Here is a 54,732-nt window from a genome sequence, read left to right as displayed (position 1 = left end):
ACCGACCAGCAGACCGGTGACGGTGATGCCCAGTTGAGCTCCGGAGAGCATGAACGAGGTGCGGCGGGTCACCGCAAGGGCCCGCTTTGCACCAGAATCGCCCGTCTGGGCGAGAGAATTGAGCCGGGATCGGTCCACGGCCATGTAGGCGAACTCTTGGGCAACGAAGTAGCCGGTCACTGCGGTGATCAGCAGAACGACCAGGACGCCCAGCAGTAGTGTCAGGGCGATCATCATGAGCCGGACACCTCGCCATCACACGCGGTGACGTAGTGGGGTGTGTCCGGCCTGGGTCTGTGACTGTCCATGGGTCTCTCTGTCGATGCGGAAGAAGCCTTGTTCTTTAATCTACGTTTACCTTGCCGGGAAAGTTCCCACCGCCATGCGGTTTCCCCGAAAAAGTCGCGGTGAACGAATGACGTACCTGACCCAGGCAGGCCGATAGCCGATCGATCATGCGTTCACAGCATGGTCGTCTCCCCGGGGATCGCGCCCCGGTTGGTGTGGGCGTCGGTCGAGTCCGAAGCGCCGCTGATCGGCGGGTATCCAGGACTCCGGTGGTTCGTACGGCGGAGATGCAGGCTCACTGATGTCAGGCGGGCGGGCTGCGTGTCGGGATTCGGTGTTGTTCACCCAATGTTCTGCGGGCGCTTGGTTCGCCGAGGTTTTCGATCCACTGCGACAGCCGAGGCTTTCTTTCATGGCTACCACGAGATCGGTTGTCGACGCACTGATCGCCCGACACCCCGTGCTGACGGTGCAGCAGGCTGCAGCGATGGTCATGGAGGATTCCGTGTCGATCAATGGGCGCCCGGTTCGTCACCCCGGACAGCTCGTTTCCGAAACCGATCGAGTTGAAATCGTGCGTTTTGGGGGCCGCACCGCGTAGCTGGACCTTCACATGGTCCAGGGTAGTCAGGAAGTGGGTGGGCAGTGGGTCGTCTGCGAACGAGGCTGTCACTCCTGATCAGCAGTACGTCGGGAGTATCGATGAGGGCAAACCCGAGCAGTGTCCCGATCGTCGGGACTAACGCGCACAAGAGTTTTCACTACACAAGCACGTTCCGTCCGCGACACTGTTTCCATCGCTTGCTGTGTACGTCGTCGTCACAGGAGTGCCGTGACGCCGTATAGGGCGACGGCTGAAATCGTTGCTGCTGCAGGAAAAGTGGTAACCCAGGCGATGAGCATGTTTCCCGCTACGCCCCACCGGACGGCGCTGAGACGTTTGGTCGAGCCGACACCCATGATCGCCGACGAAATCACATGTGTTGTCGATACCGGCGCCCCATGCCGGCAGAAGCGACGTAGAGCACCGAGGATGCGGTCAGTTCCGCTGCAAAACCCTGGGGAGGATCCAATTCGATGATCTTGCGCCCAAGAGTCCGCATAATACGCATCCCACCTGTTGCGGTACCGAGGGCAAGAACAACTGCCGTCAGCAAGAAACACCACCACGGAATCGAGTAGTCGTCTTGTCTACCCGAGACGACAAGAGCCAGGACCACGATGCCCATGGTTTTGGCTGCGTCTTGCATCCCGTGGCCGAAGGCCATGGCCGCCGCAGAACATGTCTGGGCCTTTCGAAACCCTCGACTGGTCGATGCCGGAGATGCGTGTCGAAACAGCCACATGATGCCTGACATGGCCATATATCCCAGGATGAAGCCGGCGATCGGCGAGACAACCATCGGGATCAGCACCTTTTCGATCACACCACCCCACAGCACAGTCATCCCGCCGGCCAGTGCGGCCCCGACCATCCCGCCGACAAGAGCGTGCGAGGACGATGACGGTAATCCGTACCACCACGTGATGAGATTCCAGCCGATTGCACCTACCAAGGCGCACCCGAGTATCAGTAAGGCGTGAGTGCTGACGTCGAGCTCGATTATTCCCTCTCCCACTGTGGCAGCGACTTTGGCGCCGAAGAAGGATCCGAGAAGGTTGCCGATTGCGGCCATCAGTAATGCTGAACGCAATGTCAGCGCACGCGTGGACACTGATGTCGCAATAGCATTGGCCGAGTCGTGAAAACCGTTGGTGAAGGTAAATGCCATAGCGAGTGCTATGACCAGGAGCAGCATCAGCACAGCTGGTCACGATTCCTTGAGGACGATGGTTTCGATCACATGCGAGACCTTTTCGAAAGCATCGGCTGCGTCTTCGAGCTCGTCGGCGATGTCTTTGAGTTTCATGACGGTCAGGGCATCGAGATGGCCGTCGAAGAGGTTGGCGAGACATGTTCGATAGAGGTGATCGGCCGTATTCTCGAGTTCATTGATTTTGATCCAGTAGCTTTCGAGTCCCTGCATCGATGCCAGTTTGGGCATCGCTTCCGCCGTTATCTTTGCGCACGCGTCGAGGGTGTCGATCACGTCGCAGAGATGGTGCGGTAGTTCGCGCACTCCGTACAAAGACACGAGATGCGACGCCGCTTCCATGTGGTCCATCACGTCGTCGAGAGTTGATCCCAGCATGTAGATATCACAGCGGTCGAACGGAGTGACGAAAGTTGAATTCACGGTTCGGAACAGCTCGCGCTTTATGCGGTCGCATTCGTGCTCGAACCCGACCATGCGTTCGGCAATGCTGGCGGTATCGGCTTGTGGGCTGGCCAATTCGGCAAGAGTTTTGGCCCCGAATTCCAGATATTGTGCCGTGGAGGTGAACAGTGCGTAGAACAGTTCGGACTTGGGTTTGAAACCGGAGAACATGAATGTGTCTTTCGCGTCGCTGCAGGGAAGACCAGGGCAGTGGCAGCGTGGATGAGGGACACGGTGCCACTGCCCTGGTCAGTTCAGGGGGTGTGCAGTTCGTTCAGCGCTGATGTGCGCTGGACGATCCACGTACGCATCTGATCGATGCTCGACTGCAGCGTCTCTGCGGTCAGTTCGTCACTGGTCGGGATGGACGTCGCGAGTGAGTCGAGAATTTCGGTCGCGCGGCCGCTCTGGTACATCTGCTCGAACAGGTCCCAATACGTCTTCTCGTACAGCTCGGCGAATGCAGGCGATTCGAGGAAACGCTTCTTCAGAGAGTTCGTGGTACCGAGTGGACCACCGGGAAATCCCTGTTGACCAGGTGCTGTCGCGTCCACGCCTTGTCGAGGGGCGCCGCCTTCCGGCATGCCTTCTGGGGCTTCGCCAGCCGGTATGCCCCCCGGCCCCGCGCCGCCCCCAGGCCCTCCGCCAGCCGGTATGCCCCCCGGCCCCGCGCCGCCCCCGGGTCCTCCGCCGCCGGCTGGGCCCATAGCGATCGAAACACTGTCATGAGGGCCGGTGGCGGCATCACCTTGCATGGCGAGGTTGAGATCCCAGGACACCACGGAGATCCTCTTGGTGTCCAGGTCGTACCAGAGGTAATAGTTCTGACCGGGGCCGCTCATGTCATCGCCGTTGACGATGAGGTTTTGCGTGGCAACGTATCGAGCGAAGGATTCGACGTCGATCCAATCGGAGAGGTGCGCGTCGAACTCTTCCGAGTTGGCTGCATCCATCCACTTCAGAAAGCTGATGACCGGTTGTAGGTTTCCGTTGTCGACGGCATTGATTTGTTTGAACTGGCCCGCATAGGCGGTCTGGTCATCGCCCACGTACGCAAATCGTGAGCTCGCATCCGCCTTGTAAAGGTACCCGTCCGACTCGAAGAGTGAGTTCGCATAAGTGTCGTCCGGATGTTCGAGTACCAGACGAGTCGACGTCGCACTGTCATTGATCGAATACACCGTGTACGCGTAACGCTGCGTCGGTTGATCACTATCGGCAGTCAACGACAACGCCATCGCTTCGTTGACCACCGGCGATCCAGGCCGGACCGACAACTCGGTCATCCCCTGATACGCGCGGCCCTCGGAGTTCTCATCGAAACTGATGAGCAAGGGAAGTGACGTCGGGTCATCGGCCGAGGCCGTCGACCCCATTCCCGCCATCATGTCCTGTGGGTCGAAATCTGTTGGTAGTTCCAGTCCCTCAGGAATCTCGAATCCGTCAGGCGGCGTGAACCCTTCCCCTCCTGGCATCACCCCATCTCCTCGAACACCCATGAGAGTGGAGTTACCCTTCAGCCGCACCGAGGCATCGTTGACGAAAGTTCCGTCGATGGTGATGTCCGCGGTGATCCATTTCTTGTCGCCACTCTTCCGGAACGAGGAGATCATGTCGTTGTACTCGGAATCGGTTATCTCCAGTGACAATTGATGCGAGACCGAGGGGTCGAACAATTCCACGGTGCCACTGATGTTGTCGGTGATCTCGGAGGCGATGACAGATGTGTCACCAGTGATGTAGGGACGAATTCGTGTCTCACCGAACACGAAGGCCAGGACGGAGACGAATGCGACGAACACCACCAACAGCTTCCAATGCTGACGCAGCGTCTTCGGTATCCGATGTTTGAACTTGCTCCGCGGCGGCGGAGACCCGGTGCCCGTCACAGTCATCAGATGTCCGTCTGGTCGTATCCGGTCAGAACGGTCACGCGCTGACCTGCATTGACGGCGCTCAGTGCAGATATCAACTCTGCAGATTTATTGCCCTTCTTCATTTGCGCGGTGTAATACAGCTCATTGAGCGCACCCGATCGCGCCGAATCAGTAGAGACCAACTCGAACTCCGAGCAGTGTTTGATGAGTACGTCCTCGACGTATGCGACGTATTCCTGTCCAGGCGGAACCTGAACCTTGACAACCTGACGCTGGACATCGAGCTTGAACCAGTTGAACTTGTACATGATCAACATGACAAGACACACCGCTACAGTCGCAGCGATCGCCAGAACATAGAAACGGGTGCCCGTCGTCATACCGATCGCCATCGCCAGGAAAATGAACCCGACGTCCCGGGTTTCCTTGATCGCGTTGCGGAATCGGATCACCGACAACGCGCCGACCAAAGCGAATGCGCGAGCGACGTTGGACCCGACGACAAGCATGATCAGCGAAACGATCATGCCCACCATGACCAGTGTCTGCACATACGATTGGCTGTACGAGACGTTCTTGTGTGTGTATCGATAGACCCAGCCGATGATGGCGGAGAGAACGAACGCCAACGACAACGACACGATGATGTCGAAAGTGGAGAATGTTCCACTCAGGTCCTGTATCTCGAAGTTCATGGTTTCCTGTTTCGGTGTTGGGAGTGGATGCTCAATAGTGCTGTCGGATCACGCGATACGTGTGCGGTGCCGAAGTAGATCTTCCGGTGCGCGACTGTCGAAACCTGCGGGCATCGCCAATTCCGGTGCACCGCTACGTGATCGAGGGGCCATGCCGAAGGCCTCGATCGATTGACAATATTTCGATACCCGAATGATGGACATATTCATTCGCGCCGTCATATCCGTAGCCCAATAAGGCACTCGTTCATTGGCTTTGAGTTCCACGATCGCGAGCTTCGGAGGGATGATGAACCTGTTCTCCGCTCCCGAAGCGAAGTGGAAGTCTCGGTCCCGCCCGTGCACCTTGTGATCGATGGTCACACGCAGCCCGAGATCGGCTTCCGTACCGACGTACGCCTCCCGCAGATACCCAGTGGTCACTATCGGACGAAGATCAAGATTTCCCATCAGCGTTGTCACTTCGTTGACGAATGGACGTTGCGAAATATCGACATCGATTTCTTCTCGACCGTCGAGCCACCGCTGCGCGGTCCCGTACGGCAGCGCGATCCGTCGCTTCTGCGTGACTCGATTGACCCGCTGCTTGATCTCGATCTGGACCGGTGTGTCATCGACACAGTCCGACGGCTCTCCGTAGAGACGAAGTCGCACTTTGCGTCGAAACTTCAGCCCCTCGATCTTTTCCCAGTAGAACAACAGATCAGGTGTGTCGTAATACAGCGATGTCACCGGATACCCGCCCTTCGGCGAGTAAGGGTCGGTCTCCATTCGTGCCACTAGCTCTCGGCGCAACTCCGGCACCTTCAACTCGTCGACGAAGTATTTGATCTCGTAGCGGTTGAACGAGTGCAGCTTGCTGGCGGTCTGCTGAAAACCATTGGAGGGGAGAGCAGTCGGAATGTTCACCTCTTGCTGCCTCGAGGGAGGATCTCGGAACCGGTCGAAAATGCTCATGCCTCAGGTTCTCCTGGATTGGAAGTCGGATATCTACGTGGTGGAGTGCTCGAAAATGTGGTGCCGTCGGATCCGTAGGCCTTGTGCAGATCCCGTACGGAAATCAAGGGCGTCGCCGTCTGGTTGTCTTTCATGGAGGTCGGTTCGGCGTCGAATAGACCATCCTCGGATTCGCGAGTGGAAGAATCCCCCACGCGTGGACACCGTCGTACCGCAGGCGCGGTACACGGATTGATCTCCTCGTGGGACGTGGACACCTCGATCCTCTGAAATGATGAGGTGGCCGCCATGCGGGTGGGATATTCGGCGACCGATAGGAGACGGACATGGTCGCGCGCAGCGCCTCGGCCGGGCATCGCGGTGCGAGGGGGTGGATCGTTTCGGCCGCCACGGTGGTCCTCGTGATTATCCCTGGCGTGGTCCCGCCCCACCCGGGTGCGGGTTTCGTGTGGTCACCTGACGTCCTGGCCCTCAATGCGGTGGCCGCGGCGATCCTGATGGGCCGACACCAGCGGCCGCTCGCGGTCCTGGCCGCGGTCATCGGCGTCGTCGCAGTGAGTGTGCCACTCGCACTGTTCAATCCGGGCCTCGTCTTGGCGGCGGGAGTCGCCGTCTACACGACCATGCTGTACGCGACCCGGCGACGTGGTTTCGTACTCACCGCTCTCGTTGCCCTCGCCATGCTCGCTTTCGTCTTCGTCGACGGATACAGCGGCCTCCAGAACGTCCTGACCGTGCTGCTCGGTGGTGCGATCGGCGATGCGGTTCGCACGCAACGCGACTACGTCGCGTCCGTCACCGAACGTGCCGAGCGTGCCGAACGAACTCGCGACGCGGTGGCCGGGCAGCGGGTCGCCGAGACCAGGCTGGCGATTGCTCGCGACCTGCACGACGTCGTCGCGCACCAGATCTCGGTGATCAACCTCCATGCCGGCGTCGCTGCGTCCTCGCTACGTAACCGACCGGCCGACGCCGAGAAATCGCTGGCTATCATTCGCAGCGCGTCGCGCACCGCGCTCACCGAGATCGGCGACCTCATGGCCACCCTACGAGACCCCACCACCGCGATCGGCCCGTTCGGCCTGTCCCAACTCGACGATGTAGTGCGTGAATTCGCCAGTCATGGAATGGAAGTCGCTGTCCACATCGATGGCGATCCGTACGAACTGCCGGCGTCGATCGATGTGACTGCACTGCGCGTAGTCCAGGAAGCGCTCACCAACGCCCACAAGCACGGCACCGGACACCGCGCTCACGTGCTGATCGGTTACCTGCCTCGTGCGCTCCGCATTACCGTCAGCAACCCGACCGCTTCAGACGGAGCAGGGGCCCGACACCTCGGGATGAACCAGGGGCTGATCGGTATGAGGGAACGGGTCGACTCGGTTCGCGGCGCCCTCCGTTACGGGGCCGACGGAACAGGTAGGTGGCTGCTTGTTGCCGATCTACCCACAGAACCCGCCCATGACGACCTGGACACACCGGACGACCTGGACGCACCGGACGACGTGGCCGCACAGGGGGACACACAATGATCACCATTCTTGTCGTCGACGACCAAACTCTTATCCGGTCTGCGATCACCACCCTTGCCACCCACAGCGTCGGCCTCACCGTCGTCGGCGAAGCCGGCGACGGTGAGCGCGCGATCGAACTCGCTCGCCGTCTGCGACCGGATGTGGTGCTCATGGATATCCGGATGCCAGGTGTCGACGGGATTGCCGCCACACGGACCATCTGCTCCGACCCGAACCTCGAGTCGGTGCGGGTACTGATACTCACCACTTTCGAGGAGGATCAGTACATCGTCGGAGCGCTGCGCGCCGGCGCGAGCGGGTTCATCGGCAAAGGGGCCGATCACGACCAGATCATCGCCGCGATCCGCGCTATCCACCGCGGTGATGCTCTGCTCTCACCGGTCGCGACGCGTAGCCTGATCAACCGGTACGTTCACCCCGCCGCCGACAGCGAACGGGTGCCGCCAGCGCTCGCGCACCTTACAGAGCGGGAGATGGAGGTCCTTACTCTCGTAGGCGCCGGCCGGTCCAACGACGAAATCGCCACTGACCTGGTGATCTCACCGCACACCGCCAAGACCCACGTCAACCGCATCATGACCAAGCTGCAGGCCCACGACCGGGCACAACTCGTCATCGCCGCCTACGAGAACGGTCTGATCCGACCGCACCTCAACTGACGCTACCCGCAGCGGCGGGACAACATGCGCCCCGAACGGGGACGCCGGATGTATGCCGAACAACCTTATCAGCGAACGCATCACCGGCAGCAGCCCGTCGGAGCAACGCCGAGGGAGCCCGCACAAGGGAAGTGCACCCGATCTCCAGCTCGCAGAGTGATGGCCACCCGCCCTGATCCACGCCGTCCGCCCCCGTCCCAACCCTTGTGCGGTTCGGCGAACTTCCCGAAGTACTGACAGTTATGAGCTGCGGCGAGCGGATTGTTGTCTGAGTGTCAGTTATTGAGTAGTGATGCGCGAAACGGTGCAGAGGAGGTCGGATCAGTGGCCACCCGCAGGACGGATTCGCCTGCACCGGAAAACTATTAGGATTCTGACCCATGACTTTCCACTTTTCTGGCCAGCGGCAAGAAACAGATACCCACACGCGAGGAATGCCCGACTCTGTTGTACGCCCGCAGGTCTCGACCCAGCCCAGTATCCTAGAGCGACACACAGAACGGAAGTGAGTGCGATGCCACACAACCCATCCTCCCCGATCGGAATCGTCACCGGCGCGGGCTCAGGGATAGGACGGGCATCCGTCGCCCTGCTCCGCCAACTCGGCGCAACCGTCGAAGCCTGGGACAAGGATCAGAGCACTCTCGACGCTCTTCCCTCCGACGAGCACCTTCTCACCTGCCTCGTTGACGTCACCGACGAGACAGGCGTGACCACAGCAGCTGCCGAAGCAATCGCACGTCACCGGCGCATCGATTACATTGTCAACTGCGCTGGAGCCTATCTCTACGCCTCACTCGAAGACACAACCACGCAGCAAATTCGAAAACTCCACGACCTCAACGTCATCGGACCCACGCTCGTCACGCAAGCATTCTTGCCTGCTCTACGCGCATCGCACGGGTCCATCGTCAACGTTGCCAGCACGGTGGCACTCAAGCCCACAGCCAGCAACTCGCACTACGCAGCCTCGAAAGCAGCACTTGCCCAGCTCACCCGATGCTGGGCCCTGGAACTAGGCCCAGACGGAGTACGTGTTAACGCCATCGCACCAGGCCCCATGCCCACTTCACTCTTTCGTAGTGCCGGCATGACCGAAGCACAAGAAACAGAACTTCTCAGCACCCGAACAGCCACACTCCCCCTCAGACGCGCCGGCACCCCGGAAGAAGCCGCGATCTGGATCGCCCGCCTCGCTCTCGAAGACAACTGGACCACCGGCGCCGTCATTCCCGTTGACGGAGGCATGTCCTTGTGACCCACGGAACCCGCTATTGGGCCTCGACCTGGGTGCGGTTTGCGCGCTAGGACTCGGTTTCGGGGTACTGCCCGAATTACCGGAAGTCCCATTCCCGGAGCAGCGGGCCTCGAAGTTGGGTGCGATGTCGGGAGCGACCTCGGCCCCGGCGGCCGGGAGAGTGGCGCCCCCCGGCGATGACCGCGGCGCCGGCCGCGTTGAGAGCCAACCCGGTCGGTAGTGCGATACCGGTGTTTCTCACACTGCCCGACGTTGTCGACACCAACGCTGGAAGAGGATCTGCACGGCGGTGCGGGTGGGTGGGCCGAATCGCAGTCCGCGGAGCAGTCGGCGGTAGGAGAAGCGGTCGTCCCAAACACGCAGCCGGCCGTTTGCGAATGTGTAGTGGCCGTCTACGTCGAGGTGCATGGCAAACCATCCGATGCGGATGATCTCTCTTCGCCGGGAGGACACCGTGTCGTGGTCGGTGCTCATCGTGAGCACTTCCACGACTTCGTACCTGGTGATCAGGCGAGAGACGATCGTGAGAGCCCGCTCGATGCTTTTGCTTCCCCGCACGCTGGGCAGGCCGGTGTTGCGCCATTCGATGTCGGGATCTACGAGTGCTCGCACGGCATCGGCGTTCATTTCCTCCAGTGCGATCAGGAGATCCACCACCCGCGATGTCAGTTGATCGTCGTTCAACAGGTACTCCGGTCGTCGGGAAATGTGTTTTCTCATCGGTGGATTCATGTGGTGACCGTCAGGCAGGGACTGTTGCTCCGCGAAACGCACAGCAGCATCTTGCCGGCGGCGCGCTCGGCTGGGCTCAACGAATTGTCACGATGATCGACGTCGCCGTCGCTGACGTGGACCATGCAGGTGCCGCAGAAGCCCTGGCGACACGAATAGGGGGCTTTCGGGTTCACACGCAGCACCGCGTCCAGTGCGGTCTGATCAGCGGCGACATCGATGACCTGACCGGTGCGAGCCAGTTGGATGCGGAAGGGACGTCCATCGACGACCGGTGCGGCGGAGAAGCGTTCGGCGTGCACTTCCACACCGGGCTCGTTGCGCACACCTGCTGTGATCAGGTCCATCATCGGGACCGGACCGCAACAGTAGATCGCATCACCGCTGCGAACATTCGGCGGGAGAAGATCGTTCGCAGCGGGTAGGCCGTATTCGTCGTCGGTGCGGATGGTGACCCGATCACCAAACGGCGACAATTCGTCGAGGAACGGTAGCGTCCGACGCTCGCGACCGACGTACACCAGTGACCAATCCAGGCCCATACGCTCCGCCTCGCAGACCATCGGGAGTACCGGTGTGATGCCGATGCCACCCGCCACGAAGTGAACGCGCTTCGCGCGCTCGATTCGCCCGGGTTCGACGAACCCGAACGCGTTGCGTGGACCGCGAACGCCGACGACGGTACCGACTGGCAACTCGTCGTGCACCTCGTTCGATCCGCCGCCACCATCAGGAATCCGGCGTACCGCGATCCGGTAGCAGCGTCGATCGGCGGGATCGCCGCACAGCGAGTACTGACGTATCCGTCCCGAGGGCAGGTACAGGTCGAGGTGTGCCCCGGGATACCACCGTTCGAGGTCGCTGCCGTCAGGTGCTCGCAGTTCGAGGCTGACCACGTCGTTGTCGGTGGACACCGTCGTGCGCTCCGACACCGTGAGCGTTGTCTTGTACTCGTCGATCCGGTTTTCCGGTGGCTCGTCGCGATGAATCAAGACCGCCCACTTGACCTGCGTGGAGACCAGGCCATCCAGAATGCGCAGAATCGAGTCGCGGCGCTTGCCGCGGCGTAGGTCGACCGGGATCTCGCGTGGGGCCGGCCACCGCTGTGTGAGTTCGGGCGCGTTGGGTGTCATGTGTTGACCCGCTTGGCCGCTGGCGATTGCGCGACGTAGGCGAGGGCCTGGGCGGTGGACCCCACACTGTCGGGGTGAAATCCCGGCACGAACGTCGACACACCGCTCCAGAACCATTTCGATACACCAGGCACCAGTCCGCGGCGTCCGGCGCGGACGAATTCCAGTAGCAATCGCGGATAACCGATGTTCGGCGTGTTGGGGTCGTTGCGGCTCAGATACATCGCAGCACGGAGCAACCACCCCAAAAAGATTGGCCACGTGATGATCATGGAGATACAGCGGCGAAAGTAGCCGACTCCGAAGTACGTGGCGACCTCGTGTGCCACGGCACGATGCTCGACCTCTTCGGCCCCATGCCACCGATAGAGGTCAAGCATCTGCGGATCCGCGCCGAATTTCTCCAAGTCCGCGTTCAACGCCCAGTCGCCCACGAACGCGAACATATGCTCCGAAGACGCGCAAATCCCGAGACGCTCGATCAGACGCTGCCGGATGGCCTGCGGATCGGAGTCGTCACCGACGCCCAAAGTTCTACGGAAGAAGTACTGCATCTGGCGGTTGAACGGGGCCGGGTCGATCCCGTGCCGTGTGAACACCTGATTCATGACCTCGTCATGCGCCTCTGCGTGCAGCAATTCTTGGCCCATGAAACCGAGCATGTCCTCGCGAAGCTTCTCGTCGTGCACGTCCGGGAGGGCCTGTTCGAAGGCCTGGATCATCATCCGTTCGCCCTCCGGGATGACGAGGTTCATCGAGCCGAGGAGGTATGAGGCGATCGGCTCGTTCGGCAACCACACCAAAGGCGCTTTCTCCCAGTCGAAATCGACTCGCCGCGGACGGATCGCTACCCGGCCGGGCGGTGCGATCGGACGCTGTGTCAGTCCACTCGTAATTCGCATGACCACTCCTCATTCATAAGTACGCAGCAGTACTTATGAATGAGCATGGCGATCTACCCGTGGCTTGTCAACACCGGACTACGAAGGGTCGGACGAGAGATCCAGTACCCGTTCGAGGAAGGACATGATCGGCGCATGAAGATTCATGTACGAATTCGACCCGTCAACCACCTGGCGGTAGAACAACTCGTTGCAACCGCCGATCGCCGCGAGAAACACTTCACGCCCCGGGGCTTCTGAAGACTTGGACGAGTAGCCGACGAGCAATGCATCGGCGAGCAGTTCCACGTACTCGTTGCGCTTCGCCACCCCCGCCGGGCCGGCCACAGGTAGGTCCACCACCCAAGCTCGCACGAACTCCGGTTCGGACGAACACGTCTCGAGATACTTCTCGATGACAGCCGAAAGCTGTTCGTGTAGAGATAAATTGGCGGTCAAGCTTTGTGTCGAGGTGATGTTGGAGACGATCACCTCGATGCCGGCGTCGATCGCCGCGATCAAGCACGCTTCTTTGCTCTCGAACTGCTTGTAGAAAGCTTGGCGAGACACCCTGGCACGCCCGACGACATCGGCGATCGTGGTCGAGGCGATCCCCTTCTCCGCCGTCGATGAGATCACTGCACGCAGAATGCGATCGCGTTGCGCGTCTTGGACCTCGTCCACAGCCAGTCGGCCGCGGCCACGCGGCAACCCGGGGAGGTCACGATCGAACGATCCAGCCAGCCTGCGCATACCGAAATCGTAACCCGCCTGGCGCCATCGGTTCTCTCGCTCACCACATCCGTGGACCAACCGCCATGCGAGTGGACCGATGTCGAGTGGAATTGCCCCCGTGGTGCTCTGAGGCAATCTCCCATCGCGACACGGTTGCGCCCAGTTCGTCGTTTTTCCGTGGTGGGGCTGCTCCCTGTGACGAGTCCAGCCGTGGTGCGGCGGAGGGCATCGAAAAGCCTCCTGCATCGACGAAGGCCGTCCGTTGTATTGCATGGTCGTGGAGTGTTGCCTCGTGGAGTGTGAGCACGGGTGTGACACAAGCGTTCAGGCCGTCGAAGACCTCGACCCAGGCGTCGCGATCCTGTGCGGCGAAGGTTCTGCCGAAGCGTTCGGACAAGTCGTCCCAGTTCGATTGGTCCCAGCGATTCGGCAACGAGGCGGGATCCAATCCGAGTCCGAACACGAACCGGTCGTAGTACACGTCTTCGAGGGCCCCTACCGCCATGTACCTGTGGTCTGCGCACTCGTACGCGCGGTAGAACGGGGCAGATCCGTCGAGGAGGTTGGTTCCACGACGGGCTGACCAGCGGCCGGCATGCTGCCACGATCGGACGAGCGCAGTCAACGAACTGGCGCCGTCGACCATCGCTGTATCCACCACCTGGCCTCGGCCAGTGCGTTCTCTTTCGTGCAGCGCGGCAAGTACCCCTACGAGCAGGAACATTGATCCACCGCCGAAGTTCCCGACGTAGTTAAGTGGCGGTGACGGCGGCCCGGAAGCCGGTCCGAGCTGTTCGAGCGCGCCTGAAAGCGCAAGGTAGTTCAGATCGTGCCCGGCCTCTCGGGCCATCGGTCCTTTCTGGCCCCAGCCACTCATTCGGCCGTAGATCAGCCCCGGATTGTCCTGCAGGCAGACCTCGGAGCCCAGGCCGAGCTTCTCCATCGTGCCGGGCCGAGAGCCCTCCATCAGGACGTCCGCTCGGCTGATCAGCCTGCGCACCTTGGCGAGATCCTCGGTCTTGGTCAGATCTGCAGTGATTTCGGTCCGCCCTCGGAGCATCCCCGCATTCGCATCGTCGATTCCGTCATCTGCTCCCATCGAGATGGGGCGCACTATGCGCACGACATCGGCGCCAAGATCTGCCAACATGAGACCGGCGTGCAGTAGCGGCCCTATGGCCTCCATTTCAATGACCCGGATACCCGACAGCGGCCCGCCGTGCACTCCGCCGGTGGCTTCGTCCTGCATGATCACCCTTGCGCGGTCGGGGTCGGGACCGACCCGGAGCGGGCCGGCTCAGTTCGAAAATCTGCCGGGTCGACTCGGTAGGTCATGGCCCAGTAGTCGTTGATCCGCCAGGGAAGGACCGACACGACACGACCGTCCGGGTTTCGGTACCAGTTCTCCATTGCCGGATGGGTCCAGACCATCTGTGCGTGCTGTCGGTCGACGGCCTCGTTGTATCGATCGTTGACCTCGGCCCGGCACTCTATCGCGCCGAGGTTTTCCGATTGCATCAACTTCAAGGCATCCATGATGTAGCGGACCTGACATTCCAGGATCGTGATGAAGCTCCCCCCATGTCCCAGGCCGGTGTTCGGTCCGGTCATGACGAAGAAATTGGGGAAGTCAGGAACTGTGATCCCCAGGTAGGCGCGCGCGTCGTGCTCGCCCCAGATTTCTCCGGTGGACCGGCCGGATCGACCGACGATGTCCATCGGGTAAAGAACGCGCACACTGTGGAAACCCGTCGCCATGACAATGATGTCCAGCTGGTGCTCGACGCCGTTCGTGTCGACGAGTCCAGAAGGTGTCAGGGCGTCGACTCCGTGGGGCACCAGTGTGACGTCGGGCTTACGAAGCATCGTGAACCAGCCGTTGTCCAGCAGCATCCGCTTACCGAAGGGCGGATAGTCAGGAAGAGATGCCTCGATCAGATCTGTTCGATCACCCAGCTGATCGCGGAGATACCGTTCGTAGAACTTGCGATGACCATGGTTGGTCGCATTGATCGAGGCGCTCGGCTCGGGCCAGGTGGGGTCGACCTGGAGGGACGGGTACACCTTGTCGTTGAAGATCCACGACAGACGCGCCCGGTACCACTCGCGATACCCGGGGATGTTGTCCATCAGCCAATGGACGCCGTCGTCGATGGTCGTGAAGTAGTCGTCGTTCGGTGCGATCCACTGTGGTGAGCGCTGGAAGATCGTCAGCGATCCGACACGATCCGCGATGGCCGGGCCGATCTGCATAGCACTGGCTCCGGTACCGACGATGCCCACTCGCTTACCACGGAGCGACTCGGGATCGTCGAGCTCGCTCGGCCACTCGGCGGAGTGGAAGAGGCGACCACGGAAGGTCTCGATTCCCGGAAGGCGCGGGATCTTCGGACGATTGAGCAGACCGACCGCGCTGATCAGGATGGGAGCCTCGAGGGTCTCCGGCGCCTCGCCTGGTCGCCGGACGGTCACACGCCAACTCTGTCTCGACTCCTCGAACTCGGCGCGCGTCACCTCATGACGGAAGCGGACATTGCGCCGGATGTCGTTGGCCTCAGCAAAGTCTTCGAGATATCCCTGAACCTCGTCGCGCTTGCCGAAGTGGGTCGACCAGTTACGAGGGAACGACGAGATCGAGTAAAGGTGGCTCGGTGTATCGACTCCGGCGCCCGGATAGCGGTTCTCCCACCATGATCCGCCGACGTCCTCGTTCTTCTCCAGGATCACGTGAGGGATCCCAGCGCGGGTGAGCTCGACAGAGGCCAGCATCCCCGCGATGCCGGCTCCGATCACGATGGCGTGGAGTCGCTCGTCGCACTTGGCGGTGGCAGGCTTGATCTGCGGGCCATTGACTATCTCCGCCATCATCGGCGCGAAGTCCGGCGGTACGGTCTCGCTGCAGGTGAAGTTGAGGATTCGCTCGACTTCCGAGCTGTCCAGCGTCCGCCGGGACGGCTCGTCCAGCGTCCACCAGCGTTCCACTGCGTCGATCAACGCGCTCCGGATTTCGGACTGAACCTCCTCCGAAAGCCCTCCCGTGGAATTGTCATCCATTCCCCGACTGCGAGTGGGTTGATAGCGAGGTGCCATCCACCGCTCATCGGCGGTCAACTCCAGCAACACGGCGAGCATGGTCGGAACATTGCCCCGTAACACCGCCGAACGCAGGTGGTCACGGTCCAGGTCAGTGACGATAGTCATGCCATGCAGGCTAACAGTCGTTAGCGGTACAACCAAGTGTGATTTCAATATTCCGGTTCTTGCTCGAAAACTTTGCTTGACCCGGGGTGATGCCGATGACAGTATGAGACACATCATACTAACGGCCGTAAGTATTCAGGAAGTTGAGGAACCATGGATCTGTCGATAAGTGTCGAATCGGATGCCACCGATATGCGACGGAGTTCAGGTCCGCTTGTCCGATCCCTCACAACGATCCAGTCGTCACCGCTAGGACGAGCGACGTTGGGCGACCAGCTACGTCGCCACTCGCAGAGTCGATACTCGAAGCCGGCGATCGTGTCGTACGCCCCAGGTGGTCGACGCACCGTGACCACCTACGGCGCGCTCAATCAGGATGCCAACCGGGCATCCCACATGTTCTTCGGACTCGGGGTCTCCCGCGGTGACCGGGTCGCCGTGATGGCCCGCAACCGCGTGGAATCGATAGTCGCTTACTACGGTGCTCTCAAAATCGGGGCGGTGTACTCCGGGATCAATGTTCTCTTCGGACCGAACGAAGTGGCCCAACAGATCGGGCACCTCGAGCCCGCGGTTGTAGTCGTGGCCGCGGAATTCCTGCCGGTTCTGGAAGAAGCACTGGCGGAGCTCGGAACCCGCCCTGAAATCGTTGTTCTCGACAGCGCGGACGAGTTCGGCGGCCACTGCTTCGATCGACTCCTCGAGTCCTCGTCGCCGACAGAGCCGGATTGCGACGTCGACGAGCACGATCTCGCAATGATCGTGTACACCAGTGGAACCGAGGCGGCTCCGAAGGGCGTCATGCTGCCGCATCGCAACTACCTGGTCTCCACCGCACCGGCGTACACATGGGGACTGCGATGCCTGGACGATGACGTCTGGCTCTACGTCATGCCATTCCACACTATTGCCGGAATCGGCTCCCTGACCTCGCTCCTGCTACTGGGAGCGACGCTCGTGCTCCCGGCCAGCCTCGCGCCTGCCGACGCTTTGCAGATGATCAAAACGGAGCAGATCACCGTCCTGGCTCAAACCCCGACATTCTTCATCTCGCTCGCAGATCATCCTGACTTCGGTCCTGAGACTGTCGGGACCATCCAGCGCTGCCTGACCTACGGAGGTCAGGTCTCGCCGCGAACGGTGGACGCATGGCACCACGCGGCGCCCGCATCGGTGTGGGGCACCTACTGGGGGCAGTCCGAGTTGACGCAGTTGGGCTCCGTCGGCTGGTTCAAGCGACTCGAGGACATCCCCGATCAGGATCCGACCTGGATCGGCAAGCCTGTAGGCCATCTCGAGGTCAAGGTGGTCGACGCCGACGGAAATGAAGCAGAGAGAGGTGAACTCCTCTGTCGCACGCCGTCGGTGATGCTGGGTTACTACAAGGATCCCGAGAAGACCGCCGCTGTCCTCGACGGTGGTTGGGTCCACACCGGCGACATCGTCCGTCGCGACTCCGAGGGCAACATGTTCTTCCTCGATCGCAGCAAGGACATGATCAAGACGGGCGGCTACAACGTGTCCTCGCAGGAGGTCGAGCGCGTACTACAAGCCCACCCCGGGGTGTCGCGCGCCGCCGTCGTGGGACTTCCGGACGCCTACTGGTCCGAGGCGGTCACCGGCTTCGTCATCGTCGTAGACGGCAGCGACCTCACCGGCCAGGAGTTGCGAGACCACTGCAAGACCGTGCTCGCAGGCTATAAGGTTCCAAAGGCGATCACGATTGTGGATGAGCTGCCCACGGACCCTCAGGGGAAGCTGCTCAAGAGAGAACTACGCCGCCTGTATGCAAAGGACTGAAACGCTGAACATCGATCCTGCCAGCAGCGCGAGACCCGGATCCGGTCGACCACGGCTTGAAGGTCTTCCAAGCAGACGTGACGACATACTGGCCGCGGCGGCCGAATACTTCGCTGATCAGGGCTACCACTCGGCAGGCATGCGTGGCATCGCAGATTCGGTGGGAATCAAGGGCGCGAGCCTCTACAACCACTTCAGCTCGAAAGAGGAGATCCTCTACGCGATCGCGCTCAAGATGACCCGGGACCCGGTCGAGGAGCATTTACTTGTCCTCGACGAGACTGGAACACCGGCCGAGCGACTCACCTCGCTGATCGATGTTCATCTACGGTATTTAGCGATGAACAGGGTCGAGCATCTGGTCAGCCTTCGAGAGATCTCGGCGCTTACCGACGAACACCGTCTGAGGGTGCTCGAGTACCGCAAGTACTACCAGAGGCGTGTGCGCGATGTGATTGCTGCCGGGGTCCGCGCCGGAGAGTTCGAGATCGCCGACCCACAACGTGCGGCTGTTGCCGTGCTCGACCTCATGAATGGTGTGAGCTGGTGGCTCCGGGACGACCACGATATCGAGGCGCTGGTGGCAACCTACGTGGACTACATCGTCGTCGGAATTCTCCGTCACCGTCCCGGAACGCAGAGTGGTACCGGCGGTACGTCCAGCCGACGGTGACGCCTGTTCAGCCCGAAAACAGGTGATCCCCCTCCACCCGACGTGGAGGGGGATCACCTGTTTTCGGGCTCGATCAGAGTGCCCGCCGCAACAAAGGAACCAAAGCGTCCGGATTCGCGATGGGGTTCGGGTTGGTCCCGCACCAGATGTCCTTGAACGTGTACGTAGCCAGGCTGGGGAGGTCGTTGTCGGTCAGCCCGACCTCTCCCAGCGATCTCGGCATGCCGAGTCGCCGGATCAGCGAGTCCGCCAACTCGTGTGCCGGCGTTTGCGGCGCACCCAAGGACGCACTGATCAGCGCCTGGCGATGCTCGTTGACCTCGCGGTTGTACTCGAGCGCGAAAGGCGCCATGACGCAGGAGGTGTACCCGTGTGGGACGTTGAACGAACCGCCGAGTGCATGCCCGACGGCATGGCTGACGCCCATGTCGAGGCCTGCGACGATCGCGACCATTGACGACCACGCACCGACCTGGCACATCAGACGGGCATCCACGTCTTCGGTGTCTTCCTTCACTCGGACGAGTCCCTCGGAGAGCAGTCGTATGGCATTCATCGCCATCCCGTCGTAGTACCCGTTCGATTCGAGCGAGCCCAAGGTCTCGAAGGCGTGGTCCAGTGCGCGAACCCCGGTCGACAGCCACAGCCACTCCGGCGTGTGCAGAGTGAGTGCAGGATCGAGGATGACGGCCTTCGGGGTCATCGCCGGATGCAAGTAACCCTCCTTGACGTTGCTCTTCTCATCCGTCGACCCGGCCAACGCGTTGAACTCACCGCCCGCCAGGGTCGTGGGCGCCACCACTACCGGGATCTTCGGGGCGGAGAAGGTGGGGGCGGTCACCGATGTGTCGGGATTGACCTGCAGGTGATAGGCGTCCATTTGCGATGCCTCGCGAACTCCGTGCTCCAGAGTGATCGCGAGGATCTTCGCCAGGTCTGTCGCCGATCCACCGCCCACGCACAACAGCATGTCCGGATTGGCGTCGGCAGCAACTCGGGTAGCGGCAATGACGTCTTCGCGCGGTACATGAGGTCGAACCGCATCGAACAGTCCCACGAATCGATCACCCAGGGCCTCGATCACCCGAGCGATCTCGTCGGTCTGCGAGTTGAGCGTCCCGCTGCATACGACGAAGACTCGGTTCGCCCCGAGCAACTCTGCTTCCTGGGCTGCGGCCTCCGCGACCGGAGCGCCAATGCGGACTCTCTCCATGGACGGCAGAGAGACAAGTGATGACTGCACGGCAATACCATCTTTCTTTCTTGATCCTCAATCCACCACGACGTCGTCAGGAGCGCTCAGCTCTCGCTTGGTCTGTTCAGGAGTGGGATAGAGCGTGGATCCGGCGCTGGGCAATGTCTCGCACCCCGTCGCAGGCTAACAGCCGTTATCCTATAGGAGATTTGTGGCGCACGCCACAATCTATTGTGTGCTTGGCTGGCGAAACCATGGGGCGAGGTGAGTTCATGGGCGATATTGCAGGCTTGATCTGCAATTATTTACCAATGCTCACGGCTTAGATGAAGCGTGCCGTTGCATCTCCAGTTCCGGACGAGAATCGGCTTTGGTGGATTCGATCCTCGAAATACCGAATTACCTAACCACTGATTGTCTGTTCCTGGGAACAGCTGCGTGATGACGTGTGGTTTGAGCATTGGGGCTGTAGCCATCTCTGGCACTCTGGTGACGGCCGTCGAATCCAGTGCGGCAGCGCCTCGAACTCTTCACTCCGCCGAAGCTGACCATTGCAGTCGGTCCGGCAAAGTCAGTCGAGATCCTCGGCTTCTGCTAGGACTCCGCGATTGGGCATACCCACGGGTAAATCCGCTGCTGTCGTACGACGCGAACTGTTTCTTCGATTGGATGGACCGTGAGCTCGAGGACGCGCCACCACGGAAGATCGCAGCCGTGGCAACGGGCGGCCAGAACCCTTAGATCGTCGAATATTTCCTATGGCTGTGTGCTCCGCGCCAACGTCGTAGGCGGAGGCGATCTCTCCCTGGGGCTCTGGGTAATCGCGGCGGCCGGTCATCCGCCGAGAACGATGATTTTGTGCACAGGCACAACACTTCTGGGATAGTCCGTTTCCGCGAACAAAGCCGACGGGTCACCGTGCCGTAAATATGTAATACGCGTCACTCCGGATCAACTTCGAAAGGTTGGCCTTCATGCGAAAATCGCTGAAGTATTTCGCGAATGCTGCAGCGACGGTTGCGTTGTGCGCGACACTCGGACTCGCTGGTTCGGCCGGACCGGCCGCCGCCGATACGCTCGGCATCCCGAGCGTCGGGCATGACTGGGCGAGTGCGGGGCCGTACACGCCGAATGTCTCGATCGGGCTGGTGCACACTCTGTACTACCCGCGCCAGCTCGGCGCACGCGGCGAGAAGCACCCTGTTGTGATCTGGGGGAACGGGACCGGTGTGCTCCCCGGTGCGTACACCTCCTTGTTGCGCCACTACGCCAGCCACGGATTCATCGTGGTCGCCGCCAATACCCCGGCAAGCAACTTCGCCATCACTATGCGGTCGGGAATCGACCTCATCGCGGACAAGGCGGCCAGCCCGTCGAGCGTCTTCTTCGGCAAAGTCGACCTGGAACACATTGGTGCGGTAGGGCACTCGCAGGGCGGGTCTGCGGCAATCAATGCTGCGATCGACGACCGCGTCGACACCGCCGTCGCGATCCAGCCAGGCCCGCTCAATGATGTCGACCTCATCGACGAGCCAGTTCTCTATCTGGCCGGCCAGGCCGACGCAATCGTTTGGCCGGCGATCGTGCGGGCGATGTACGAGGACGCCGACCACGTGCCTGCCGAGTATTTGGAACTGCGCGGCGCCACGCACTTCGGTACTGCGATCAACGGCGGCGATATGCGCGGGCCGAGCACGGCGTGGCTGCGGTACTGGCTACTCGACGATCCGAATGCCCGCACCGAGTTCTTCGGGCCGGGCTGCGGATACTGCACTGACACCCAGCAGTTCTCCGACTTCGACCGCAACGATCTGGCCCTGCAGATCCCGGGCTGACGGTAAGTCGGGAGTTGTCGAAGACGAACGGCCTGTCCGATCAGATCGGTGGAGTCGCGAAGCTCAAATGACGACGTAGCCGTACATTCGTTCGCCCTGAGCCACAGCTCTGGTCGCTAGTTCGGCAAAGGCGGTCAGGAACGGCACTGAGTCCTCCGACGGTTCACTCGTCTCGTCGATCGCCCAGGCGGCCGCGGCGGCCGCGACGCCTTCAGCGTTCAATTCCGCTAGTGCATCACGTAATTCGTCGGTAACCGTGAGCACAAGGGTGTCGCCGTCGTCGCTCATTGCGACGAGTTTCCCGCAGCGTGGACCTTTTGCGACGTCGTCGTAGGAGCGAGCGGTGAGGGCTGCTTCCAGTCGGCCCAGCGCGACAACTGGATCGATGCCTTTCGCCTGCAGAACTGGAGTCCCACCCGCAGTCAACTGAATCCGCGGGCGAGAGGCATCGTTCGCCGCTGGTTCCAAGTCGACGAGTCCCTCGAGGGCGGAGGTGGCATGCTCATCCGTGCGCGCGGTGAAGTAGTCGGTGATCGCAGACATGGCGCGATCATCCCACAGACGATGCGCACCAATGTCCCGGAGTCCTTCCGTGACTTGACTGATCGCCGTCAGACAAGGCTTTTGTGTGCTTCCTCGATGGCCTTCGCGAAATGGCGATGGTGGGGGCACTCGAGATCGGTACGCCACACGAGACCCAAAGCGGATTCGGGTAAACCATTGATCGGTACGAATCTGATGTCCGAGCGTTGATTGTAGGCGGCGGTCGTGGCGCAAAGGATGAGGCCGACCTGACTGAATGCGACCTGCGACAGGCCTTCTTGAACGGTGCTCGCCCCACCCTGCGTGGGAACCTTGGCTCCGCTCGGCGTCGTGCTCGGGGAATTCGCGCGATGCCAATAGTCAGGGGCGGGTCCGGTGATGGGTACCAGGCATATCTGCGCTAACTGCTCGGCGTCGATCACGTCCAGTTCACTGAACGGGTGATGGACTGAGACGGCCAGCGTCTGGGGCTGTCGAGAAAAGACGAGCCCGGTTGTCAGCTCGGGTTCTTCGACAGGGAGAAGGGCTACCGCCGCATCGATTCGCCCGGCGAGTACATCACTGAACGGATCACCCAGGGGTAATTCCTTGATGGTCACGCATATTTGCGGATGTTGCATCTCGAAGCGAGAGACGGCCGTCGCGACCGAATCGTAAATTGCTCCTTGGAAACCCACCCGAAGCGGTGTCGGTATGTTGCGCGCCTTCGTTCGAGCGTCGTCGATCACTGCTGAGAGTGCTCTGTGGGCGGGAGCCAGCGACGCAAGAAATTCGGCGCCGAATTCAGTGAGATGCACACGGCGACTGGTCCGCGCTACGAGGCTTGTGCCGATACGACGCTCCAACGCGCTGATCAGCTGACTGACCCGGCTCTGGGAGATGAACAACCTTTCTCCGGTGCGACCGAAGTGCAGTTCTTCAGCGAGTACGAGGAAGCACTCAATCTCACGCATCGGAAGTTCCGACATATTTCACTCCGATCCTCGCCTCGTCCGCGCACCCCATCCTTGCCCATCGATGAATTGGGCTAATGGTTGGATGAGCGATTCGCCGTTGATCCGGTGGCCTGCGAGAGCTTCCCTGGTTACATGCCACATTCCGCGCCCGGGCAGCACAGCCCTGCGCCCACGTCCTCAACCCACGCACACACCACCGAGAACCACTGGGCTGCTGTCGCCCTGATCGCATCGTCCACCTTCATTGTTGTCGCAGCGGAGATGATGCCGGTCGGACTACTCACCCCGATCGGTGCTGCTCTGATGGAAAGCGAAGGGACCATCGGGCTCTCACTGGCCATTACCGGGTTGGTGGCAGCGGCCACTGCGCCGTTCGTGCCCATTGTGACCCGGCGCTTCGATCGTCGGTCGACGCTCATTGTTCTGATGCTTGTCGTCGCCGCGGCGAACGCCGTCACTGCCCTTGCGCCGAGCTTCGCTGTCCTCGCTGTGGCTCGCGTCCTTCTAGGGGTGAGCATGGGCGGAGTCTGGGCACTCGCCGCGAGCCTGGCTCCCAGGTTGGTGGAGACCAGATCCGTCGGGTTGGCGACCACGATCATCTTCAGCGGAATCGCTGTTGCCTCAGTTCTCGGTGTTCCTGCCGGGACGTACATCGGGGCAGCGGCCGGGTGGAGCGTTGCATTCTGGGCTCTCAGCTGCGCAGCGACGCTGATCGCGCTCGCTATGATCGCTGTCCTACCAACGATGCCGGCTGATCAAGCCCTGTCGCTCGGCAGTCTCGTGGAGGCCTTTCGGAACCCGGGAGTCCGGGTCGGAATCGCGATTACGGCTCTCCTCATCACCGCTCATTTCGCGGCCTACACCTATGTGCGACCGGGACTGGAGTTCTTCGCAGGGTTGAACCCCTCGCAGGTCGGCACGATGCTGCTGATCTACGGTGCCCTCGGTGTCGTCGGAAACTTCATCGCCGGGCCGTCCGCCGCCAAGTCCCCGAAAACGGTGGTCGTCATCCTCAGCGTGGGAATAGCGTTGACACTCGCCCTGTTTCCGATCTGGGCCGCCACCTTGATCGCCGGCGCTCTGCTCATGGCAGTATGGGGTTTCTTCTACGGCGGTGTATCCGTGAGTACGCAAACATGGATCGCACACGCAGCCCCCGCACACCGAGAGGCTGCATCCGCCCTCTGGGTCGCAGTCTTCAATGCAAGCATCGCCCTCGGCGCGTTCGCCGGCGGACGCATTCACGACCACGCCGGTTCCCAGTCGGTCTTCTGGATCGCGGCTGGAATCGCTGCTCTCGCAATCCTTCTCGCGACAATCCGCAAACCCGTCGCAGCGGACATGAACTGACAACCTAGTCGCCCACGCAAAACTTTCGTACAGGCAGGACAACAAATATGCGCGAGACACTCGATTCAACCTTCATGGACGTGGCCGAGATGCTCAGTCGCTACCGAGACAAATCGCTGTCTCCGGTGGAAGTGCTCGAATCTGCAATCGAACGTATCGAGACACTCAACCCAACCTTGAATGCAGTGGGACATACTTTCTTCGATGCTGCACGGGCACAAGCGAAATCAGCCGAACGCCACTACGCCCGCGGCTGGGATGCGGGGCTTCCGCTCGCCGGTGTTCCCGTTGTCGTGAAAGAGGACGAACCGATCCAAGGGCAACCGTGGACCCAAGGTTCCAAGGTTTACGAAGATGTGATTGCCACCCACACTTCGACTTTCGTGCAGCGGATCATCGACGCCGGTGCGATCGTTCACGCTAGATCGACGGCGCCCGAATTCTCCTCGGCCGCGTTCACACAGTCCGAACTGTGGGGAGTGACTCGCAATCCGTGGAACACGAAATACTCCTCCGGCGGTTCGTCCGGCGGGTCAGCGGTCGCGCTTGCCGCCGGCATGACGGCCTTGGCTACCGGCTCCGACGTCGCGGGATCGATTCGAACTCCGTCGTCGTTCAACGGCGTTGTGGGGTTCAAGCCACCGCACGGCCGTGTCCCCGTCGATCCGCCCTTTAATCTCGATCGCTACTGCCACAGCGGTCCGATGGCTCGCACCGTAAGTGATTGCCTCACAATGCAGTCGGTCATCGCGGGACCGACCTCCACTGACATTGCCTCGCATGTGCCGGCATCACCGCTGCCCGGCCTCGCAACGCATTCGTGCGCAGGAATGCGTATCGCCGTGATCCCCGCGTTGGGTGACTGGCCGGTTGATCCGGACGTTGTCGCGAACACCGCCAAGTTGGTGGACACCCTCACTGCACTGGGCGCACGCGCGGAGATCATCGAAGTCGACCTGTCACGCGCTGCAATCATGCGCGCTGCTGCCATTCACTACGACCACGTGTTCGGTGCTTCGATTTCTGCCGAAGCATCCGCGCACCCCGACAAGGTCACGGAGTACGCGAAGGAATTCGCCCGCTGGGCACGCCGCACCCGTGGTGACGCGACTTTCCTCGACGGACTCGCGATCGAAGCCGAACTGTATTCGTCGATCGGGTCTCTGTTCGACACCTATGACGCATTGATCACACCGGCAGTGGCGACGGACGGGCTTCTTGCCGGTGACGACTACGTCGGGCACGAAATCAATGTGGCTGGAACAGAATTGGAGTTCTATCTCGAGGCTGTACCGGCAATCACCTTCAATATCCTGAGTAGTTGCCCGGTGCTGACAATCCCCACCGGATTCGCTCGGAACGGAATCCCCACGGGCACACAGATCGTCACGCGGCCGTACGACGACCACACGGCCTTTTCGATTGGTCTCGCCCTCGAGAAGGTTTTGCCATATCCGAATGAGCATCCAGACTGCTACGCGACCCGCAGGGATTGCTCGGGGTTTGAAACAAGCTCAGATGCCGGGTTGACCAGAATGTAGTTAGGTGCCATATTAGTTGCATGGCAGTGGACGGAACCGATCACGACTCACCCACGTTGGATCAGGCGCGGCGGCAGTTGGAGCATTACGGCCTCGGGTCCGATCCGCAGGCGGTGCTGGTTGCGGTGCGGCTGATCTCGGCGGGCGCGCGGCTCGGTCGAGCAACCGAGGTTCACTTCGCGAGGTATGGACTGTCGACCGGCCGTTACCGACTGCTTGCGGATCTGGAAGACCACGACGGGGAGAAATCTCCCTCGCGACTGGCTGCTGATCTCGGCGTCTCGCGAGCCACGGTCACCGGGCTGGTCGACGGGCTCGAGCAGGAGGGTTTGGTCGCTCGGCGTCCGTCCGCGGAGGACGGGCGTGGTGCGGTGGTCGTCCTGACTGCTCGCGGCGCTCAGCGTTTACGTGACATGGCGCCCGAACACTTTGCTCGCCTCGAGGAAATGGTCGACGAGCTCACCGTCGACGAGCGTGCGGTCTTTCTGGATCTGCTCTCGCGGGTCGTTCGCGGTATCGGTGCGCTGACTGCGGAGTAGTCGGCTGGGATTCCAGGCATTCGCGTAGCGATTCGAATCGTCGTCAATTCTCGACGGAGGCTTCTCCTTCCATGCCCACATAGTTAGCCGCCTAATTATAATCGGAAAGTTGGTCTCTTTCATGTCCGGACTCACCCCACCGATCCGTCGCGAAAACAAAAGGGAAATAACCGATTCCAATCGACGCGTCCCGGTCGCCGATCGTCGCGGCGCACGACCTTTCACCCTGTGGAGAGAGGTGCTGGTCGCCTATCTGGCCCCGGCGTTGATGGCGGGTGCGGGCGGAGTCGTATCCGGCCAATCGGGCCTCACGATGGCGGCATTTACGTCCATCGCGGGCACGTCGGCAGTGGTGGCGTTGCTGATCGGCTCCTGGCTGCAGCGTCGCGGGAGGTCACGACCGTGGACGACGGCCCTGCCTCGCATCATGGTGGCGGCAATTCTTGCCGTCGGAGCCGCTGTAATTGCAGGTCTCGTCGGGTGGTTCGCCTTTCGTTGGCTACCAGCCCACACGAGCATGGTCGATACCGCTTGGCTCGCTCGGCTGCAGTTCGATCTGCCTATCTCCGCCGCTGTCGCTGCCGTCATCGTGAGCTGGCGATGGCGACGTCAGAATCCCTGACAGACAACACATGTCAAAGATCCCTTGGCTTCCCGGGGAACAACCGAAAGGAACACGATGATCGTCATCATGGGAGCGTCCGGAACCACAGGCGGCGCGTTGCTACGCAGTCTCGCATCCTCGGGTGTGCCGAGCCGAGCGCTGTCCCGCGACCCGGACAGGCTGCGCGCCCACCTCGGCGATTTGGCCGACGGTGTGGTCGAAGTAGTGCCGGCCGATGCCGCAGACCCCACCTCGCTACGGACGGCTTTCAAAGGGGCCGAACAGCTTTTCCTCGCCATGGCCAACGGCCTTGAACAGGTCGAGCTCGAAACGCGTGTGATCGACATAGCCGCCGAGAGCGGCGTCGAACACATCGTCAAGATCTCCGATCCCGCCGCCGCCGCCGACTCCCCCATCGCGCTCTCCCGCGGTCACCATGCCGTCGGAGAACACCTGCGCGCATCCGGGATCCGCCACACCCTGCTCCGCCCTTACGCGTTCATGCAGAATTTGTTGCTCCTGGCTCCGGCGGTGGCTGCGCAAGGGGTGATTCTGGGCGCGATGCGGGACGCGCCGTGCAACTGGATCGACTGCCGAGATATCGGTGATGTTGCCGCCGCCGTACTCACGCGCGCCGATCTCGCCGGCGGCACCTACGTCCTGACGGGCAGCGAGGCAGTCGGCTACGACGGAATCGCCGATTCTCTGACCCGCATGCTCGGTCGCCCCGTCCGCTATATCGACCTGCCACCGCACGAACTGCGGCAAAACCTCGTCGATCATGCCCACATGCCTCCGTGGCTGGCCGAGCACATTCTGGAGATCCAGCACCTTGCCATCTCGCGCCCGGAGTCACCCACCGACACGGTGGTCCGTGTCCTGGGGCGTGAGCCCCGCAGCCTCGATGCGTTCCTGCGTGAGCATCTGGACCGTTTCCGCTGATTTCACGCTGCGAGAGCAGTACCCGGCAGAAGTCACTCGATTGGTCAACGAGCCCAGCGAATCCTTATCGGACCTCGTGCGGATTCCGGATCGACGATTTCGCCGCTCTGGGTGATCTGGACTTCGCCGTCGGCGACCATTCGGCGGGCAGCCTCTCGGACGGGTTCCATCAGCGGACGCCAATTGTCGGGTGCCGTCGCGCGGGCCACGTCTGAAGGGCAGATGCTTGACTCGGCTGATCGCGTGCTGAGTAGTTCGCGGATCTTCGCCGATAGATCCTTTTCTTCCTCCATATGAAACACCTTCCGGTCGTGATCGCTCGCAGTCAACAGCGTATGAACCTTCGGTTCGGCGAGTTGTAGTGAAGGAAAGGTGCACATCGACGATCATTGACGGCGTGGAGAATTCGAGTGCAACGCGCCGTGACGTAGTCCGAGACTCGTATTCGGCCCGATCCCGGGAGTACACGGATCTCTTCGGCTCCATGGATTCGACGCACCCGTCTGATCGAGCCCTGGTGACCAGCTGGGCCGCCACTTTGACCGGCCCCGTGCTCGACGCCGGGTGCGGGCCGGGGCAGTGGACGGGCTTCTTGGCCCAGAGCGGGCTGGCTGTGAGCGGGATCGATCTGGTTCCCGAGTTCGTCGAACGAGCCCGCAACCAATACCCAGATCTTTCCTTCGAGGTCGGGGGCTTCGAGGCATTGGACGCGAGAACGAATTCACTGGGCGGCGTGCTGTCCTGGTACTCGCTCATTCATCACCACCCGCAAGACATCGAGGCACCGCTCGCTGAATTCGCGCGAGTGATCCGCCCAGGTGGTGGTTTGCTGGTCGGCTTCTTCGAGGGCTCAAGCGTGGAGCCTTTTGACCACGCCGCGACGACTGGTTATCGATGGCCGGTGGCTGAACTTGCCCAGGTTCTGGTCGCAGCGGGTTTCGACGTGATCGAGACCCATACCCGGACGGGGAGCGGCTACCGGCCGCACGGCGCGATCACTGCCAGGCGGCGCAGCGGCGAATAGCGGATCGAGGCAGAGCGAACTGTCCTCTTTCATTCATTTCGTCTGAGTGGTGTGCTGGATGGGTCACTCCTCCGTATTTCAGCACCGGATCATCCACAGTTGAAGGAAGGCGCCATGACCACGATCCATCTTCACCAGACGACCACCGCGACGCCCGAACAGGTCCTCGCCGGCCTGACCGACTTCGGGCCGGGCCGCGAGGAGATCTTCGGCCGCAGCGCGGACACCTACCTGAAAGTGCACCAACAAGGGCCCCACGACGCGGATGTCACGGAGGGCTCCAGCGGTATTTGGGAACGCCTGCACTACGACTGGACCGACCCGCATCGCGTCGTGATGACAACTACTGACTCCAACTTGTGGGGCGGGGCGTCGAGCCACACCTACACACTCACGCAGCAACCGACGGGGCTGACCGATGTCGACGCCGTCGTGGTCCGCGATGGCAAGAATCTCAAGGGAAAGCTCCTGGCGTCAGTACTCGGGCTCTTCGGAACTCAGGTGTTGGGAAAGCCGTTCACGAAGTCCATCGAGGCCATCGAAGCTCGCAACGGCGGCGCGAAGAGGCAGCCGGGAGAGGGCTGAAATTTTACCGATTCGCGATCATCGTCGATAGCAAGGTTTCAGAAGACTGCCCGATCCAATGGACGGGGCAGCGGTTCCAGCGTCCCGGAGTCACGGAGGCGTTCGTATGCCCGAAGGACTGTATCGACGGATCCGATCTGAAGCAGTACGCCCCGGCCCGGCACTTCGGAGGTTGTGACTCCCAACTCGGCAGGGAGCGCATCTGCCCTGGCTGCCGAGAGAAAACCGACTCGGCCTACTACGGGATCACCGACGCGATAGTCGGACTCGTCTTCGAGAGCGTCGAGGATGTTGTCGTCGGTGACGTCTCCGAAGTCCGGTTCCCACACAACGGCGAGCATTCGAAGTAGTTCTGTCTCACGAACTTCGGCGGTAGCTGGCGCGCTGACAGTGAGAACCATCGACTGAAGGACGATTTCCGGTTCGCCGCCCGCCAGCCCGGAGAGTTCGAGTTCCCATTCGGGGCCACCGCCGGATGTGAGTCTCAATCCGATTCCCAGACGATCCGACCAATTCTCGGCAGTCCGTGCATTATCGAGCACCCGGGTCAGTTGTTCGACGGTCAGGGTGGTGGCAGGTCCGGATGAGTGGACCTGTTGCCACGACCCACCGACTGCCTCCGGCAACAGGAACTCGACTTGTTCCAAGGTCCGGCGCCACCGGATCGACACGGCCTGAACCGATTCGGGCCGCCGCCCCCAGAACACACGAATTGCACGTCGTGCCATCAATTCCTCCGGTAGGGATCGTCCTTGGGTAGCCATATTCCGTCTTCTTGGATTCCGAGATCGGTGACGTCTCGAGTGAGAGCGTCGACAGCGGCGAGAACAGCAGAGCGTGTTTCGTTCTCGCGGTACAGGAGCGACCACGTCCAGATTGCTGCCGGATCGACCATTGAGCGTGCGTTGAGATCAGTTGGTAGCGTTGTGGTCTGACCCTTGGGCGAGTTGACCACGGGGCGGCCGATAGCTCGGACGTGATCGAAGAATGCGGGGCCCGTGATACCACCGTCGTTGATGCGCAGGATCTGTGCGCCGGTATCGCGGGCGAATTCTTCGGCGTAGACGTTCCACGAATACCAGGAGGTGGTGTCGTCGTCGACGAGTACGACGACGTCGCGTGCCCGCACCGGTGTGGTGTCCTCTCCGGTGGAGACCGCGTACAGCCGATCCGCACCGAGCAGTCTTGCGCTCAGAGCATGTTGGGCGACATCGGTTTTCCGCACCCAGGCGATAGCAAGGTCGAGGCTACCGTCTGCCACTCGCGCGGCCTGCGCGTGCGAGGGCACCACCCACGGATCGACGTGCAGTTGCGCGACCCCTGAGGTGCGTGCGACGAGATCCGTCGGAAGCCAATTGACGTAGCCGATCCGGACGGGCTCCGCTCCGGACAGACGTTCCGCGCGACGACGTAGATACTCGGCTCGCTCGAGCAGTGCGCGGACGTCGGGGAGCAGCGCAGCGCCGGCCGGGGTCAGGGCGACGGAGCGGCGGTCGCGGACGAACAGCTTGACGCCGAGGTCTCGTTCGAGTGCCATGATCTGCTGCGACAACGAGGGCCCGGCTATCAGTAGTCGTGCCGCGGCTCGGCCGAAGTGCAGTTCCTCGGCGACGACCTCGAAATATCTCAGCTGACGCAGCTCCACGATCCCAGATGCTACGTGCCCGGATGCTACGTGCGGTGGGAGGTTGCGCCTATCAGTCAGGAGCAAAGCGGTCGTGGCGGTCCGGCGCGGCCGGGGCACACGATAAGACCATGACCACAATCCACAACGGCGTCTCCCCGCGAGCGCACGCTGTCCAAGCTGCCGCTGCGCTGGCGGCGAGCATGGGAATCGGTCGATTCGTCTACACACCGATCCTGCCGTTGATGCACTCTCAGGCTGGTATGTCCGCCTCGCTCGGCGCCACCCTGGCGACGGCCAACTACGTCGGGTACCTGATCGGCGCGCTCGCGGGAATCCTCATTCCCGGCGTGGTGCGCTCGGCAGCGGTGATGCGTACGTCGTTGGTGGTCCTCATCGCGACTTTGGCGCTCATGCCCACTACCCACGACGGATCCATTTGGTTCGCCCTGCGGCTCGTCGCAGGCATTGCCAGTGCCCTCGTCTTCATGATCGCCGTCAGCGCTTTGCACGCGCACCTTCGGGGGCAGTCCCAATTCCTGGCCGGATGGGGATTCGGCGGAGTTGGGTTGGGTATCGCCCTGTCCGGGGTCCTCGTGTTCGTCGTCCGCTTCATCGGTACCTGGAGTACAGCCTGGCTGGCATCTGCGGCCCTTGCAGTGGTGTGTGCGGTCGCAGCCTGGGGATTGACGCCGGAACCGCGTCCGGCCATCACACCGGACGCGCCGGGAACTCCCAGTTCCCAACGCGGGTTCACTGCCTTGTTCATCAGTTATTTCCTGGAAGGCATCGGCTACATCATCGCGGGCACGTTCCTTGTTGCCGCAATCGATCTCGCCGCTCCAGAATGGGTCGGCAGCGGCGCTTGGATAGTGGTCGGTCTGGCCGCATTTCCCTCGTGCGCCCTGTGGGCTTGGCTCAGCCTGCGTTGGTCGAGGCCGACTCTGCTTCTCGTTGCCCTGTTGATTCAGGCGGTGGGCATAGCGCTTCCTGCTGTGATCGGAGGCGTCGGCCCCGCACTGATTTCAGCTTTCCTGTTCGGTGTCACCTTCCTTGGTATCGGGTCAATTGTGTTGGCAATCGGCGCGCACCTGCAGTTCCCACGCGCAGTGGCGTTGCTGACTGCTGGATACAGCGTCGGTCAGATTCTCGGCCCACTCGTTGTCACTCCGTTGCTGCGAGACGGGTATCGCGACGCTCTGCTGTTGGGTGCGGCCGTCGTTCTGGGCGCAGCAGTGGCCGCCGCGGTTTTGCGGTTCCGATTCTCTTCCGATCTCGATGCGGACCCTCGGACAGCCATCTCGACTGAGGAGGTAGTTTTTGATGTCAGATGACGAAACCGCCGGAGCACTATCCGACGTAGGACTGGAGATGTTCGAATGAGCGCACTCACAACCGATCTCGACCTGAAGGTCCCTGTCATCGCAGCCCCCATGGCCGGCGGCGCTTCCACACCGGCACTTGTTGCTGCTGCCTCTCGCGCAGGCGGTCTCGGCTTCCTCGCCGCCGGGTACAAGACGCCTCAGGCTCTGTCCGACCAGATCGACGCCGTGCGCGCCGAGGGAGTCTCGTTCGGTGTCAACGTCTTTGCGCCCAACCCGGTGCCTGTCGACGTCGATGCCTACCGTGCCTATATCAGGGCGATCCAGGTCGAGGCGGATCGCTACGGCATCACACTGGCTGACGGTGAGCCGGTCGAAGACGACGACTACTTCGAGGACAAGATCGATCTGCTCCTGGCCAGCCCGGTTCCGTTGGTCAGCTTCACCTTCGGCTTTCCCGCCCCCGGCGTCATCAAGGCGCTGCGCGCTGCCGGTTCACTTGTCGTCCTCACAGTGACTTCGGAGGCAGAGGCGCTCCTTGCCGTCGACGCCGGTGCCGATCTGCTTGTCGTGCAATCGTCGGCTGCCGGCGGCCACTCCGGAACGCTCACTCCCCTGCAGGTTCCGGCAGAAACACCGATCACCGAACTGATCGCACAAATCCGTCATCGCACCTCTGTTCCGCTATTGTCGGCAGGTGGACTGGCGACCTCCGCCGACATCGCTGCTGCCTTACGTGCCGGAGCGGACGCGGCAGTCGTCGGTACCGTACTGCTGCGCACCGAGGAGAGTGGTGCCTCGGCTCCGCACAAGGCAGCTCTGGCCGACACGTCACGCGGGAACACGGTCGTCACAAGAGCTTTCACGGGACGTCCTGCACGAGCACTTCGGAACGAGTTCATCGATCGCTACGACGCGCAAGCGCCCATCGGATATCCGGCCATCCATCATCTGACCAACCCGATGCGCAAAGCCGCTGTTGCGCAGGGCGATCCCGAGCGCATGCACCTGTGGGCCGGCACCGGGTACCGTCACGCCACTGCCGAACCGGCAGAGGTAGTGCTTACGCGATTGATCAATCTGTGATGGCGCGGACTCCCGACATCACATTGCCGGAGGTAGTGACGTACGACGGGTTGCCCGGGTCCGCCGGTGGTGCACACTCACTTCGAGTCAAGCGTCCCGACGTGGCATTTCAACGCGTGTATGCATTCCTGGAGGCCTGTACCGAACCAGTGCGGTTGCCGTCGTGGACGTTCGAGATCTACAAGGGTGGGCAATCCGAGCCGACCGCGCAGTTGTCATCGTTCGTTACCGAGCTCTTCGGTGGGCCCCGCAGCAAAGCGCAAACCCATACCGAATGGAACGTCCCGCCTGGTTCTGTCAACGAGGCGCTCGATGCCCTCGTTGGTTCCGATGCGGTCACAACCCACGGACGTTCTTTGGCGGCACTGACCTACAGCGTGCCCGTACGCCTGATCGACCCCAACACGCGCGCGCCGTACCCCGACATCACCCCCGACGCGTGCGGCCGTTTTGCCGTGGATGGATACGGCCGGACTCTGGGTGAGTCGGGCATACGCGCAACCCTTGGCAACGCGGCATCCTCACTGTCCCTGTGGCTCAACCTGCCTGCAGACGAACGGTTGTCGTCCGGTGCTCGTCACCTACAAGACCATCTCCCGTTCCGGTTGTCCGCGAAACACTGGCGTCTCTGGCGGCCGAACCGGAGCGGAGACTCGTATCGTTCCAACAAGATTCCGTCGCCGGTTCACGATCACGTTTGAATCACGCGGCAAGCATTTTCATCTCGGGCAGAGTTCGCCGATCTCGGAGACGATGCGATCAGTGCTGCGAACCACCCATACCGCGCGTCCGCCACGCAATGTCGGCATCAAGAGTCGGTCCTTCTCGATGGGCCAGTGCACAAAGGGAAATCCGCCGGCCAGCTCGTCCTGGACTTCGCCGGCGATCAGGGCCGTCAACTCCTGTACAGGCTGTTCGATGTGCGGCCCGACGACCCTGACGCCGATCAGGGGACTGGTTCCTGCACTCTTGCCCTTTGGCCGTGGTCCAGCGTCGAGCGCGAGGTGGCACTGACCGTCATCGAGCATCGACACCGTCCACACGCAGTTCTGCATGTACGTGTCAGGGCCGTGCCAGCGGCATTGCAGATCCCTGCCGACAGCGTGGCACGCCTCGACGACGTTGGTAGGGGCGCCGTCTGGTGCATCCGGCCCCATGATCGGAAAGCCCCATACCCCCACGTAGTCGAAGTCGGGCATATACATGCCTTCACTATGGCACGTTGTCAGAACGCGTCTTCCTCGAGTTCCATGATCTCGTTGTCCAGGGAACCCAGGATTTCTTTGGTCGACGCCAGGACGGGCAGGATGTTCTTTGCGAAGTACGACGCGACGACCACCTTGCCCCGATAGAACGATCGGTCCTTTGCCGACGCATCACGATCCAAGGCTGCCAACGCGACTTCGGCTTGCACCAGCAGTCGCCATCCGATGAGCAGGTCACCCACCGCATACAGAAAGCGCACCGAGCCGAGGCCTATCTTGTACAACTCGGAAGGCTGGTCTTGGGAAGCCATCAGGTAGCCCGTGAGCGTCCCGGCCATCTCCTGCACGTCGGTCAACGCGGTTTCGAGCAAGACTCGTTCGGCCTTGAGACGACCGTTCCCGGCCTCACTGTCGATGAACTCTCGTATGCGACCGGCTACGTGAGCGAGTGCAACGCCGCGGTCGCGGGCAATCTTTCGAAAGAAGAAGTCCTGCGCCTGGATTGCCGTGGTGCCCTCGTACAGGGTGTCGATCTTGGCGTCGCGTATGTACTGCTCGATGGGGTAGTCCTGGAGATAGCCCGAGCCGCCCAGGGTCTGCAGGCTCTCGGTGAGCAGTTCGTACGCCTTCTCGGAACCGACACCTTTGACGATCGGTAGCAGTAGGTCGTTGACCCGTGCGGCCAATTCGGCGTCTGCACCTGAAACCAATTCGGCGACATCGGCATTCTGATGGGCAGCGGTGTAGAGGTAGACCGCCCTGAGGCCTTCGGCGTAGGCCTTCTGCATCGCCAGGCTGCGTCGGACGTCGGGGTGGTGCGTGATGGCCACACGGGGTGCGGTTTTGTTTGTCAGTTCGGTGAGGTCCGCACCTTGAATTCGTTCTTTTGCGTACTCCAGAGCATTGAGATAGCCGGTGGACAGGGTTCCTGTCGCCTTGGTACCCACCATCATCCGGGCATTCTCGATGACCTGGAACATCTGGGCGATGCCGTTGTGCACATCACCTACGAGCCAGCCGACCGCGGGCACGTCCGTGGCACCGAACGTGAGTTCGCAGGTCGGGGACGACTTGAGGCCCATCTTGTGTTCGACGCCGGTGACGTAGACGCCGTTGCGCCCTCCCAGTTCAAGTGTCTCCAAGTCGAAGTGGAACTTCGGAACGTAGAACAGGCTCAGCCCTTTGGTTCCGGGGCCTGCCCCTTCCGGTCGTGCAAGCACCAAGTGGAAGAGGTTCTCGGCAGTGTCCCCGACGTCGCCGCCGGAGATGAACCGCTTGACACCCTCGATGTGCCACGTGCCGTCATTCTGCTCGATCGCCTTCGTTCGGCCTGCGCCCACGTCTGAGCCGGCATCGGGTTCCGTCAGCACCATCGTTCCGGCCCAGCCCCGCTCGAAACCCTCTTTGGCCCAGTGCTTTTGCTGTTCGTTTCCGATGCTGTAGAGCACGCTTGCCATCAGCGGACCCATGTTGAAAAAGCTCGCCGATCCGTTTGCCGCGACCAACATCTCGCCGATCGCCCAGACCAGCGGCGCGGGAGCAGGAACGCCGCCCATGCCCTCTGGTAGTCCGAGCCGCGACCAACCAGCCTCGTTCACCGCCTCGACGGTCTTGCGTAGCGGTTCCGGGACGACTACCGCGTGGTTGGGTGCGTCGAATTCGACAGGGTTCCGATCTGCGTCGGCGAAGGACGCGGCGACCGGGCCCTCCGCCAGCCTCGCTACCTCGGCAAGAATGTTGCGCACAGTGTCGGTGTCGAGGTCCCCGTAAGCACCTGCATCCAACAGTTCGCCAAGCCCGAGTACCTCGAACAGATTGAACTCGATATCACGGACGTTGCTTTTGTAATGACCCATTGTTCTCCGACCTTGGCTCGTCAGTAATACGGCTCGTCAGTAATACGGCTCGTCAGCAGTACACAGAAAGACTGCCCCACAAGGAATTCAGTACGCAACCGTAAGTAGCGACGATTGACGTTGCTGCGAAGTGACACAGTCGACGGGCGTTCGGGGAAATTCACTCGTACGATAATTTTCGAACAAGGGCTCGTAACGGACGAGGATCGCTCATGAAATGGCCGGGCGGTTGAACGTGGTTGTGCACCAAGTTAAGTATCCATTCCAGCCTTCGGAGTATGACGGACTCGCCGTGATCAATGAGTATGGACTTCGGTAAATCGGAATCGTCTCTCGTCGGTAGCTGAGGTGTCGAACACCGTCGTCAACTTGAATGTTGTCGGGGATCCGCGCCCGCCCAGAACGTATCGCCCCCGTTCCATGGACCAATTCGCGCTACCGTCGGGGTAGATACTGTCTTAACCCGGGAGACTCGCCCATGACACGACGACAGATCCGAGTACTTGGCGCCGCCGTGCTCGTATCGGCCTTGATGACTGCTTGCAGTGCCGAGGACGCTGAAGGGCCTGGTCCGGGGGCAAGTACGACAACACGATCGGCGCCAGCTGCGGCGTTCGGTGAACCCGAGACCTTCTCCGACGGCTTGGACGCGCCCTGGTCGATCGCTTTCCACGGCCGGATTCCACTTGTCAGTGAGCGCGACAGCGCACGAATCCTCGAAGTCGACGGCAGTGGAAGCGTCCGTGAAGTGGGAGTCATTGACGGCGTCAGCCCTAGGGGAGAGGGCGGTCTCCTCGGGATCGCAGTACATGAAAACGACCTGTACGTGTACTTCACCGCCGACGGGGAAAACCGGATCGAACGTTATGGAATCACCGGCGATCCCGGAGCGCTTGCACTCGGACCGGCCGAGACGATTCTCGACGGCCTCCTGTCGGCCAACTACCACAACGGTGGTCGCATGGCGTTCGGCCCGGACGGGATGCTGTACGCCACCGTCGGTGATGCCGGTGGTCGCGACCGGGCTCAGGATCTCGATTCGTTGTCCGGGAAGATCCTTCGCATGACTCCGGATGGTGATGTGCCGCAAGATAACCCGTTTCCGAACTCGCTTGTCTACAGCTACGGGCATCGCAACTCGCAGGGCATTGCCTGGACCGAGGACGGCACGATGTATGCCAGCGAGTTCGGGCAAGATACCTGGGACGAGCTCAATAAGATCGAAGCAGGCGGAAACTACGGGTGGCCCGAGGTCGAAGGGATTGCGGGTGAAGGCGGATTCATCGACCCGCTCCAACAATGGTCACCTGATGATGCCAGCCCCAGCGGAATCGTCATCCACGACGGCACGATCTACATCGCCAATCTCCGCGGTGAGCGACTGCGGGCTGTGCCGTTGACCGACCCCGCAACGGCTGACGAGCAGTTCGTCGACACATACGGACGCCTTCGCGACGTTGTCATCGCTCCCGATGGGTCGCTGTGGATACTGACGAACAACACAGACGGTCGTGGCGACCCGAACCCCGGTGACGACCAGATCATTCGCGTCCCGTTGCGCTGAGTCGATATCCGGCGAATGCAGCACTTTCAGCCGGACGAACCTGGCCGAGGCCGGTGATTCACTACTATCGCTACGACAGATGACGCGGGCACGGATCGGAGAGACAGCATGGGGACTTGGGGTTCAGGACCTTTCGACAACGACGTAGCGGGCGACCTGCTCAGCGCGATACAGGCGGGTGACTACGACATCGACGATTACGCAAGCCACCCCGACGACGGCTACCTCGATGCCGATGATGCTCAAACAGCCATCGCTGTCGCCGAGATTCTTGCGGTTGCGCACGGGGTTGTGCCGAAGCCCGTGCAGCTGGGCGAGATTGACGCCGCAGGGTACGCCGGAACCTTGAGTCCGGAGCAGAAGGCTTGGGTCCTTACCGCGCTCGAGCGCGCAGTCTCCGACAGTGACACGTCGGAGTTGCACGAGTTGTGGGAAGAGAACGGTCCGGAAGACCTCGAGGCTTGGAGGGCACCGATTCTGAGCAGATTGGCCAGTCTCAAAGCGGTGCGATGAGTGCCACCCGTCAAGAGGGTCTAGGTCATTCGGAGTTCGACGACGACAGGCTTTGTTTGACGTAGCGGGTGGTGCCATCGGCGAGGATCTCGGCCACCCCGCTTTCGATGCCGTCCAGTGCTTGAGTGGCGACATCGGCGGGATCGATTTTCTGTTCGGCGGGTACACCCGCGGCCATGTCGGTGTCCATGTATGCGACATGTAGTGCCGAGACGGAGATTCCGCGCGGCGCCAGTTCTTCACGAACGGCGTCGGTCATCGCCCACGCCGCGGCTTTCGATGCCGCGTAAGACCCGAGTGCGGCCGGATGGAACCAGGACAGTACTGAAAGAACGTTGAGTACTGTTCCGCCGCCGTTGTTTTCGATGACAGGAGCAAAGGCTCGGGTCACGGTGAGTGGGCCGAAGAAATTGACGTCCAGCTCGCGGCGAACGTCATCGATGTCGCCGACGATCAACGGTGCCGAGGTAGAGATACCTGCGTTGTTCACCAGTAACGTCGCGTCGGAGGCGGTGCGTGCCGCGGCCGCGATCGATTCGGTGTCCGTCACGTCCAATTTCAGGGGAATGACACCGGGCAGATCGACAGTTTCCGGATTGCGGGCGGCTGCGTACACCTTTGCGCCGCGTTCGACGAGCCCCGCGGCCAGATGGCGTCCGAGCCCGCGATTGGCCCCGGTCACGATGGCAACCGTCTTGTTCAGATCCATAATTCTCCCAGTGCTATGGCTATCGTCGGCGGCTCCGACAATTAGATTATGAACCAAATCTAAGTTCGAGCTAAGATAGATGTCAAGTGAAATCCAAACCGGAAGGCGTTTGATGGGCCGCGTATCGCAGCAGCAAGCGGAAGAGAACCGTCGGCGCGTCGTTGAAACCGCAGCTCGCCTGTTCCGAGAGAAGGGCACTCACCTCAGCGTTGCCGACTTGATGAAGGCGTCAGGACTGACCCACGGTGGTTTCTACAAGCAGTTCGCGTCGAAGGATGCGCTCATCGACGAAGCGACCGCCCATGCCTTTGCAGAACTGACTCAGCTGCACGCTGCGGGACTGGAAAGGCATGCAGGGCAACGTGACGAGGCTCGGCAAGCCCTGATCGACAACTACCTCTCCGTGGGGCATCGCGACAACCCGGCAGACGGATGCCCCGCTGCCGCGCTCGCGGCCGACATGGCGCGCGAGCCTGCAGACAGCGAGGCCCGTCGGGTTTACACGGAGGGAGTGGGGGATTTTGCCGCAGCCCTTGCCGATGAAAAAGCCGACGAAAAAGCCGACGATGAAGCCGACGGTCTCGTCCGGCTCTCCACCATGATCGGTGCACTAGTTCTTTCGCGAGCTACCAAGGGTTCTCCTGTCTCCGAGGAAATTCTCGATTCCGCGCGCGCTGCACTGATCAGAGGGCTTCGAGAGCCTTCGTCATCTTCTTGACAGTTTCGGGTGCCACCTTGGCCTCGAATCCCGCTTTCAGGAGTGGGGAGGCGATCTTGGCCGCGCCGTTGAATTCGACGTTCGCTCGATAGTTGATTTCGGTGGAGCTTGCGCCGATCGCGGTCAAGGTGATGTCGTCGGTACTGGTAGCGGTCTTGTTCTTGCCTTCGAGTACAACGTGAGTCGGCTCGTCGGTCACCAAGGTGTATGTCAGTTCGGTGCCGATGCCGAACAGCTTGGACACGTTGCGCCACTGGGTTCCGATTGCGATCGGACCGTCCGAGATCTGGGTGCAACTCTCGGTGCCCGGATCCCACAGTGGGGCGTTGGCGAAGTCGCGTAGAAACGCGGCCGCCTTTTCGATCGGTACTTCGGCGGTGAACTTTCGGGTGACTTCGACCATGTTTCGTGCCTTTCGGTTCGGTCTCGTAGGTCTACTCTCGCGTATCTGGTTCCACGAGTCAGACGCCGAGCATCTCGATCGAGCGCTCTAGTTTATTCCGACAACTTCCTGGGCGATCGCCGCGAGTCTGGCCTGGGCAGCGGAGACGACGCCATGTCGGTTCTTGTGCGCTTCCTCGTACGCGACGATGTCTCGTACCTGTGCGGCTTCAGTCAGTTCCTTCACCGCGGAGACGGCTTGGGTGACGTTGAGTTCGTCGAAGTCTTCGATGGGAAGTTCCGTGGGCTCGAGTAGACCACTCGACTTCCGTACCGAACGGAAGACATCTGCGGCACCGTCCGCGCCTTCTCGACGAGTGACTTTTTCTGCAGTGGCAATAGCTGCGTCCCTGCTGGCCGAGAGCGTTTTCACGGTCACGTCGCCGGCGTATGCGCCCCAACTGATCAGCTCACCCAATACCGGCGGCGAGGTGCGAACCGCGTCGATGGCATGGTCGAGACTGCGGGTGGACCAGGAGACCGGAACATTGACCAGCCGTATCGCTGCGCCGGTGGCAGCTTGCATCGGAGTACGCCGCAAAGCTGCCGGTCCTCCGAGTGCCTCCTCGGCCAGGACGGTCGTCAGCCAGTCCACAGTGGCCGAATGTGCAGTGATGAGTCGGTCGGCCAATGTCGCGACGGTCTGATCGCCGCCGGCGGTGGCCAGGGCCTTGAGGTAGCGGGAACGGTCGAGGAGCTGATGTTCGAGCCCGAGGTCGCCGAGGATCGCTTCGTCGAAGGGCTGAGCCTGTTCGACCATTGCTTTCATTCCGGCAGTCGCCCGTCCGATGAACGGACCGATAAGTTCGGGTACGCCGCCCAGATCGCGAATGGTGGCCTCGATCGAACTGGCCCTTTCGCGACCGTTCTCTGCGTTTTCCGTGAGTTCGCGTCGAACAGCCTCGGTTCTGGCCTGCGCGACGCGTGTTTCGGCGACCTGGATTTCGGTGTGTGTCAGACCGAGGAGGATTCGCAGCTGGGTGATCAAGGCGGACGCGGTTTCGGAGTTGCTCATATCGGGGTCGTCCCTTCGTCGGTGCGTGCTTTACGTGATGTTCAGCTTCTGCTCGACGAGTGCTCCGCGGGCCGCGGAGCCACCGCCGCTACGCGGGCTACCCCGACCTACCGCTTAGTAACCACCGCTTGGCAACCACGGCGAATGAACAGATTGCCATTGCCTGGACGAGTGAGACACCGGCCACCCCGAGGTTTCGATTTCGCATCGGCGGGAAGGTGGCATGTGCTGTGCGTCCATCCACAAGTCCACCCAGAAACTGCGTCAACCGAGGAGCGCCGATATGCCGGACCAATACGCAATGCAGGACCCGACGACGCGATTCCCTGCCCCCATACGTGAGCGGCAGCCGGAGATCGCCCACCCCGGATTCACCGCAGACATGATCTCTCCTCCCGACCACGGTGAAAACACCTATCGCGGAAGTGGTCGACTCGAAGGTAGGCGTGCGATCGTCACCGGAGCAGATTCGGGAATCGGACGAGCGGTCGCGATTGCATTTGCGAGGGAAGGCGCTGACGTTGTCCTGAGTTATCTCGACGAGGAAGAACAAGACGCTCGGGAAACCGCTCGCTGGGTCGAAGAGGCAGGTCGGAAAGCCGTCTCGGTACCGGGAGATCTCCGAAGTGAGGAACATTGTTCTGCTTTGGTCGAAACCGCGGTGCGTGAACTCGGAGGACTCGACATCTTGGTGAACAACGCGGCCTTTCAGATGGTGCAGATGGGCGGTATCGCCGACATCACCACCGAACAGTTCGACCGTGTGATGAAAACCAACCTCTACGCACTCTTTTGGCTCTCCAAAGCGGCGATTGCGCAGATGATGCCCGGCTCGACGATCGTGAATACCTCATCCATCCAAGGAGCCTCCCCTTCTCCCGAGCTGCTCGATTACGCCACGACGAAGGCGGGGATCATCGACTTCACCAAGGGGCTGGCCGCCGATGTCGCACGAAAGGGGATCAGGGTCAATGCCGTTGCACCTGGACCGATTTGGACGCCACTGATTCCGGCGACGATGCCCAAGGAGAAGTTCGAGACATTCGGGGACGACGTTCCACTCGGGCGGGCAGGTCAGCCCGCCGAGCTTGCCCCTGCCTACGTATTTCTCGCTTCAGGCGAATCCAGCTACACCACTGGGGAAGTCATCGGTGTGACGGGTGGAAAACCCCTCACTTGAATGTGCGAGTCGTCAAGGCGTTCGGCGACGGCTGGATCGATAGGATGGGAATGAGCAAGCGACGAAGGGTGTAATTGTGGCGAGGGCGGTTGTTGTCGGTGCGAGCCGAGGTCTTGGTCGTGCGTTGATCGAGGGTTTGAGGAGCGATGGCCACGATGTTCTCGGCATCTCTCGTCGGCGCCCTGACGGGTTCGACGTCTCCGAGTGGATCGAAGCTGACCTGACCGACCCTGTTACCGCAGCGAACTCGATCGATCAGGAGCTTGTCGGTGGTGTAGATACCCTGATCTGCAACGTCGGAATTTGGGAAGGGGATGCCTTCACTTCCGATTATGTGTTCACAGATCAATCCGACGTCGAAATGCTGGAAATGATCAATGCCAATGTTACGGGCACGGTCCTCCTGCTCAAGCGCCTTATCCCGCGGATGATCGACCGCCCTCGACCTCGGATCATCCTGACCGGTTCTACCTCGGGACTCCCGCGAAGTGGCAGGCCGGAGGTTGCGTTCGGTGCATCGAAGTCCGCGATCAACGGCATTGCCGATGCGGTGAGAGAGGGCTACCGGAAGGACCGACTCGCAGTGACGGTCCTGCACCTCGGCTATCTCAATACAGAAGATGGACTGGATGTACCCCGAGACATCGCTGCGGCCAGGGGAGAGGGTTCCCTGGTCCCGGTGCACGACGTTGTGGACACGGTGCGCTCGATCTCGAGTTTGTCGTCTTCGACGTCAGTGCGGGAAGTAGTCCTCACGGCGATCGACGATCCGCGATTCTGATTTACAGGTGTCGACTCTGTCTGTGAATCTGGTTGCTGAACAGACGTATTCAGAAAATCTAAACCCCGATCAAGAAGTAAGCTCCGGTCAGATACGTCAGAGTGAGTCCCGCCAGGGCCCACGCCATGTAAGGACGGATGTAGAGGCGCCGCAGCCGGTGTAATCGCAGGGAGGCTCGCAAGAACGCGCCTACGGTCCCGAGCAGCAACATCAGACTCGGGACGAAGACTGCCAGCCGGCGATCTTTCGGTGAGCACAGCAAGGTATCGGTGCCGAAGCATTCGCCTCGTCGGGAGCCCAACCACACGATCGCGACAACCAGCACCGCGGTAGCCAGAACGACGGACAGCCCGTATGTCAGGGTTCGCCTGTTGATCTTTCGCTCCCGACGCCGAATGACATCTGACGCGTCAGAACTGTCGGTCATCACACCCCCTCCTGAACATCGCACCTCATTTCGTGGATCGACGGTGGGAGATGGCATACAGCACTACTCCTACGGCCAGGAGCAATGATGCCCGCATCCATGTCGCGGCGCTCTGCTGGGTGAGCAATGCAACGCACGTACCGAGCGCGAGGATCGGAAAGATGATCGGCGTTCGGAAGTGTTTGTGTTGCACTGCGTCACGACGTAAAACCAGGACGGCGATGTTGGTGCTGATGAATACGAAAAGCAGCAGCAGTACCACCGTCTCCGCCAGGGCCGACAACGAACCGGTGACGCACAGAGTCATGGCAACTGCTGTGGTCGCGACAATCGCCACCCATGGGGTCCGGCGACGCGGGAGCACCCGTGCAAATGCGCTCGGGAGCAGGCCTTCCGACGCCATTCCGTATGTAAGCCTGCTCGCCATGATCATCGTCAGTAGTGCGCCGTTGGCGACGGCGACCAGTGCGATCAGGCTGAACAGGCGAGGCGGAACACCGACGTCGGCGGCAGACACCACCGCCAGCAGGGGGCCGGAGGATGCGGCGAGTTCGTCGGCGGGCAGGACCACCGAGACAGCAAGGCCGACAAGGACATAGGCGGCACCCGCCGTCAGCAAGGCTCCGAACAGTGCGCGTGGGTAGACCTTGCTCACGTTCTTCACTTCTTCAGCGACGTTCGCGGACGTTTCGAAGCCGACGAACGAGTAGTACGCGAGCAACGCAGCTGCCAACACCGCGAGTGCAGGTGATCGGCTGTCGTCGAACTCGACGACGCGGCTCAGGGTTCCGTCGCCGTGCCCGAGAACTATGCAGGCAAGGACGACAACCAGGACAAGCCCGGTGACCTCCACGACTGTCATGACGACGTTGGCGCGCATCGACTCCTTGATGCCTCTCGCATTGAGAAGTCCCACCAGCAGAAGGAAGACGAGCGCTGCCGGAACGGTCGGGACGTCGACGAAGGCTTTGAGATAGTCGCCCGAGAATGCGCGAGCGAGTCCTGCTGCACTCGTGACACCGGCCGCCAGCATCGAGAAGCCGACGAGGAACGAGATCAGTGGTTTCCCATACGCCCGTTGGGCGAACACCGCAGCACCGCCCGCGCGCGGATATTTGGTGACCAGTTCCGCATACGACGTTGCTGTCAACAACGCCATGACCAGCGCTACGAGCAGCGGTACCCAGACGGCTCCACCCACCTCACCGGCGATGACGCCCACCAATGCGTAGATACCGGCGCCCAGAACATCTCCGAGGATGAACACGAAAAGGAGTGGGCCGGTTATCGCCCGGGTGAGAACGTTCGTACCTCCGCCTTCGTCGCGGCGTGCGGTTTCGTCCACGTTCTCGGCCCTCGCGGCGCGTCGCATGTGCAAGGTTCATCCTGTCTTCATGGTGACGTGCCGCCACCTCAGGAGCAGTCATGTACCCATTGGGCGAAGTTTCAAACGTAGGTCGCCCGCCTTCCCGTGCTTTGCTTGTAGGTGGATTGCAGTGGGTGAATTGCAGCAGGGGAATCGCAGAAGTAGTGACTGGAGGACGAAGTGGCCGAAACGACGGTTGCCGCAGTGATGGACGAGTTGGCTGCTCTCGAAGATCCGAAGGCGCGTGTGGTGAACGAGAAGTACGGTGACGATCACGGAGTGAACCTCACAAAGCTGCGCGCTGTTGCGAAACGATTGAAGACTCAGCAGGAACTCGCACAACAGCTTTGGGCGACGGGCGATACCGCGGCCCGGTTGTTGGCCCTTTTGATCTGCCGCCCGAAGGCGTTCGAGCATGACGAGTTGGATGTCATGTTGCGTGAGGCTCGAACTCCCAAGGTGCAGGACTGGCTCGTCAACTACGTGGTGAAGAAGAACCCGCACGCCGAGGAGTTGCGGGTGGCCTGGACCGCTGACCCTGATCCCGTGGTCGCTGGCGCCGGGTGGGCTCTGACCACCGAACGTGTTGCGAAGAAGCCTGAGGGCCTTGACCTTTCAGGGCTACTCGACGTCATCGAGGCGGAGATGAAGGATGCCCCTGATCGCCTGCAATGGGCGATGAATCACTGCCTGGCTCAGATCGGGATCGAACATGCCGAGTACCGCGCCCGGGCAATCGGGATCGGTGAGCGACTTCGGGTGCTCGAGGATTACCCGACTCCCCCGAACTGCACCTCGCCGTTTGCGCCTATCTGGATCGCGGAGATGGTGCGACGACAGAGTGCAGAGTAGGGCACAACAACCGAGGGTAGGGTTACCTTCACTTCGAGCTGAGCGCCGAGCAGGCCCCTCTGATTGCGTCTGACGTGCTGTTCGTGGTGGCCTACGACAAGGACTCGCTGAACGCGTTCCTCGCCGAGTCGCTGGTGTCAGCTCAGCCGGTGATCGTCGATGGGCGTACTGCATCCACCAAGGACTTCAGCGTCGACAAGAACTTCGCGTTCGGCGGACTGACGGTCCTGACCATCCCGTACATCCTCGACGACGTCGCCACAGTTCTGAACACCGCTGCCGGCAACGTCAAGGGCTGACCGGCCCGCTAGCGGGAAGTTCGAAACTGTGTCCGGTACCGCTGTGGGCTGGTGCCGACCAAGTCGCGGAAGCGTTCGCGGAACGTGGTGACGGCATTGAATCCGACTTGTCCCGCAACACGTTCGATCGAGTGGTCGGTAGTCTCGAGCAGAAATTGCGCTTGGCGGAGCCGCGCGTGATGGAGGCTCATCAGCTCGATCGCACTCACCGCCGTTGCCGCCGTAGTACTTACAGCGGTAGTGCTCCCGCCCAGCGGCTGATTCTGGCGGCGATCGAAGGAGCTGGGTCCGGCGTGGACGTCGCAACGCGGCTCACCCGCCGATTGGGTGCTGCGACGGGAATCTTCAATCTGCTGTGGGTCGTCGTCGTTGTGCTGATGATCTTTCGGCCAGGATCGACAACCGGTGTGTGAACCGAGGCGATGTTTCACGTGTCGGTGACAGCGGCGCTTGACCTTGACACAGTGACAAGGACTCCAATGGTCGACGAAGGAGGTGGTTGTCGTGAACACAACCAACCACGGTGGGCAGAATGCTCACCTCGTCGATGCACTGGCCGCAGCTGATCCCTCGGTTCGGCTGCGCGCCGCGCTAGCCGCCGGCACACGCCCGGACCCTGAGCTGGCGAATGCCCTGGTCGATCGGTGTGCCGTCGAGCCGGACTTCTTCGTCCGCGACATGTTGACCTGGGCATTGTGCCGCCTGCCGGCCGAAATCACCGTGCCGAAGCTGATACGTGAGCTCGGGTCCGACGGTTCGCAAGCCCGCAGTCAGGCGCTCCACACCTTGTCCAAGATCGGCGATCCGATCGCGTGGCCCGAGGTCTCTGCGCTGGTTCACGACCAGGACGACGAGGTCGCGCGCAGTGCGTGGCGTGCGGCTGTGGCCCTCGTGCCGTTAGGAGACGAGGGCGCGCTCGCGGCCGAGCTGGCCACCGAACTCGGACGGGGCGAACTCCAGATGCAGCTCAGTCTCAGCCGAGCTCTGACAGGACTCGGCGAGGCTGTACTACCTGTGCTCGACGCGGCCGGTACGAGCCCGAATCCGCGGGTTCGGGCGCATGCTGATGCTACGAAGCAACTCTGGCACGACCCAGACGGTGGATTCGCTCTCTCACACGAGTTGGCGAAGCGCGTCGCTGCAATCGGCCCGGACGCGTAGGAAGGGGAGACGGATGTTGATCGGCGAGGTGTCGCGGCGTTGTGGTGTCAGCACACGGATGCTGCGCCACTACGACACGTTAGGACTGGTGAAGCCGACGGGCCGCACGTCCGGCGGTTACCGCGAGTACTCCGCCGACGACATCCGTCGACTCTTCCACGTCGAGAGCCTGAGGACCTTGGGGCTCTCGCTGAACGAGGCCAAGCGTGCACTCGACGAACCAGACTTCGCACCGGCCGATCTGGTGGGTGAACTCATGCAACACACTCGGCAACGGATCGCGGCGGAGGAGGAATTGCTGACCAAACTCGAAAGGGTCGACGCTTCCGCCCCTTCGGAGTGGGATGACGTCCTGCGCATGGTCTCGCTGTTGCGTGCACTCGAATCCGAGTTCGCTGCCCACCGTCAGCAAGCGATCCTGTCGCAGAATGCGAATGCGGCATTGCCCGTCGACGCACTCGTCGAGGCCATCCTGTCGGAGAAGGATGCCAACGTGGCCGGCGCGTTGCAATGGGCGTTGGCGAGAACCGAAGGTGCGGGCCTTGCAGCTCTCGCGAAGGGGCTCGAATCGGAGGACGTCGAGGTTCGGCGCCGCGCGACGTCCGCCATCTCCGGGATCCACACCGAGGAAGCAACGCGGTCTCTGAAGCGAGCTCTCGATGATTCGGACGCGATAGTCCGCGCCGACGCTGCCCTCACCCTCGGATTTCGCGGAGAGACCGTTTCGATGGCCGCTCTCCTCGAGATGGTCGCCGATGGGCGGCGCGACGTCGAGGCAGGCGAGGTGCTCGGTCTTCTCGCGGAGCACTCACCTACAAGCGGTGAGGTCGTCGATGCCGTGCAGACAAGGCTCGACGGCACTGACGACGTTCCGACGAGGTTGCGAATCACGCAGGCGCTCGCCGAGATTCCCGGCGCGGCAGCACGCGAAGCGCTCACCCGGATCGCCCACGACGACGACAAGACGGTCGCGTCCACGGCAGCAGCGATTCTCGAGATGCGCGATCGAGGACCACGTCGGCGCGAACGACCGCGTATCGGGGACTGAAAGCCGAGATCCAAGGCGCGTCTGACAGCGGCGGGGTCAGGCGGTCAACGCTGCAACGACTTCGCCGCGGCGTTGCCCTTCACTCCTGCAAAGAGCAGGACAAGGAGCACCGCAAGAAACACGACTGTTGAGGTGACAGCCGACACCACAGATCCGAAACCTGTCACGACGCCGATGGCGACCTGCATGCACAGTCCCGCTACGGCAGTCCACATCGTCCGACGCAGAAGCGGCTGCGCACTCTGATGTGCCAACTGCCACGCCTCTGGACTCGCGATCGTCGCCTTCGTCCGTATGCCGACAACGGGATTCGGTTCATCACCGACGAGTCGCGGCATGAGCCCAGCAACGAACGCGAGGATAAGCGTCGACGACGTCAGTGAGACCGTCAGACCCAGTAAGTCAGGCGATTCCATCCGTCCAGCCCCCAATCGGCAGATGTTGACGCAGCGGACATTCCAGTCTGGGGTGCCGCCGGGACACCCAGACTGTAAGTCAACGAATGCATGTGCAGCTATTCGGGTGACGCATTTGCAGGCTCTGTCGGATGGGTAGTGGGACTCGATCTCGACTAGCTTTCAGACCGGCCTAGTGCGGATCACCCAGGCAGAAAAGGTTTCCCGCCGGATCCGCCAACACGTCCCAGGATGATCCACCCGCCTCATGGCGCTCGAGATCGAAGTCGAGATGAAGTGTATTCCTCACTCGCGCTGCAGAATCGGTCCGACCGCCACGTGGCTAGGGATGGTGATCAACGGATAGGGTTCTTACGTGGTGGATCAACGGCAACAGAGTTTGAGACGCAGGTACCTGAGCCTCGGCCTCGGCGAACTGGCTGCAGCGGCTGTATTTGCCGCTGTGGCGGTCGGTGTCGTGATGCCCCGGCTCGAAGGTTCGCGAGACTCCGCGGCGTTGTGGTCGGCGCTGGCCCCACTGCTTGTGATCCTCGTGCAAGTAGGTGTCTATTGGCTGCTTGCGCGGGGCTGGGTCGAGTTGGAGCCGATGCCGGCCCGCCTCGCAGCGCTTTACCGCGTTTTTCGGGTTCTCGATGTTCTCTTGTTGGCGATAGCTCTTCTCGGCGTTGTCATCTGGTTACCAGATCACTCCGGCGCGGCGGTGGCCGTCGTGGCGGTGTGGGCTTTCGGCGTCGTCGAGTACGTCAATTACTTCGTGGCTCGTCTCGCCTATCCGCTGCGGCGGTGGCCTTTCGAGGTCGGCAACTGGCGGAGACCCCAACTTGTGCGCGACCTGAACTCGGCACGCTGACACCGGCAACCAAGTTGTCTTTGCTGTAACGGCAAAATTTGATGCGGGATCGGAGTGAGTTCGGAAGGATCGGTTCTGCCCATCCAGGAATGAAGCCTCTTCATCGTTCTTCGCCGAGGAAGGAGAACCGCCATGGCAACGTCGCGTCGCAGCCGCCGAGATGCCCCACCACCCCGGACAGGGAATAGCGAGGCAGCCACACTACGAGCGTTTCTCGACTACCTCCGTGATTCGATTGCCGCCAAGGTCGAAGGTGCTCCGGAACCTCAGGTGCGCACCACAATTGTTCCGTCGGGAACAACCTTGCTCGGGCTGGCCAATCATCTGACCTTTGTCGAACGATCGATGTTCCTTGCAGAAAACGTGACGGATTGGAAAGCGACGTTTCAACCGTCATCGGAAGACAGCGTGGACGGTGTCGTCAGTCGCTATCGCGAGACGGTCGAGCGTGCCAACGCAGTTCTCGACGGATGCACAGATCTTGCCGCGCCCATCCCGCGACCGGGGGCGAAACGACCATCTCCCAGTGTCCGCTGGGCGCTCGTGCACATGATCGAAGAGACCGGACGCCATGCCGGGCACGCTGACATCCTCCGCGAATTGATCGACGGTTCAGCCGGCCGGTGACATCGCAAAGGTCGTCCATCTCGCCGACAGCTTCCGCGCTTCATCGTGGCGAATGTCCACGACTGAAATCGGGGCCTACAGGTATCGGGTCGGTCGCTCCGTCGGGAGTCGTTACTTCCCAGCGCAGTTCGGATGCAGTCGGGGGAACGAGCGCGCCGATCCACTCGGCGACGACACCGACGATAACTTCCTCGAGTGCCGCGTGCGACCACTCTCGCGGTCGATGCGGAACCGGCGGTTCCCAGCCTTCCTCGCCCCAGATCACGCCGAATAGCTCTCTCTCGTCACCGACTTGCTGATTGAGGCTGAATGCGTCAGGACCCTCGAATCGTGCCCAGACTCCGAATGTTCCCTCGTCGTCTTGGTCGAGTGAGACATCGATGACGATCCCTTCGGTGCGCGGGGTTGCCGCGTTGTGAATCGCTGCCAGTCGACCGCTCACTACCGCCGACGCGGTATCGACAGATCTCAATTCGTCACGGTATTCGGCAGGTTCCACGAGCTCAGCATATCGAAAGTATCGCCCTGCCGGCCTTGTATCGATGAAGTAAGTCTCTTGAATTCGTCTGTAGCGGAGAAGGTTCGATTCTGAGCGTCAGAGACGTCGTGCGAAGAACTTTGTCAGTTTTCGAGTGCTATGTCGGTGGCTTCTCTTGGCCGAACTGACAAGTCCCGCCCCCGTCTGGAGACGGGAGCGGGACTCGGGGATCAGCGAACTCGGCAGCGCGTCAGACAGCTTCCTTTGTCGCCTGCGCTGCGAGGGTGAGCGCGATGTCGACGATCATGTCCTCCTGGCCACCCACCAGACGGCGACGCCCGGCTTCGAGCAGCAGTGTGCGAACGTCGATTCCGTAGCGCTCCGACGCGGCTTCGGCGTGGCGCAGGAAGCTCGAGTACACGCCTGCGTAGCCCAGTGTGAGGGTCTCTCGATCGACGCGGACCGGTCGATCCTGCAGCGGACGGACGATGTCGTCGGCAGCATCCTGCAAGGCGAACAGGTCGCAGCGGTGCTCCCACTCCTCGATGTTCGCAACAGCGATGAACGCTTCGAGGGGGCAGTTGCCGGCTCCGGCACCGTGTCCGGCCAAGGAAGCGTCGACGCGCGTGACGCCGTTCTGCACGGCCACAACAGAATTGGCGACCGAGAGTGAAAGGTTCTCGTGGGCGTGGATGCCGATTTCGGTGCCCTCGTCGAGAATATCGCGGTATGCGCGAACACGATCCGCGACGTCGTTCATCACCAGACGTCCACCCGAGTCGGTGACGTAGACGCAGTGCGCGCCATACGATTCCATCAGCTTGGCCTGCTTAGCCAACTCCTCGGCCGGAGCCATGTGGCTCATCATCAGGAAGCCCGAGACGTCCATGCCGATCTCGCGGGCAGTCTCGATGTGCTGCGCGGAGACGTCGGCCTCGGTGCAGTGCGTGGCAACGCGAACGGAGCGTACACCCAGGTCGTAGGCATGCTTGAGTTCACTGATCGTGCCGACACCTGGAAGCAGCAGCGTGGTGAGGCGAGCGTGCTCGAGCACCTCGGCCGCAGCTTCGATCCATTCCCAGTCGGTGTTCGAACCGGGACCGTAGTTGAGCGAGCCGCCAGCGAGCCCGTCACCGTGTGCAACTTCGATCGCGTCGACGCCGGCAGCGTCGAGAGCTGTGACGATTCGCTTGACGTCGGTCGGCGAAATGCGGTGGCGAACAGCGTGCATGCCGTCACGAAGGGTGACGTCCTGGACGAAGATCTTGCGGTTGCTCACTTGGTTGCTTCCTTCTGCTGGGCGATGCGCTCCGCGATCTGCATTCCGGCGGACGTCATGATGTCGAGATTGCCGGCGTACGCAGGCAAGTAGTGTGCCGCGCCCTCGACCTCGAGGAACACCGATACCTGATGGGTGGGGCGATTGCCGTCGACGAGCAACGTCTCGACGGGCTGGTCGACCGGGATCTCGGTGATCTGGACTTCCTGCTTGAGGCGGTAGCCCGGGACGTAGGCGGAGACGTCGCCGACCATCTTCTCGATTGACTGACGGATCTCCTCGTGAACAGCCGGGTCCGGGGCGTCGACGAGGCAGAACACCGTGTCGCGCATGATGAGCGGCGGCTCGGCGGGGTTGAGGATGATGATGGCCTTGCCGCGGCGGGCGCCGCCGACAGCCACGATCGCCTCGGACGTGGTCTCGGTGAACTCGTCGATGTTGGCGCGCGTTCCGGGACCTGCGGACTTGGAGGCGATGGACGCGACGATCTCCGCATACGCCACCGGGACAACCCGAGAAACAGCGGCAACCATCGGGATCGTGGCCTGGCCACCACATGTCACCATGTTGACGTTGGGTGCATCCAGATGCTCGTCCGCGTTGACGGCCGGCACGACGTACGGGCCGATGGCGGCAGGCGTCAGGTCGATCATGCGCTTGCCGAGGGGAGCCAGCCGCGCGTTGTTGGCGACGTGAGCCTTTGCCGAGGTGGCGTCGAAGACGATCTCGATCTCGTCGAAGTTCGGGAGACCGATCAGACCCTCGACACCCTCAGCCGTGATCGGCACGTTCAGACGCGCCGCGCGGGCGAGGCCGTCCGACGCCGGGTCGATGCCGACCATCGCGCCCATCTCCAGGTAGTCGGAGTTACGCAGCACCTTGATCATCAGATCCGTGCCGATGTTGCCCGATCCGATGATCGCGACCTTGACCTTGCTCATGCGTTGTCCTCTTCGCTGGAGAAACTGGTGGTGACGGAACCGAGCCCGGAGACGGTCACGGTGACTTCGTTGCCTGCGGTGACCGGCGCCATGGGGCCGAGTGCGCCGGACAGGATCACCTGGCCTGCCGTCAGTGGCTGCCCCAACTCGCGGGCCGTGCGGGCGAGCCAGACGACGGCTTCGATCGGATCGCCCAGGCAGGCGGTTCCGACGCCGGTGGACACCTCGGTGCCGTCGACGGACATCGACATGACGACGCCGGCGGGTTCCACCTCGTCGAGGGTCCGACGTTCGGTGCCCAGGACGTAGACGCCCGAGGACGCATTGTCGGCGACGGTGTCACCGAATTTGATGTCCCACGACTCGATGCGGCTGTCGCAGATCTCGATCGCTGCGACGGCATAGTCGATCGCCCCGCGCACCTGCGCGCTGTCCAGCGGTCCATCCACGAGGTCGGCGCCCAGCACGAAGGCCACTTCCGCTTCGACCTTGGGCTGGATCAAACGGCTCATGGGGATGGCGCCGCCGGCCGGGAACTCCATGTCGGCGTACAGAACGCCGAGGTCGGGCTGGTCGACACCGAGTTGCTGCTGGACTGCCACGGAGGTCAGGCCGATCTTGCGGCCTACGACGTCGGCACCCGCCTGCCGACGGATTTCATCGACGCGGCGCTGGACAGCGTAGGCGGCGACAAGATCGTCGGCGCCGATCAGATCGCGCACGGGCGCGCAGGGAGTACCGCTCGCGATGGCGGCTGCGAGGCGGTCCGCAGCAGCTGCGATGTCGGTCTCGCTAGCTGTACTGGTATTCGTGGGCTGGCTCATGACCACTACCTTCGCCGCAGTACCGAGGTTGCGCCAGGGAACTGTCTCACTCAGCGATACGCTGGGCACGTGACTGGCGGCGCAAACCTCGACACCGTGCTGGGCAAGGCGGTGACGATCCTGCGGGCTTTTCGGGCCGACGACCACATGTTGCCGCTGGCCGTCCTGGTTCAACGGACAGGACTGCACAAGGCGACGGTGCACCGCCTGGCCAACGAACTGGTCGCGAACCGGTTACTCGACCGTATCGACGGCGGTTACCGACTCAGCGGCGGTCTCTTCGAACTCGGCATGCTCGCCTCCCTCGAACGTAGCCTCCTGGAGATGGCGATGCCGTTCCTCCAAGACTTG

Annotated in this window: 62 protein-coding genes (2 of these 62 cut by a window edge); 30 read left to right on the top strand and 32 right to left on the bottom strand. The window is 61.7% G+C overall.

Features of this window, described 5'->3' with window-relative positions:
• Positions 1 to 237, bottom strand: partial view of a hemolysin family protein gene (locus tag ACSW29_RS00605; RefSeq protein ID WP_448276110.1) — the 5' portion only. It extends 1,149 nt beyond the left edge of the window; only the first 237 of its 1,386 coding nucleotides appear in the window; it begins with the start codon at positions 235 to 237; its stop codon lies off the left edge, out of view.
• 463 nt (positions 238 to 700) lie between these two features.
• On the opposite strand from ACSW29_RS00605, the gene ACSW29_RS00600 reads away from it, so the two are divergent.
• The gene (locus ACSW29_RS00600) at positions 701 to 889 is read left to right on the top strand and encodes an RNA-binding S4 domain-containing protein (protein WP_317826962.1); all 189 of its coding nucleotides are present in this window, start codon (positions 701 to 703) and stop codon (positions 887 to 889) included.
• 218 nt (positions 890 to 1,107) lie between these two features.
• Here the strand turns inward: ACSW29_RS00600 and ACSW29_RS00595 are convergent, their stop codons facing one another.
• The 6 genes from ACSW29_RS00595 to ACSW29_RS00570 form a co-directional block, all read right to left on the bottom strand.
• Positions 1,108 to 1,266: an inorganic phosphate transporter gene (locus tag ACSW29_RS00595; RefSeq protein ID WP_448276109.1), complete on the bottom strand. Its 159-nt coding sequence runs from the start codon at positions 1,264 to 1,266 to the stop codon at positions 1,108 to 1,110.
• Positions 1,263 to 2,087: an anion permease gene (locus tag ACSW29_RS00590; RefSeq protein WP_448277384.1), complete on the bottom strand. Its 825-nt coding sequence runs from the start codon at positions 2,085 to 2,087 to the stop codon at positions 1,263 to 1,265. The genes ACSW29_RS00595 and ACSW29_RS00590 overlap by 4 nt, the downstream gene beginning before the upstream one ends.
• A 12-nt stretch (positions 2,088 to 2,099) precedes the next feature.
• Positions 2,100 to 2,717: a DUF47 domain-containing protein gene (locus ACSW29_RS00585; protein WP_448276108.1), complete on the bottom strand. Its 618-nt coding sequence runs from the start codon at positions 2,715 to 2,717 to the stop codon at positions 2,100 to 2,102.
• An 83-nt stretch (positions 2,718 to 2,800) separates the two neighbouring features.
• Complete coding sequence (locus tag ACSW29_RS00580) at positions 2,801 to 4,441, bottom strand: CotH kinase family protein (RefSeq protein ID WP_448276107.1); 1,641 nt, start codon at positions 4,439 to 4,441, stop codon at positions 2,801 to 2,803.
• Positions 4,441 to 5,118, bottom strand: coding sequence for a DUF4956 domain-containing protein (locus ACSW29_RS00575; protein WP_019746034.1), 678 nt, complete (start codon positions 5,116 to 5,118; stop codon positions 4,441 to 4,443). The genes ACSW29_RS00580 and ACSW29_RS00575 overlap by 1 nt, the downstream gene beginning before the upstream one ends.
• 48 nt (positions 5,119 to 5,166) lie before the next feature.
• Entirely contained in the window at positions 5,167 to 6,075 is a 909-nt protein-coding gene (locus ACSW29_RS00570; protein WP_230815810.1) for a polyphosphate polymerase domain-containing protein, read from the bottom strand.
• Between the two features lie 326 nt (positions 6,076 to 6,401).
• On the opposite strand from ACSW29_RS00570, the gene ACSW29_RS00565 reads away from it, so the two are divergent.
• The 3 genes from ACSW29_RS00565 (at position 6,402) to ACSW29_RS00555 (ending at position 9,530) form a co-directional block, all read left to right on the top strand.
• The gene (locus ACSW29_RS00565; RefSeq protein ID WP_448276106.1) at positions 6,402 to 7,610 is read left to right on the top strand and encodes a sensor histidine kinase; all 1,209 of its coding nucleotides are present in this window, start codon (positions 6,402 to 6,404) and stop codon (positions 7,608 to 7,610) included.
• On the top strand, positions 7,607 to 8,272 hold the full coding sequence (locus ACSW29_RS00560; protein ID WP_230815812.1) for a response regulator transcription factor: 666 nt from the start codon (positions 7,607 to 7,609) through the stop codon (positions 8,270 to 8,272). Before ACSW29_RS00565 ends, ACSW29_RS00560 begins: the two co-directional genes overlap by 4 nt.
• 514 nt (positions 8,273 to 8,786) lie before the next feature.
• A complete protein-coding gene (locus ACSW29_RS00555) occupies positions 8,787 to 9,530 on the top strand; it encodes an SDR family NAD(P)-dependent oxidoreductase (protein WP_019746030.1) in 744 nt (247 codons plus the stop codon).
• Between the two features lie 237 nt (positions 9,531 to 9,767).
• Here ACSW29_RS00555 and ACSW29_RS00550 read toward each other — a convergent pair whose 3' ends face one another.
• From ACSW29_RS00550 to ACSW29_RS00525, 6 genes are all read right to left on the bottom strand, one after another.
• Positions 9,768 to 10,214 (bottom strand): limonene-1,2-epoxide hydrolase family protein, encoded by a 447-nt coding sequence (locus ACSW29_RS00550; RefSeq protein WP_448276105.1) that lies wholly within the window; start codon positions 10,212 to 10,214, stop codon positions 9,768 to 9,770.
• Positions 10,215 to 10,258: 44 nt separating this feature from the next.
• On the bottom strand, positions 10,259 to 11,395 hold the full coding sequence (locus tag ACSW29_RS00545; protein WP_448276104.1) for a PDR/VanB family oxidoreductase: 1,137 nt from the start codon (positions 11,393 to 11,395) through the stop codon (positions 10,259 to 10,261).
• Positions 11,392 to 12,297 carry a metal-dependent hydrolase gene (locus tag ACSW29_RS00540; protein WP_283307787.1) on the bottom strand — a complete coding sequence of 302 codons (906 nt, stop codon included), beginning with the start codon at positions 12,295 to 12,297 and terminating at the stop codon, positions 11,392 to 11,394. The genes ACSW29_RS00545 and ACSW29_RS00540 overlap by 4 nt, the downstream gene beginning before the upstream one ends.
• Before the next feature lie 78 nt (positions 12,298 to 12,375).
• Positions 12,376 to 13,029, bottom strand: coding sequence for a TetR/AcrR family transcriptional regulator (locus ACSW29_RS00535; RefSeq protein WP_283307788.1), 654 nt, complete (start codon positions 13,027 to 13,029; stop codon positions 12,376 to 12,378).
• Positions 13,030 to 13,069: 40 nt separating this feature from the next.
• A complete protein-coding gene (locus tag ACSW29_RS00530) occupies positions 13,070 to 14,260 on the bottom strand; it encodes a CaiB/BaiF CoA transferase family protein (RefSeq protein WP_448276103.1) in 1,191 nt (396 codons plus the stop codon).
• Between the two features lie 2 nt (positions 14,261 to 14,262).
• On the bottom strand, positions 14,263 to 16,212 hold the full coding sequence (locus ACSW29_RS00525; RefSeq protein ID WP_448276102.1) for a flavin-containing monooxygenase: 1,950 nt from the start codon (positions 16,210 to 16,212) through the stop codon (positions 14,263 to 14,265).
• 192 nt (positions 16,213 to 16,404) lie between these two features.
• On the opposite strand from ACSW29_RS00525, the gene ACSW29_RS00520 reads away from it, so the two are divergent.
• Together ACSW29_RS00520 and ACSW29_RS00515 are read left to right on the top strand one after the other, a co-directional pair.
• Complete coding sequence (locus tag ACSW29_RS00520; protein ID WP_317827134.1) at positions 16,405 to 18,012, top strand: class I adenylate-forming enzyme family protein; 1,608 nt, start codon at positions 16,405 to 16,407, stop codon at positions 18,010 to 18,012.
• On the top strand, positions 17,999 to 18,685 hold the full coding sequence (locus tag ACSW29_RS00515) for a TetR/AcrR family transcriptional regulator (protein ID WP_317826951.1): 687 nt from the start codon (positions 17,999 to 18,001) through the stop codon (positions 18,683 to 18,685). The genes ACSW29_RS00520 and ACSW29_RS00515 overlap by 14 nt, the downstream gene beginning before the upstream one ends.
• A gap of 73 nt (positions 18,686 to 18,758) precedes the next feature.
• Here the strand turns inward: ACSW29_RS00515 and ACSW29_RS00510 are convergent, their stop codons facing one another.
• The gene (locus ACSW29_RS00510) at positions 18,759 to 19,928 is read right to left on the bottom strand and encodes an iron-containing alcohol dehydrogenase (protein ID WP_317826950.1); all 1,170 of its coding nucleotides are present in this window, start codon (positions 19,926 to 19,928) and stop codon (positions 18,759 to 18,761) included.
• Between the two features lie 926 nt (positions 19,929 to 20,854).
• Between ACSW29_RS00510 and ACSW29_RS00505 the strand changes: the two genes are divergently transcribed.
• Positions 20,855 to 21,715, top strand: coding sequence for an alpha/beta hydrolase family protein (locus tag ACSW29_RS00505; RefSeq protein WP_317826949.1), 861 nt, complete (start codon positions 20,855 to 20,857; stop codon positions 21,713 to 21,715).
• A 63-nt stretch (positions 21,716 to 21,778) separates the two neighbouring features.
• Here ACSW29_RS00505 and ACSW29_RS00500 read toward each other — a convergent pair whose 3' ends face one another.
• Both ACSW29_RS00500 and ACSW29_RS00495 read right to left on the bottom strand, forming a co-directional pair.
• Positions 21,779 to 22,258 (bottom strand): hypothetical protein, encoded by a 480-nt coding sequence (locus ACSW29_RS00500; RefSeq protein ID WP_317826948.1) that lies wholly within the window; start codon positions 22,256 to 22,258, stop codon positions 21,779 to 21,781.
• A 68-nt stretch (positions 22,259 to 22,326) separates the two neighbouring features.
• Positions 22,327 to 23,211, bottom strand: a complete 885-nt coding sequence (locus tag ACSW29_RS00495; RefSeq protein ID WP_448276101.1) for a LysR family transcriptional regulator — start codon at positions 23,209 to 23,211, stop codon at positions 22,327 to 22,329.
• A gap of 135 nt (positions 23,212 to 23,346) precedes the next feature.
• Between ACSW29_RS00495 and ACSW29_RS00490 the strand changes: the two genes are divergently transcribed.
• The 5 genes from ACSW29_RS00490 to ACSW29_RS00470 all read left to right on the top strand — a co-directional run bounded on the left by ACSW29_RS00490 (position 23,347) and on the right by ACSW29_RS00470 (position 28,190).
• Positions 23,347 to 24,564 carry an MFS transporter gene (locus tag ACSW29_RS00490; protein ID WP_347875151.1) on the top strand — a complete coding sequence of 406 codons (1,218 nt, stop codon included), beginning with the start codon at positions 23,347 to 23,349 and terminating at the stop codon, positions 24,562 to 24,564.
• 47 nt (positions 24,565 to 24,611) lie between these two features.
• Positions 24,612 to 26,105: an amidase gene (locus ACSW29_RS00485; RefSeq protein WP_448276100.1), complete on the top strand. Its 1,494-nt coding sequence runs from the start codon at positions 24,612 to 24,614 to the stop codon at positions 26,103 to 26,105.
• A 20-nt stretch (positions 26,106 to 26,125) separates the two neighbouring features.
• Positions 26,126 to 26,644 (top strand): MarR family winged helix-turn-helix transcriptional regulator, encoded by a 519-nt coding sequence (locus ACSW29_RS00480; RefSeq protein ID WP_003943230.1) that lies wholly within the window; start codon positions 26,126 to 26,128, stop codon positions 26,642 to 26,644.
• Positions 26,645 to 26,753: 109 nt separating this feature from the next.
• Positions 26,754 to 27,266: a hypothetical protein gene (locus ACSW29_RS00475; protein WP_448276099.1), complete on the top strand. Its 513-nt coding sequence runs from the start codon at positions 26,754 to 26,756 to the stop codon at positions 27,264 to 27,266.
• A 57-nt stretch (positions 27,267 to 27,323) separates the two neighbouring features.
• Positions 27,324 to 28,190: an NmrA family NAD(P)-binding protein gene (locus ACSW29_RS00470; RefSeq protein WP_448276098.1), complete on the top strand. Its 867-nt coding sequence runs from the start codon at positions 27,324 to 27,326 to the stop codon at positions 28,188 to 28,190.
• 44 nt (positions 28,191 to 28,234) lie between these two features.
• Here ACSW29_RS00470 and ACSW29_RS00465 read toward each other — a convergent pair whose 3' ends face one another.
• Positions 28,235 to 28,483 (bottom strand): DUF3253 domain-containing protein, encoded by a 249-nt coding sequence (locus ACSW29_RS00465; RefSeq protein ID WP_230815825.1) that lies wholly within the window; start codon positions 28,481 to 28,483, stop codon positions 28,235 to 28,237.
• Between the two features lie 104 nt (positions 28,484 to 28,587).
• On the opposite strand from ACSW29_RS00465, the gene ACSW29_RS00460 reads away from it, so the two are divergent.
• Positions 28,588 to 29,214, top strand: coding sequence for a class I SAM-dependent methyltransferase (locus ACSW29_RS00460; RefSeq protein WP_448276097.1), 627 nt, complete (start codon positions 28,588 to 28,590; stop codon positions 29,212 to 29,214).
• Positions 29,215 to 29,328: 114 nt separating this feature from the next.
• Entirely contained in the window at positions 29,329 to 29,799 is a 471-nt protein-coding gene (locus tag ACSW29_RS00455) for a hypothetical protein (protein WP_448276096.1), read from the top strand.
• A 38-nt stretch (positions 29,800 to 29,837) separates the two neighbouring features.
• Here ACSW29_RS00455 and ACSW29_RS00450 read toward each other — a convergent pair whose 3' ends face one another.
• Together ACSW29_RS00450 and ACSW29_RS00445 are read right to left on the bottom strand one after the other, a co-directional pair.
• Complete coding sequence (locus ACSW29_RS00450) at positions 29,838 to 30,527, bottom strand: Imm52 family immunity protein (protein ID WP_347875145.1); 690 nt, start codon at positions 30,525 to 30,527, stop codon at positions 29,838 to 29,840.
• The gene (locus ACSW29_RS00445; RefSeq protein ID WP_448276095.1) at positions 30,527 to 31,444 is read right to left on the bottom strand and encodes a LysR family transcriptional regulator; all 918 of its coding nucleotides are present in this window, start codon (positions 31,442 to 31,444) and stop codon (positions 30,527 to 30,529) included. The genes ACSW29_RS00450 and ACSW29_RS00445 overlap by 1 nt, the downstream gene beginning before the upstream one ends.
• 110 nt (positions 31,445 to 31,554) lie before the next feature.
• Between ACSW29_RS00445 and ACSW29_RS00440 the strand changes: the two genes are divergently transcribed.
• Genes ACSW29_RS00440 through ACSW29_RS00430 form a run of 3 tightly spaced genes read left to right on the top strand, consistent with a single transcriptional unit; the run spans position 31,555 to position 34,532 of the window.
• Positions 31,555 to 32,757: a YbfB/YjiJ family MFS transporter gene (locus ACSW29_RS00440; RefSeq protein ID WP_448276094.1), complete on the top strand. Its 1,203-nt coding sequence runs from the start codon at positions 31,555 to 31,557 to the stop codon at positions 32,755 to 32,757.
• Between the two features lie 45 nt (positions 32,758 to 32,802).
• Positions 32,803 to 33,831, top strand: a complete 1,029-nt coding sequence (locus tag ACSW29_RS00435; RefSeq protein ID WP_448276093.1) for an NAD(P)H-dependent flavin oxidoreductase — start codon at positions 32,803 to 32,805, stop codon at positions 33,829 to 33,831.
• Positions 33,828 to 34,532, top strand: a complete 705-nt coding sequence (locus ACSW29_RS00430) for a hypothetical protein (protein WP_448276092.1) — start codon at positions 33,828 to 33,830, stop codon at positions 34,530 to 34,532. The genes ACSW29_RS00435 and ACSW29_RS00430 overlap by 4 nt, the downstream gene beginning before the upstream one ends.
• Before the next feature lie 18 nt (positions 34,533 to 34,550).
• Here ACSW29_RS00430 and ACSW29_RS00425 read toward each other — a convergent pair whose 3' ends face one another.
• A complete protein-coding gene (locus tag ACSW29_RS00425; RefSeq protein ID WP_448276091.1) occupies positions 34,551 to 35,036 on the bottom strand; it encodes a hypothetical protein in 486 nt (161 codons plus the stop codon).
• Positions 35,037 to 35,056: 20 nt separating this feature from the next.
• Positions 35,057 to 36,892, bottom strand: a complete 1,836-nt coding sequence (locus tag ACSW29_RS00420) for an acyl-CoA dehydrogenase (RefSeq protein WP_448276090.1) — start codon at positions 36,890 to 36,892, stop codon at positions 35,057 to 35,059.
• Positions 36,893 to 37,370: 478 nt separating this feature from the next.
• Here ACSW29_RS00420 and ACSW29_RS00415 point away from each other — a divergent pair, with 478 nt between their 5' ends.
• Together ACSW29_RS00415 and ACSW29_RS00410 are read left to right on the top strand one after the other, a co-directional pair.
• Positions 37,371 to 38,456, top strand: coding sequence for a PQQ-dependent sugar dehydrogenase (locus ACSW29_RS00415; protein WP_448276089.1), 1,086 nt, complete (start codon positions 37,371 to 37,373; stop codon positions 38,454 to 38,456).
• 108 nt (positions 38,457 to 38,564) lie between these two features.
• The gene (locus ACSW29_RS00410; RefSeq protein ID WP_448276088.1) at positions 38,565 to 38,969 is read left to right on the top strand and encodes a DUF4259 domain-containing protein; all 405 of its coding nucleotides are present in this window, start codon (positions 38,565 to 38,567) and stop codon (positions 38,967 to 38,969) included.
• Positions 38,970 to 38,994: 25 nt separating this feature from the next.
• Here the strand turns inward: ACSW29_RS00410 and ACSW29_RS00405 are convergent, their stop codons facing one another.
• Positions 38,995 to 39,678, bottom strand: a complete 684-nt coding sequence (locus tag ACSW29_RS00405) for an SDR family oxidoreductase (protein WP_448276087.1) — start codon at positions 39,676 to 39,678, stop codon at positions 38,995 to 38,997.
• A 112-nt stretch (positions 39,679 to 39,790) separates the two neighbouring features.
• Between ACSW29_RS00405 and ACSW29_RS00400 the strand changes: the two genes are divergently transcribed.
• Positions 39,791 to 40,396, top strand: a complete 606-nt coding sequence (locus tag ACSW29_RS00400) for a TetR/AcrR family transcriptional regulator (protein ID WP_448276086.1) — start codon at positions 39,791 to 39,793, stop codon at positions 40,394 to 40,396.
• On the opposite strand, the gene ACSW29_RS00395 is transcribed toward ACSW29_RS00400, so the two are convergent.
• Both ACSW29_RS00395 and ACSW29_RS00390 read right to left on the bottom strand, forming a co-directional pair.
• Entirely contained in the window at positions 40,362 to 40,799 is a 438-nt protein-coding gene (locus ACSW29_RS00395; protein WP_230815842.1) for an SRPBCC family protein, read from the bottom strand. The two genes, ACSW29_RS00400 and ACSW29_RS00395, sit on opposite strands and share 35 nt — an antisense overlap.
• Before the next feature lie 87 nt (positions 40,800 to 40,886).
• Complete coding sequence (locus ACSW29_RS00390) at positions 40,887 to 41,852, bottom strand: ferritin-like domain-containing protein (RefSeq protein ID WP_448276085.1); 966 nt, start codon at positions 41,850 to 41,852, stop codon at positions 40,887 to 40,889.
• A gap of 283 nt (positions 41,853 to 42,135) precedes the next feature.
• Between ACSW29_RS00390 and ACSW29_RS00385 the strand changes: the two genes are divergently transcribed.
• Entirely contained in the window at positions 42,136 to 43,032 is an 897-nt protein-coding gene (locus tag ACSW29_RS00385) for an SDR family oxidoreductase (protein WP_347875134.1), read from the top strand.
• 76 nt (positions 43,033 to 43,108) lie between these two features.
• Entirely contained in the window at positions 43,109 to 43,813 is a 705-nt protein-coding gene (locus tag ACSW29_RS00380; protein ID WP_317826925.1) for an SDR family NAD(P)-dependent oxidoreductase, read from the top strand.
• Positions 43,814 to 43,871: 58 nt separating this feature from the next.
• Here ACSW29_RS00380 and ACSW29_RS00375 read toward each other — a convergent pair whose 3' ends face one another.
• Positions 43,872 to 44,240, bottom strand: a complete 369-nt coding sequence (locus tag ACSW29_RS00375) for a hypothetical protein (RefSeq protein ID WP_448276084.1) — start codon at positions 44,238 to 44,240, stop codon at positions 43,872 to 43,874.
• 25 nt (positions 44,241 to 44,265) lie between these two features.
• Entirely contained in the window at positions 44,266 to 45,612 is a 1,347-nt protein-coding gene (locus ACSW29_RS00370; RefSeq protein ID WP_448276083.1) for an APC family permease, read from the bottom strand.
• A 174-nt stretch (positions 45,613 to 45,786) separates the two neighbouring features.
• Here ACSW29_RS00370 and ACSW29_RS00365 point away from each other — a divergent pair, with 174 nt between their 5' ends.
• Positions 45,787 to 46,458, top strand: coding sequence for a DNA alkylation repair protein (locus ACSW29_RS00365; RefSeq protein ID WP_448276082.1), 672 nt, complete (start codon positions 45,787 to 45,789; stop codon positions 46,456 to 46,458).
• 83 nt (positions 46,459 to 46,541) lie between these two features.
• Entirely contained in the window at positions 46,542 to 46,757 is a 216-nt protein-coding gene (locus ACSW29_RS00360) for a hypothetical protein (protein ID WP_448276081.1), read from the top strand.
• Positions 46,758 to 46,765: 8 nt separating this feature from the next.
• On the opposite strand, the gene ACSW29_RS00355 is transcribed toward ACSW29_RS00360, so the two are convergent.
• A complete protein-coding gene (locus ACSW29_RS00355) occupies positions 46,766 to 46,948 on the bottom strand; it encodes a helix-turn-helix domain-containing protein (RefSeq protein ID WP_230816032.1) in 183 nt (60 codons plus the stop codon).
• Here ACSW29_RS00355 and ACSW29_RS00350 point away from each other — a divergent pair.
• The 3 genes from ACSW29_RS00350 (at position 46,865) to ACSW29_RS00340 (ending at position 48,966) form a co-directional block, all read left to right on the top strand.
• Entirely contained in the window at positions 46,865 to 47,170 is a 306-nt protein-coding gene (locus tag ACSW29_RS00350) for a hypothetical protein (RefSeq protein WP_317827142.1), read from the top strand. The two genes, ACSW29_RS00355 and ACSW29_RS00350, sit on opposite strands and share 84 nt — an antisense overlap.
• 82 nt (positions 47,171 to 47,252) lie before the next feature.
• Positions 47,253 to 47,918 (top strand): HEAT repeat domain-containing protein, encoded by a 666-nt coding sequence (locus tag ACSW29_RS00345; RefSeq protein WP_448276080.1) that lies wholly within the window; start codon positions 47,253 to 47,255, stop codon positions 47,916 to 47,918.
• Positions 47,919 to 47,931: 13 nt separating this feature from the next.
• A complete protein-coding gene (locus tag ACSW29_RS00340; protein ID WP_448276079.1) occupies positions 47,932 to 48,966 on the top strand; it encodes a HEAT repeat domain-containing protein in 1,035 nt (344 codons plus the stop codon).
• A 44-nt stretch (positions 48,967 to 49,010) separates the two neighbouring features.
• Here ACSW29_RS00340 and ACSW29_RS00335 read toward each other — a convergent pair whose 3' ends face one another.
• On the bottom strand, positions 49,011 to 49,382 hold the full coding sequence (locus ACSW29_RS00335) for an SdpI family protein (RefSeq protein WP_084324725.1): 372 nt from the start codon (positions 49,380 to 49,382) through the stop codon (positions 49,011 to 49,013).
• A gap of 355 nt (positions 49,383 to 49,737) precedes the next feature.
• Between ACSW29_RS00335 and ACSW29_RS00330 the strand changes: the two genes are divergently transcribed.
• Together ACSW29_RS00330 and ACSW29_RS00325 are read left to right on the top strand one after the other, a co-directional pair.
• Complete coding sequence (locus ACSW29_RS00330) at positions 49,738 to 50,232, top strand: hypothetical protein (protein ID WP_317826918.1); 495 nt, start codon at positions 49,738 to 49,740, stop codon at positions 50,230 to 50,232.
• Between the two features lie 132 nt (positions 50,233 to 50,364).
• The gene (locus ACSW29_RS00325; RefSeq protein WP_448276078.1) at positions 50,365 to 50,859 is read left to right on the top strand and encodes a DinB family protein; all 495 of its coding nucleotides are present in this window, start codon (positions 50,365 to 50,367) and stop codon (positions 50,857 to 50,859) included.
• 40 nt (positions 50,860 to 50,899) lie between these two features.
• Here ACSW29_RS00325 and ACSW29_RS00320 read toward each other — a convergent pair whose 3' ends face one another.
• The 4 genes from ACSW29_RS00320 to ACSW29_RS00305 form a co-directional block, all read right to left on the bottom strand.
• Positions 50,900 to 51,358, bottom strand: a complete 459-nt coding sequence (locus tag ACSW29_RS00320) for a DUF6389 family protein (RefSeq protein WP_448276077.1) — start codon at positions 51,356 to 51,358, stop codon at positions 50,900 to 50,902.
• Between the two features lie 229 nt (positions 51,359 to 51,587).
• Positions 51,588 to 52,616: a 4-hydroxy-2-oxovalerate aldolase gene (dmpG, locus tag ACSW29_RS00315; protein WP_317826915.1), complete on the bottom strand. Its 1,029-nt coding sequence runs from the start codon at positions 52,614 to 52,616 to the stop codon at positions 51,588 to 51,590.
• Entirely contained in the window at positions 52,613 to 53,557 is a 945-nt protein-coding gene (locus tag ACSW29_RS00310) for an acetaldehyde dehydrogenase (acetylating) (protein WP_317826914.1), read from the bottom strand. Before ACSW29_RS00310 ends, dmpG begins: the two co-directional genes overlap by 4 nt.
• On the bottom strand, positions 53,554 to 54,381 hold the full coding sequence (locus ACSW29_RS00305) for a 2-keto-4-pentenoate hydratase (protein ID WP_448276076.1): 828 nt from the start codon (positions 54,379 to 54,381) through the stop codon (positions 53,554 to 53,556). The genes ACSW29_RS00310 and ACSW29_RS00305 overlap by 4 nt, the downstream gene beginning before the upstream one ends.
• A gap of 69 nt (positions 54,382 to 54,450) precedes the next feature.
• On the opposite strand from ACSW29_RS00305, the gene ACSW29_RS00300 reads away from it, so the two are divergent.
• Positions 54,451 to 54,732, top strand: the beginning of a protein-coding gene (locus tag ACSW29_RS00300) for an IclR family transcriptional regulator (protein WP_448276075.1). It continues 480 nt past the right edge of the window; only the first 282 of its 762 coding nucleotides appear in the window; the start codon lies at positions 54,451 to 54,453; the stop codon falls past the right edge of the window.

The sequence above is a fragment of the Rhodococcus sp. GB-02 genome, assembly GCF_053470465.1.
The sequence above is the reverse complement of the archived record's forward strand: the minus strand, read 5'-3'. Positions and strand labels throughout refer to the sequence as shown.

Bases quoted from the DNA above. Each gene is read 5' to 3' on its own strand.
- ACSW29_RS00600 (WP_317826962.1), top strand. From the start codon at position 701: ATGGCTACCACGAGATCGGTTGTCGACGCACTGATCGCCCGACACCCC.
- ACSW29_RS00590 (WP_448277384.1), bottom strand. From the start codon at position 2,087: ATGCTGCTCCTGGTCATAGCACTCGCTATGGCATTTACCTTCACCAAC.
- ACSW29_RS00585 (WP_448276108.1), bottom strand. From the start codon at position 2,717: ATGTTCTCCGGTTTCAAACCCAAGTCCGAACTGTTCTACGCACTGTTC.
- ACSW29_RS00580 (WP_448276107.1), bottom strand. From the start codon at position 4,441: ATGACTGTGACGGGCACCGGGTCTCCGCCGCCGCGGAGCAAGTTCAAA.
- ACSW29_RS00575 (WP_019746034.1), bottom strand. From the start codon at position 5,118: ATGAACTTCGAGATACAGGACCTGAGTGGAACATTCTCCACTTTCGAC.
- ACSW29_RS00570 (WP_230815810.1), bottom strand. From the start codon at position 6,075: ATGAGCATTTTCGACCGGTTCCGAGATCCTCCCTCGAGGCAGCAAGAG.
- ACSW29_RS00565 (WP_448276106.1), top strand. From the start codon at position 6,402: ATGGTCGCGCGCAGCGCCTCGGCCGGGCATCGCGGTGCGAGGGGGTGG.
- ACSW29_RS00560 (WP_230815812.1), top strand. From the start codon at position 7,607: ATGATCACCATTCTTGTCGTCGACGACCAAACTCTTATCCGGTCTGCG.
- ACSW29_RS00555 (WP_019746030.1), top strand. From the start codon at position 8,787: ATGCCACACAACCCATCCTCCCCGATCGGAATCGTCACCGGCGCGGGC.
- ACSW29_RS00545 (WP_448276104.1), bottom strand. From the start codon at position 11,395: ATGACACCCAACGCGCCCGAACTCACACAGCGGTGGCCGGCCCCACGC.
- ACSW29_RS00540 (WP_283307787.1), bottom strand. From the start codon at position 12,297: ATGCGAATTACGAGTGGACTGACACAGCGTCCGATCGCACCGCCCGGC.
- ACSW29_RS00535 (WP_283307788.1), bottom strand. From the start codon at position 13,029: ATGCGCAGGCTGGCTGGATCGTTCGATCGTGACCTCCCCGGGTTGCCG.
- ACSW29_RS00530 (WP_448276103.1), bottom strand. From the start codon at position 14,260: ATGCAGGACGAAGCCACCGGCGGAGTGCACGGCGGGCCGCTGTCGGGT.
- ACSW29_RS00525 (WP_448276102.1), bottom strand. From the start codon at position 16,212: ATGACTATCGTCACTGACCTGGACCGTGACCACCTGCGTTCGGCGGTG.
- ACSW29_RS00520 (WP_317827134.1), top strand. From the start codon at position 16,405: ATGCGACGGAGTTCAGGTCCGCTTGTCCGATCCCTCACAACGATCCAG.
- ACSW29_RS00515 (WP_317826951.1), top strand. From the start codon at position 17,999: ATGCAAAGGACTGAAACGCTGAACATCGATCCTGCCAGCAGCGCGAGA.
- ACSW29_RS00505 (WP_317826949.1), top strand. From the start codon at position 20,855: ATGCGAAAATCGCTGAAGTATTTCGCGAATGCTGCAGCGACGGTTGCG.
- ACSW29_RS00500 (WP_317826948.1), bottom strand. From the start codon at position 22,258: ATGTCTGCGATCACCGACTACTTCACCGCGCGCACGGATGAGCATGCC.
- ACSW29_RS00495 (WP_448276101.1), bottom strand. From the start codon at position 23,211: ATGCGTGAGATTGAGTGCTTCCTCGTACTCGCTGAAGAACTGCACTTC.
- ACSW29_RS00490 (WP_347875151.1), top strand. From the start codon at position 23,347: ATGCCACATTCCGCGCCCGGGCAGCACAGCCCTGCGCCCACGTCCTCA.
- ACSW29_RS00485 (WP_448276100.1), top strand. From the start codon at position 24,612: ATGCGCGAGACACTCGATTCAACCTTCATGGACGTGGCCGAGATGCTC.
- ACSW29_RS00480 (WP_003943230.1), top strand. From the start codon at position 26,126: ATGGCAGTGGACGGAACCGATCACGACTCACCCACGTTGGATCAGGCG.
- ACSW29_RS00470 (WP_448276098.1), top strand. From the start codon at position 27,324: ATGATCGTCATCATGGGAGCGTCCGGAACCACAGGCGGCGCGTTGCTA.
- ACSW29_RS00465 (WP_230815825.1), bottom strand. From the start codon at position 28,483: ATGGAGGAAGAAAAGGATCTATCGGCGAAGATCCGCGAACTACTCAGC.
- ACSW29_RS00455 (WP_448276096.1), top strand. From the start codon at position 29,329: ATGACCACGATCCATCTTCACCAGACGACCACCGCGACGCCCGAACAG.
- ACSW29_RS00450 (WP_347875145.1), bottom strand. From the start codon at position 30,527: ATGGCACGACGTGCAATTCGTGTGTTCTGGGGGCGGCGGCCCGAATCG.
- ACSW29_RS00440 (WP_448276094.1), top strand. From the start codon at position 31,555: ATGACCACAATCCACAACGGCGTCTCCCCGCGAGCGCACGCTGTCCAA.
- ACSW29_RS00435 (WP_448276093.1), top strand. From the start codon at position 32,803: ATGAGCGCACTCACAACCGATCTCGACCTGAAGGTCCCTGTCATCGCA.
- ACSW29_RS00425 (WP_448276091.1), bottom strand. From the start codon at position 35,036: ATGTATATGCCCGACTTCGACTACGTGGGGGTATGGGGCTTTCCGATC.
- ACSW29_RS00420 (WP_448276090.1), bottom strand. From the start codon at position 36,892: ATGGGTCATTACAAAAGCAACGTCCGTGATATCGAGTTCAATCTGTTC.
- ACSW29_RS00415 (WP_448276089.1), top strand. From the start codon at position 37,371: ATGACACGACGACAGATCCGAGTACTTGGCGCCGCCGTGCTCGTATCG.
- ACSW29_RS00410 (WP_448276088.1), top strand. From the start codon at position 38,565: ATGGGGACTTGGGGTTCAGGACCTTTCGACAACGACGTAGCGGGCGAC.
- ACSW29_RS00405 (WP_448276087.1), bottom strand. From the start codon at position 39,678: ATGGATCTGAACAAGACGGTTGCCATCGTGACCGGGGCCAATCGCGGG.
- ACSW29_RS00400 (WP_448276086.1), top strand. From the start codon at position 39,791: ATGGGCCGCGTATCGCAGCAGCAAGCGGAAGAGAACCGTCGGCGCGTC.
- ACSW29_RS00395 (WP_230815842.1), bottom strand. From the start codon at position 40,799: ATGGTCGAAGTCACCCGAAAGTTCACCGCCGAAGTACCGATCGAAAAG.
- ACSW29_RS00390 (WP_448276085.1), bottom strand. From the start codon at position 41,852: ATGAGCAACTCCGAAACCGCGTCCGCCTTGATCACCCAGCTGCGAATC.
- ACSW29_RS00385 (WP_347875134.1), top strand. From the start codon at position 42,136: ATGCCGGACCAATACGCAATGCAGGACCCGACGACGCGATTCCCTGCC.
- ACSW29_RS00375 (WP_448276084.1), bottom strand. From the start codon at position 44,240: ATGACCGACAGTTCTGACGCGTCAGATGTCATTCGGCGTCGGGAGCGA.
- ACSW29_RS00370 (WP_448276083.1), bottom strand. From the start codon at position 45,612: ATGCGACGCGCCGCGAGGGCCGAGAACGTGGACGAAACCGCACGCCGC.
- ACSW29_RS00355 (WP_230816032.1), bottom strand. From the start codon at position 46,948: ATGAGCCTCCATCACGCGCGGCTCCGCCAAGCGCAATTTCTGCTCGAG.
- ACSW29_RS00340 (WP_448276079.1), top strand. From the start codon at position 47,932: ATGTTGATCGGCGAGGTGTCGCGGCGTTGTGGTGTCAGCACACGGATG.
- ACSW29_RS00335 (WP_084324725.1), bottom strand. From the start codon at position 49,382: ATGGAATCGCCTGACTTACTGGGTCTGACGGTCTCACTGACGTCGTCG.
- ACSW29_RS00325 (WP_448276078.1), top strand. From the start codon at position 50,365: ATGGCAACGTCGCGTCGCAGCCGCCGAGATGCCCCACCACCCCGGACA.
- ACSW29_RS00310 (WP_317826914.1), bottom strand. From the start codon at position 53,557: ATGAGCAAGGTCAAGGTCGCGATCATCGGATCGGGCAACATCGGCACG.
- ACSW29_RS00305 (WP_448276076.1), bottom strand. From the start codon at position 54,381: ATGAGCCAGCCCACGAATACCAGTACAGCTAGCGAGACCGACATCGCA.